Genomic DNA, 54,226 nt, shown 5'->3' on the forward strand with positions numbered 1-54,226 from the left:
GCCGTATCCGAACCGCCGACCCCGGCGGCCAGCACCTCAACCCCGCCGTCCGTCGGGCGCTGCTCGGCCTGCGCCACCTCGGGCGCCCCGGCCGAGCCGTCCCGGTCCGACTCCCCCGGCAGCCGCTCCCCCACCCCGGGCCCCTGCGACGGCCGTGCCACCGGCGCCTCCGCCAGTGGCACCCGTGGCGCAGTGGGCGTCGGTGTGGAGCCGCCCGTGCCCAGGGCGATGACCATCGCGAGGGCCATGCCCGTGACCGTCGCGCCGGCCGCGACCGCGGCGGGCACCTTCGCCCCGCCTGCCCCGCCGCCGGTCACCGCCTGGCGGGCCGCATGGAGCGCGGTGCCGAGCTGGCCGCTCAGGGCGGCGGTGGCACCGGCGGACCCGGCGGCCAGCGGCAGCAGGAACTTGCCCGCGCCGCCGACGGCGAAGACCAGCAAGGCCGGACCGACGAATGCGGGCAGCCGGTCGTTGGCGCGCATGAGTACCGCGAGCCGGCCACGGCAGTCGTCGCAGGCGTCCACGTGGGCGAGCAGGCGTTCCGCCTGACGGGGCGTCGCGTTGCCGCGAACGTACGCCGGCATACGCACCCAGTGGACCTCGCACGCGGGGTCGTCGGGAGCGCCGGTCTGGGAGCGCAGGAATGCCTGACGCATGCCTTCGCGGGCGCGGTGGAGGAGTACGGCCGTCGCGCCCTGCTTGGCGCCGATGCGCTGCCCGACCGCCTCCAGCGGCTGGCCCTCGGCCTCCGCGAGCCACAGGGCCTGCACCCAGCGCTCGGGCAGTTGGCCCAGTACCCGCACCAACAGGTCGACCGAGGAGACCTGTTCGGCCGGGTCCGCCATGCCCTCGGTGCGGGCGGCGATGTCCGCTCGCTCGGCGGCCTGCGGGTCGTGCGGGGTCTCGCGGGTATCGCCTACGGCCGTCGCCGCGAGGTGCCGCACCGTCGTCATCAGATACGCCGGTACGTTCTCGATCTCATGCCCCGCCGACAGCCGGCGCCACACGCGGAAGTGCGCCTCGGCGACCAGGTCCTCGGCAGCCCAGGAGTTGTTGCGGGTGAGCGAACGCGCGAACGCGACCAGGCGCGGCTGCTGTTCCTCGTAGATACGGGCGTACGAGGCGGTGGTGGAAACGGGAGGTGTCGCCTGGGCGGGCACCTTGGCGGAACCGTCGGACATGGCTGGAACGCTCCAGTTGCCTGCTGGGCTGGTGGGCGCGGACGAGTTTGTCAGCGTAGATGACTAAAATCTCAAGTAAATGGTTCGCGTGATTTAGATCACAAGGCCGTGCGGGCGTTACGCGTAATCAACTGGGCTGCCGCTCGGTCGAGAAGGCGCACAGAGTCCGGGAAGTCCGGCAGTAGAAGTCCGGCAGTAGACACCGATCACGGAGAAGACGGAGAAGACCGCCCATGCGCCTCATCCTTGAGCAGCCCGTTCGCGCCCGCCTCGTCACCCCCGGCTCCCCGGAGCTTCCGATACGCCCCACACTGCGCTACCGCGCCGCCGAACCCTTCGCCGTGCACATCGACTTCCCGGCGCATGTCTCGGCCGACGAGGGCGGGGTCACCTGGACGTTCGCCCGCTCGCTGCTGGAGGAGGGGCTCGACGGGGCGGCCGGGATCGGGGACGTACGCATCCGGCGGTACGGCCGGTCCCGCACGGTCGTGGAGTTCCACGCGCCGCACGGCATGGCCGCGATCCGGTTGGGGACGGCTTCTCTTCGGCGGTTTCTCCAGCGGTCGTACGCCGTCGTCGAGCCGGGGAGGGAGGACCTGGGGCCCGAACTCGACAACGTTCTCATGTCCCTTCTCGACGGAGTCTGAGGCTCGTGCGCGCCAGGTGGCGGATCCGCTTGGTGCGGCCCTGGTCGGCGAGGAGGGTGAGGGCGGGGGTCGGCGTGGCGGGGGCTTCGGCGAGCTTGAGCTGGAGCCAGTTGGACGACCGGGTCAGGGCCTCGGGGTCCCACGGGTGGGTCAGGCACACGGCCCTGAAGAGGGTCCACTCACGGAGGCGGTCGGTCAGGAAGCCGTGACCGGCCGTCGCCGCGGTCATGGACTCGGCCCATTCGGTGTAGGCGGAGGTCGCGTGGATCGCGGCGGCCCTGCGGTCCAGGTGACGGGTCACGGCGGACTCGGCCATCGTCCGGTCCGGGTCGGTGAGGACACGGCGGACCAGGACCGGTTCCTCGGCGGGCGCGGAATGCTCCAGCTGGAGGGTGTAGGCGGCGAAGCGGGCGTGCTCGGGGGGTTCGTCGGCACGCTCGGCCACGTACTCCGTCGCAGGCCCGTCGGCGGGGTCGTCGTCGGCTCGCAGGGGGCGCATCCGGCGATCCTGGCCCATCAAAGCCGTACTCGTCAGGGGGTTTTCGCCGCCGCCCCGGTCCGGCGGAAATGGTTTGTCCCGCGAAACCGGCCCGCCCTACAGTGAGTTCACTTCGAAGAGACGTTCCCCCGGAAAGAAGCCGCAGAGCGGGAGCGTCCCACCTCACAGAGGTGCAGGAGGGGCGGCAGTCCTTGTCGACCCCTCATTCGGAGGCCCCTTCATGAACGTCGGTACGAACGTCGGCACGAACGCCGCTGTAACCGCTATGGACGTGGGTATCGGCCTGCCCATCGGCGACCCGGCCGCCCTCCTCACCTGGGCCCGGCGCGCCGACGCCGGGCCCTTCAGCACGCTCGCTCTGCTCGACCGGCTCGTGTACGACAACCCCGAACCGCTGGTCGCCCTGGCCGTCCTGGCCGGCGCCACCTCACGCGTCCGCGTCCAGACCGAGGTGCTGCTCGCCCCGCTGCGGGACACCGCCCTGCTGGCCAAGCAGGCGGCCACCCTGGACCGGATGACCGGGAGCCGTCTCGTCCTCGGCCTGGGCATCGGCGGCCGGGAGGACGACCACCTCGCCACCGGCACCGACCTGCGCACACGGGGCCGGCGCCTGGACGAGCAGATGGCCACGATGTGCCGCCTGTGGCACGGCGAGTCCCTCGCCGAAGGCGTCGGCCCCATCGGCCCGGTGCCCGCCCGCACCGGCGGCCCGCAGATCCTCTTCGGCGGCTTCAAGCCCGTCGCGCTCGAACGCGTCGCACGCTGGGGTCACGGCTTCCTGGCCGCGGCGGCACCCTCCTGGGCGGGCGGCCTGTTCGACACCGTCCGCGGGTTCTGGAAGGAGCACGGCCGCGACGGCGAACCCCGCCTCGTGGCCCAGGTGAACGTCGCGCTCGGCCCACCGGCCGTGCTCGACGACGCCCGCGCCCGCATGCACGCCTACTACGCCTTCACCGGCATGGCCGACCGCATGGTCGCCGGCCTGCTCACCACCCCCGCCGAGATCCGCGCCGCGCTCACCGCCTTCGCCGACCTGGGCGCCGACGAGGTCGTGCTCTACTGCTACGGCCTCGACCCGGACCAGGTGGACCGCTTGGCCGACCTGCTGTGAGGCCGTTCCTGTGAGGCCGCTCCTGTGACGGCCCTGTTGCCGGAACTGTGGGCTCCGCCACAGCCGGGTGCGCCGGGCCCTGTTGGACTCGGCGCACCCGTCGTCGCCCGCCCCTGCCTGGAGGCCGCGTGTTCCTGCTGATCCTGCTGTTCGTCGTGGTCGCGGTGATCGTCGCCGTGGGTCTGTGCGGATACGGCGGCCGCACGCTGGCCGACCACGGTCTGCGGCGCGCGAGCGCTCCCGCCGTACTGCGCGGCCTCGCCGCCCTGGCCGGTGCGGGCGCGTGCGCCCTGTACGCGTGGGGCCTGCTCACCGTATGCGGCGCCGTCATGACGGCGGAGGACGGCGGCACCGACTCGTCACCGCCCCGGTCCTGCCGTACCGCGGGCTGGTCGGAACGGCACCAGCGGGGCATCGAGATCGTCGACTACGAGGTCACGTACCTCCCGCTCGGGTTCGTCTGTGAGACGAGCGACGGCGGGAGTTACGACAACGGTGACGTGCCGGGGTACGTCAACCCGGCCGTCTTCGGGCTCGCCCTCGCCGCAGCCGGGGGCGGGATCGGCTCGGCGTACATGACGGAGTTGCGGGCCCGGGCCGAGTTCCGCAGGCAGCAGGCCGGTTAGCCTCGGTTGTCCAGGCCCGGCTGAGGCGGCCGGCCGCGGTGTTCGGAGGCAGACGATGGCGAAGGTTCCCAGCGCGGTGGTCGCCGCCGGCGGGCTCGTCAGTGGGTACGGCGTGGCCCGCTGGACCAGGAAGCGGCAGCTCGGCGGGGCCGTACTGGCCGTCGCGGGGGCCACGGCCGCCCAGCAGTGGCGGCAGCAGGCGGGTGGAAAGGCCGCGGGGGCGCTGACCGCCGCGTATGTCGCCGCCTTCGCCGGTTCGCATCCGCTGGCCAAGAAGGTAGGCGCCTGGCCCGCCGTGTTCGGGGTGGCGGGGGCGATGGCCCTGGCGTCCTGGGTGGTGGCGGACCGGCGGGGCTGACACTCTCCGCAGATGCCGCAGATGCCACAGGCGCCGTAGCTGACATGAGTGCCGTAGGCACGGGATCGCGCTACGCCCGGTGGCTCAGCACATTCACCACCCGCCCGCCCGGATCCCGGACGAAGAACCGCCGTACGCCCCACTCCTCGTCCCTGATCTCCCGTACGACCTCCGCGCCCGACGCCACCACCTGGGCGTACACGGCGTCGACGTCCTCGACCTCCACGCTGAGGTCGGGGACGACGGGACCGGTGCGTTCCTCGGTGAAGAAGCTGATCTGGGCGGTGGGGTTGGCGGGGGAAGCCATGGTCATCACCCAGCCCCCGGGGGTCTGGGGGTGTCCCCCAGAAAACAGGGTCATCGCCTCCTCGAAGCCGAGCAGGCCGTAGAAGTCCCGGCTCTTCGTCATCGCTTCCTCGGATCCGACGTGGACATTGGGGACGATCCTGCGGATGGTCATCGGTGGTGCTCCCTGATCGGCGGTGCTCCGTGCCGGGTGTCCGGAGTTTTTTGTTATCCCCGCAGTCTGGCTCCGTCTCCTCACCGTCCCCAGCCCCAGGCACGCGAGGAATGAGCCACGTGACACGACAGATCAGCCGCCGGAGCATGCTCAAGGCCACGGGCGCGACCGTCGGAGCCGTCGGAATCGGCGTCGGTACGACCGCTCTCGCGACCCCGGCAGCCGCGGCCGGCGCCTCGTTCGCGCACCCCGGCCTGCTGCACACCCGTGCCGACCTGGACCGCATGGCCGCCAAGGTGAAGGCGGGCGCGGAGCCCTACACGGCCGGGTTCGCCAAGCTCGCCGCCAACCCCCACGCGCAGAGCAGCTGGCGGCCCCGCCCCACCGCCACCGTCTACCGGGGCGGCGGCAGCCCGCAGAACTACGCGGCGCTCTACAAGGACATCCACGCCGCCTACCAGAACGCCCTGCGCTGGCACATCACCGGCGAGAGCGCGCACGCGGACACGGCCGTCGCCATCCTCAACGCCTGGTCGGGGACGCTGACCAGCCTGCAGGGCAGCGCCGACCGGTTCCTGGCGGCCGGGCTGTACGGCTACCAGTTCGCCAACGCTGCCGAACTCGTCCGCGACCGCGCCGACTTCGAGGCGGAGCGGTTCCGGAAGATGCTGCTGGACGTCTTCTGCCCGCTGAGCGAGAGCTTCCTCGCCGACCACAACAACGCGGTCGTCACCAACTACTGGACCAACTGGGACCTCACCGCCATGTGCTGCGTCCTGGCCACCGGCATCCACTGCGACGACCGGTCCAAGGTCGACCGTGCCGTCGAGTACTTCAAGCACGGAGAGGGCCTCGGCTCCATCAGGCACGCCATCCCCGTCGTGCACGACGACGGACTCGCCGAGTGGCTGGAGGCGGGCCGCGACCAGGGGCACGCGCTGCTCGGCGTCGGTCTGATGGGCACCTTCTGCGAGATGGCCTGGAACCAGGGCATCGACCTGTACGGCTACGACGACAACCGCTTCCTCAAGGGCGCCCAGTACGTCGCCAAGTGGGCCCTGGGCGGGGATGTGCCGTTCACCGCGAACACCCGCAAGAAGGGGGCGCTCAACGGCTGGTCGGGGTCGGAGAGCGTCACCGAGGCCGCGCCCGTGAACCCGGGGATGACCCGCCCGATCTGGGCGATGATCGCCAACCACTACACCAAGCGCCGCGGCCTGTCGGCGTCGTACCTCACGCGGGTCGCCGCGAGGTCCGCCCCGGAGGGCGGCGGTGGGAACTACGGCCCCGACAGCGGCGGTTACGACCAACTGGGCTTCGGGACACTGGCGTTCACCCGGGACAAGGCCACCGGGGCGGGGGCGGGCACGGGCGGTTCGCCGAGCCCGGCGGCTTCGGCGTCGGGCTCCGCCGCGGGCACGGCCGGTGCGGGGTCGGAAGCCCGGCCGCAGGGCGGGGCCGCGGCATCACCCTCGGCGTCCGCGTCCGCCGCCGCGAGTGGTGACCTCGCCGCCACCGGCTCGGACGACGTCCTCGGCTGGACCGCCGCCACCGGTGTCACCGCCCTCGCCGGCGGCCTGCTCCTGCTGCGGCGCCGGGGCCGGGTCCAGCGCGAGTCCGCCGAGTAGGGCACGTCACGATCTCCGGTCCCGGCTCCCACCACGAGGGGCGCCGGGGCCGGTCCTTCACCCTCCTGTGGCCCCGGTCGCCCGGGTCGCCCCCGCAGGCCCCGCCGCCCCCGCCGCCCCCACCCGCGACGGCTTCGCCACCGCCGTGAGCGGCCGTGCGATGTCCTCCAGCGACCGGCGTTCCGCGCGCACCGCGAGGAACGCCGCGGCCAGGCCCGCCAGGCACATCGGGGTCGCGCCGATCCGGAAGGCGAGAACCGTGTCGCCGACCTTGCCCGTCTCGGTGAGGTCGGCGAAGAGCAGGAGGCCGCTGATACCGCCGGCCGCGGTGCCGAGGGCGCAGAAGAAGGCGATGGACATCGCGCGGGTCTCCATCGGGTGCCCTGGGGAGGCCGGTTCTACGCCCCCAGCGCCCGCGACACCGTGTAGATCACCAGTCCGGCGAGCGAGCCCACGACCGTGCCGTTGATCCGGATGAACTGCAGGTCGCGTCCGATGTGCGCCTCGATCTTCTTCGTGGTGTGCTCGGCGTCCCAGCCGGCCACGGTGTCCGTGATCAGGGACGTGATCTCCTTGCGGTAGGTGGTGACGACGTACACCGCCGCGCCCTCCACCCAACTGTCGACCTTGGCCTGGAGCCGCGGCTCGACGGCCATCCGCGCACCCAGCGACAGCAGCGAGGCCCGCACGCGCAGGCGCAGTTCGCTGCGCTCGTCCTCGGCCGCCGAGACGATCATCGAGCGTACGGCGGTCCACGCGGACGCGATCAGGTCCTGGACCTCGCCGCGCCCCAGCACCTCGCCCTTGAGCCGCTCGACACGCGCACGGGTGTCCGTGTCGGACTGGAGGTCGGAGGCGAAGTCGGTGAGGAAGCGGTCGAGGGCGCCGCGGGCCGGGTGGGAGGGCATGTCGCGCATCTCGGTGACGAAGCGGAGCAGCTCCTTGTAGACGCGCTCGCCGACCCTCTTGTCGACGAACTTCGGGGTCCAGCCGGGGGCGCCGCCCTGGACCGCGTGCATGATCTCCTCGTCGTGCAGGATCAACCAGTGCTGGGCCCGCGCGACGATCAGGTCGACGGCCCGCTTGTGGCCGCCGTCCGCGACGATCTTCTCCAGCAGCTTCCCTATGCCGGGCGCGATCTCCTGGGCGTCGGCGCGCCGGGTGATCGCCTCTCCCACGACGGCCTGGACGTCCGAGTCGCGCATGACCGTCAGGGCGCCTCGCAGGGCCGCCGACAGCTCGGCCGTCACCCGGTCGGCGTGCTCGGGGTCGGCCAGCCAGGCGCCCAGGCGGCTGCCGATGCCGACAGCGCGCAGGCGTTGCCGTACGACGTCCTCGGAGAGGAAGTTCTCGCCGACGAACTCGCCCAGGGAGACGCCCAGCTGGTCCTTCTTGTTGGGGATGATCGCGGTGTGCGGGATGGGCAGGCCGAGGGGGTGGCGGAACAGGGCCGTGACCGCGAACCAGTCGGCGAGCGCGCCGACCATGCCGGCCTCGGCGGCCGCGGCGACATAGTTCGCCCATGCGCCGGCGCCCTGGTGCGAGGCCACCTTGGCGAGGACGTACACCAGCGCCACGAGGAGCAGCAGGCCGGTCGCGGTGATCTTCATCCGCCGTACGCCGCGCTGCTTCTCCTCGTCGGCGGCGGTGAACGTGCTCATCGCACGTACGGCCGATGCGGGGACGCGCCGGTTATCGGCGGCGTCCGACCGGGCATGCATCTCTACGCCAGCCGTTCCCGTTTCATCCGGATTCGCACGTTCCATTCCACTCCACCCGTCCGTGATCCCCCGCACACATTGTCCCTTCCTGACCGACTCCTGGAACGAATCAAGAGTTCCCGGCGTCTGTTCGGTGGGGGGAGGTCAATGGCGAAGTCCGGATGAACTCCGGCGGCCCAATGGGGGGTCTGTGCAACTCCTCTCTGCCTTATGACGCATCATGAGGTGATCACATCGGAGCCTCGGGCTCCCATCCGCCCGAGGAGACACGCACCGCATGACCAAGCATTACGGTTATGCCCTGCTTTCGGGGGTTATCGCCCTGATCGTGGCGGTTTCGACCGCCATATACGTCGGAGTCGCCTCCGACACCGGCAGTGCCACGGAAAGGAGCGCCCCCGCCAGGGAAGGCGCCCCACGCAACCCCGCCGCGCCCGCCTCCACCGGCATCTGGGTCGGCGCCTGGTCCGCCTCGCCGGTCGGCGCCGAGCCCGGCACCGAGGTCGAGGGCCTGGCGGGCCGTTCGGTGCGCAACGTCGTGCACACGAGCGTCGGCGGCACCAGCGTCCGGATCACGCTGTCCAACCTCTACGGCCAGTCCGCGCTCACCCTCACGCACGCGTCGATCGCCGTCGCCGCCGGCACCGGGACCGCGGCGGCGATCGCGGACACCATGCGGCGGCTGACCTTCGGCGGCAACGCCACGATCGTCATCCCGCCCGGGCAGCAGGTGCTGAGCGACGCCGTGCGCCTCGCGATCCCCGCGGACACCGACATCCTGGTCACCACGTTCTCCCCCACCCCGTCCGGCCCGGTGACCTTCCACCCGCACGCGCGCCAGACCAGCTACGTCGCCGAGGGCGACCTCACCGAGGACGCGACCGGCGTGGCGTACACGGGGAAGGTCGGGTCCTGGCGCTACCTGACCGCGCTGGACGTCCTCAGCAACGAGTCCGACGGTACGGTCGTGGTCTTCGGCGACTCCCTGACCGACGGCATCACGTCCACCGAGAACGCCAACCGCCGCTGGACGGACGTCCTCTCGCGCCGGCTGCGCGCGGCGGTCGCGGCCGGCCAGGACGTGCCGCGCTACAGCGTCGTGAACCAGGGCATCAGCGGCAACCAGATCCTCGCCAGCGGCCGCGGCCGCCCCGCGGACAACCAGGCCGGCGTCGGCCGCTTCCACCGCGACGTCCTCTCCCGTACGAACGTCAAGGTCGTCGTCATCGACCTCGGCGTCAACGACATCCTGCGCAATCCGAAACTCGCCGACCCGGACCGCATCCTCAACGGCCTGCGCGCCCTGGTCCGCCAGGCCCACGCCCGCGGCCTCAAGGTCATCGGCGCGACCCTGATGCCCTTCCAGGGCCACCGCGGCTACACCGACGCCCGCGAGAACGTGCGCCAGCAGATCAACGCCCAGATCCGCGCCGGCAAGGTCTTCGACGCGGTCGTCGACTTCGACGAGGCCCTGCGGGACCCGTACAACCCCCGCAAGTTCCGACCCGACTACGACTCGGGCGACCACCTCCACCCGAGTGACAGGGGCTACGAACGGATGGGCGAAAGCTTCAACCTCCAGGACCTGAAGGGGGCGGCCCCGGCGAAGCTGTAGCTGCAAGGCAAGCCCTCGGCCGGGCGAGCGCAGCGGCGGGCCGGGGGCGGCTCAGTCCTCGTCCCGCTCCCGGGCCGCGCGCCTGCCGTGCGGGTCGTGCGGGTCGTGCGTATGCCGCCACGCGTTCCGATGCTCCTCCAGCATCTCGCGGTGCGTCTCGTACTGCCCGTCCCGGATCGACTCCCGCAGTTCCCGCCGCTGTTCCCGGCGCGCCAGCTTCTCCCGCCGGCGCTCCTCGCGAAGCTCCAGGCGCTGTTCCCGCGTGCGCTTGCGCTCGACGCCGACGCCGCCCCAGAAGGCGAACCCGGTCACGATCACCCGGGGCGCGCCGGGATCCCCCGCGACCCCTTCCTCACGGTGGTCGAAACTGCCCATGATCCCGATCCCGCGCACCACGACCTCGACGCCGGGCGGGACCACGATCTGCACCCCGCCCATGATCGCGACGCAGTTGATCACGATCTCCCGGTCCGCGAAGTCGGCCTCCCGCAGATCGATCGTCCCGCCGCCCCAGAAGGCGACGCAGTCGAACCGCTTCGGCGCCGTCCACCGCCCCTTGCGCTGGAACTCCGACATCACGGCGACGCCCCACGTCGACGATCCCTCGCCGCCGACGATCCGCTCCGCCCAACTCACGTCCGAGCCACCGGACTTCTTGACCATGTCGACCTTCGGGACGGCCACGGCGCCGACGGGAAGGTCACGGGTCAGCGGTGCCAGTTCCCCGTACGTACGAGCCTTGTACGTGGCGTCCAGGCGTTCCTCGAACTCCTCCATGTCGAGACGGCCCTCAGCGAGGGCGTCCTGGAGGACCTCGGCGACTCGTTCACGATCGGCGTCGGAGGCGCGAAGCTCCGGGGCATCGTCGGTCATACACAGCAGCCTACGAGCTACCCCGCCCCGGGGCTACGAGATCGCCTTCCCGGCCTGCTCCGCCCGATCCGCCTTCTCGGCCTGCTCCGCGTACATCTTCGCGATCACGGCCTCGATGTCCGGCTCCCGCACCGACAGGTCCACCAGCGGATACTCCGCCGCGATCCGCGCCACCAGCACCGCGGCCGACTCGGCCGCCGGGAACGCCAGCCACTGCCGCGGCCCCTCCACCCTCACCACGCGCGCGGGCGCCGCCTCGATCGGCGGGAGCTCGCGCTCCAGGTCCACGACCAGGGTGCGCTCGCTCTCCCCCACCTCGTGCAGGCCGGCGAGCGGACCGTCGTACATCAGCCGCCCGTGGTCGATGACCATCACCCGTGAGCACAGCTGCTCGATGTCCTGGAGGTCGTGCGTGGTCAGCAGGACCGTCGTGCCGCGCTCGGTGTTCAACTCCCGCAGGAAGTCCCGGACTTTCGCCTTCGAGATGACGTCGAGCCCGATCGTCGGCTCGTCCAGGTACAGCACCTCGGGGTCGTGCAGCAGCGCCGCCGCGATGTCCCCGCGCATCCGCTGCCCGAGCGAGAGCTGACGCACCGGCACGTCCAACAGGGCGGACAGGTCGAGGAGTTCGACCAGGCGGTCGAGGTTGTGGCGGTACCGGGTGTCCGGGATGCGGTACATGCGGCGCATCAGCTTGTACGAGTCGAGCAGCGGCAGGTCCCACCACAGGGTGGTGCGCTGGCCGAAGACCACCCCGATCCGGTGCGCGAGCCGGGTGCGCTCGCGGGACGGGTCGATGCCGGCGACGCGCAGCCGGCCCCCGCTGGGGGTCAGGATGCCGGTCAGCATCTTGATCGTGGTCGACTTGCCCGCGCCGTTCGGCCCGATGTAGCCCACCATCTCGCCGCGCGCCACGCTGAAGGAGATCGAGTCGACGGCCCGTACCCGCCGTCGCTCCCGCTTCAGGAAACCGGTCTTCTTGCGTACGTCGAAGACCTTCTCCACCCCGTCGAGTTCGATGAACGCTTCCGTGTCCTCCGCGCCCTCCATGGCCTCCATGGCCTCCATGGCCTCCTCGTCCTCCATCGTCTGCCCTAACTTCCCGTACTCCGATACGACCGCAGCCCGGCCCGCCACGCCAGACCGGCCAGCGCGCAGCACGCCACCGCCACCAGCGGCGACGCGAAGGACGTCCACCGGGGCAGGTCGAGGGGATACGGCCGCTCCAGCACATAGGCGGCCGGCACCCAGTTGACGAAGGCGAGCGGCAGCATGAACGTCACCCCGCGCACGAAGTCCTTCCCGAACACGGTCGGCGGGTACTGCAACAGCGTGGTGCCGCCGTACGTGAACGCGTTCTGCACCTCGGCGGCGTCCTGCGCCAGGAACTGGAAGGCCGCGCCGGCCACGAACAGTGCGCAGAAGATCACCCCGCCGCTGACCAGCATCACCGGCAGCAGCAGCACCTTCGCCGTGGTCCAGTCGACGTCGACGGTCAGCAGGCCCCAGCCCAGCACCAGCACACCCTGGGTGATCCGGCCCAGGCGGCGCAGCGCGAAGTGGTCCGCGGCGACCTGGGCGAGCACTGGGGCGGGCCGCACCAGCAGTATGTCGAAGGAGCCGTCGCGCATCCGGCGGCCCAGGACGTCCATCGAGCCGAACGTCAGGTCGGCGAGCCCGAACGCCGTCGCCGACAGCCCGTAAAGGAAGGCGACCTCGGGCAGCGACCAGCCGCCCAGCGAGTCGACCTGCGAGAACATCAGCAGGATCGCCACGAAGTCCAGGCCGGTCACCAGCAGGTTGCCGAAGACCGTGACGACGAAGGAGGCGCGATAGGTCATGGACGAGCGGATCCACATCCCGGCGATCAGCCGGTAGGCCCGCAGCGCCTCACCCGCCCTGGACCCCCCGAAGGGCTCGGCCACCCTGCTCTCGGATGGATCAGCCACCCTGCACCACCACCCGTCGCGTCGCCGCCGACTGCACCAGCCGCCCGGCCGCCAGCAGCACCACCGCCCACGCCGCCTGGAAGGCGTACGCCCGCAGCGGGTCGGTCTCCCCCATCAGCACGTCCGCCGGCATCTGGAGCTGCGCCGCCCACGGCAGCACGCGCACGATCTCGCCGAGGGCCCCCGGGAAGGCGTTCAGGGGCAGCACCATGCCGGAGAAGAAGATCCCCGTGATCATCAGGGCCTGGTTGACGCCCATGGCGTCCATGAGCCAGAACACGCTCAGGGCCGCCAGATAGCGGATCGCGAAGCTGACGACGGTCGCGAGCAGGAGCGTGACCACGAAGGCCGCCCAAGGGGTGACGTCCGTCGGCAGCGCCATCGGGAAGAAGACCGCGCCGAACACGAACGGGATCACGCCCCGGCCCAGCATCTGGAACAGCGCCCGCCCCACGTCGCCCGCCAGCCACCACAGTTGGAGGTCGGCCGGCCGGTACAGGTCGACGGCGATATCACCGGTGCGGATACGCTCCATCAGGTCCTTCTCCGCACCGCCGCCCTGGATGGCCAGCGTCGCGTAGAGGCACTGCCCGAGCCACACATAGGTGACGGCCTGCGCCTGGTCGTAGCCGCCGAGATGCGGCTTCTCGTCCCACAGCGCCAGATACGTGTAGACGAGGATCACGCCGAAGACGGTGTTGGTGAAGATCCCGGCCGCCGTCGCCGCCCGATAGGTCGCGTATCTTCTGAATCCGCCCACCGCGACGGCTAAGTACAACCGCCCCGAGCCCACATCCACAGCCCTCCTCGCCCGCAGCACGACACCGGAGCGCAGGAGCCTAGTGCGCACGAGGCACGGCCTGCCAGCCGGTTTCCAGGACCGAACGGCACGAGAGTCTGCTCACTTTCCGCAGACACGCTCCGGTTTCCGGGAACGGAACGCCCGGTGCGAGAGTCTTCAGCAATGGGGGCGCAGTAGGCGTACGAGGCGTACGGGAACGTACGACGCGAAACAGGAGTCCGTGCACGAGATGAGCGACGAGCCGCAGCCGCAGCCGCAGGCGCAGCAGCCGAACGAGAAGCCCAAGCGGCCGAAGAGGACGGGCTGGCGGCGGATCATCCCGACCTGGCGGATGGTGCTGGGCACCTTCGTCATCGGCGTCCTGCTGCTCGCCGGCCTGTTCTTCCTCGGCTACTCCATGGTCAAGATCCCGCCGGCCAACGCCCTCGCCACCAAGCAGGCCAACGTCTATCTCTACGCGGACGGCTCCGTGATCGCCCGCGACGGCGAGGTCAACCGGGAGAACGTGACCCTCGCGCAGATGTCCAAGGACGCCCAGCACGCGATCCTGGCCGCCGAGGACCGCGACTTCTACACCGAGTCCGCCATCGACCCCAAGGCGATGCTGCGCGCCGGCTGGAACACGGTCACCGGCAAGGGCAAGCAGTCCGGTTCCACGATCACCCAGCAGTACGTGAAGAACTACTACCTGCGTCAGGAGCAGACCGTCACCCGCAAGGTGAAGGAGTTCTTCATCTCGATCAAGCTGGACCGCGAGAAGAGCAAGGACGAGATCCTGGAGGGCTACCTCAACACCAGCTTCTTCGGCCGTAACGCCTACGGCATCCAGGCCGCCGCCCAGGCCTACTACGGCATCGACGCCAAGGACCTCGACCCGGCCCGCGCCGCCTATCTGGCCGCGCTGGTCAACGCGCCCAGCGAGTACGACGTCGTCGCGCACCCGGAGAACAAGGGCGCGGCGGTGGCCCGTTGGAACTACGTGCTGGACGGCATGGTCACCAAGGGCTGGCTCAGCCAGTCCGAGCGGACCGGGCTGAAGTTCCCGATGCCGAAGGAGTCCGCGACGTCCACGGGGCTGTCCGGGCAGCGCGGCTACATCGTCCGGATCGTGCAGGACTACCTCATCCAGAACAAGATCGTCGACAAGGACTCGCTCGCGCTCGGCGGCTACCGCATCACCACGACCCTCCAGAAGGACAAGCAGAACGCCTTCGTCGACGCGGTCAACGACCAGCTGATGTCCAAGCTGGACAAGAAGAACAACAAGGTCGACAACTACGTCCGCGCGGGCGGCGCCTCCGTCGACCCGAAGACCGGCAAGGTCGTCGCGATGTACAACGGCATCGACTACGTGAAGCAGTACACCCCGAACGCCACCCGCCGGGACTTCCAGGTCGGCTCCACCTTCAAGCCGTTCGTGTTCACCTCGGCCGTGGAGAACGGCTCGACCACGCAGGACGGCCGCCAGATCACCCCGAACACGATCTACGACGGCACCAACAAGCGCCCCGTGCAGGGCTGGACCGGGGGGACCTACGACCCCGAGAACGAGGACCAGCACTCCTACGGCGACATCACCGTCCGCTCGGCCACCAACAGCTCCGTCAACGCGGTGTACGCGCAGATGGCCGTCGACGTGGGCCCGGAGAAGGTGAAGGACACCGCGGTCGAGCTGGGCCTGCCCGAAAGCACCCCGGAGCTGTACCCCTCCCCGTCCATCGCGCTGGGCGTGGCCACCGCGAGCGTCCTCGACATGGCGGAGGCGTACGCGACGCTCGCCAATCACGGCAAGCACGGCACGTACACCATGATCGAGAGGGTCACCAAGGACGGCGCCGACGTCATCGAGCTGCCGAAGCGCAAGACCGCCCAGGTCATCGGCCGCGAGGCCGCCGACACCACGACCTCCGTGCTGCAGAGCGTCGTCGACGACGGCACCGCCACCGCGGCGCTGGCCGCCGGCCGCCCGGCGGCGGGCAAGACCGGTACGGCGGAGGAGGACACCGCCGCCTGGTTCGCCGGCTACACGCCCGACCTCGCCACCGTCGTCTCCGTCATGGGGCAGGACCCGGTCACGGCCAAGCACAAGTCGCTGTACGGCGTGATGGGCCTCGACCGCATCAACGGCGGTGGCGCGCCCACCGACATCTGGGCCCAGTACACGAAGACGGCGCTGAAGGGTAAGCCGGTCAGGGACTTCGACCTGGAGCTCCAGGAGGGCGCCGACCAGCCCCAGTACCCGACGACCGACCCGACCCAGGGCGACCCGGGCACCGGCGGCCAGGACAACGGCGGCACGACCGGGGACACGACCACGGGCGGTCAGGACAGCGAGGGCCAGACCGGCGGCGGTGAGACGCCGGGCCAGACGGACGGCGGCACGACGGGCGACACGACCGGCGGCACCGACACCGGAGGCACCACCGACGGCGGCACGACCGGCGACACGACGACCGGCGGCACCGACACCGGAGGCACCACCGACGGCGGCACCACGGGCGACACCTCCACCGGCGGGGCCGACACCGGCGGCAGTACGGGCGGCGACTCCTCCACCGGCGGCACGGACACCGGCGGCGGAGGGACGACGGGAACGTTGGGCGGGCCGACGGGCACGGTCCGCAGACAGTGAGCGCCGGGCGGCCGGCCCGGTTCAGTGCCCGCTGGTCGCCTTCAGCCCCACGACGGCGACCAGCAGCAGACTGACGAAGAAGATCCGCGCGGCGGTGACCGGCTCCCCCAGCACCACCATGCCGACCACCGCCGCACCGGCCGCACCGATGCCCACCCACACGCCGTAGGCGGTGCCGATGGGCAGGGACCTCGCGGCGTACGACAGCAGGAGCATGCTGGCGACGATGCCGGCGCCGGTGAAGAGGCTGGGGACGAGGCGGGTGAAACCGTCGGTGTACTTCATGCCGACCGACCAGCCGACCTCCAGCAGACCGGCGACGACGAGCAGAACCCAGGCCATGACGAGCACCTTTCGCGAAGACGGAAACCTGGCGGTGCGTCGTCTTTGCCTTCACCCGGTACGGCGCGTCTCGTCGGGTCCTTCAAAACTAGCAAACGAAACGCAGAAGGGGCTGGCGACCAGAGTCACCAGCCCCTCCCAACCGTCGATTCCGAGGTAGAGCTCAGAGGTAGAGGCCGGTCGAGTCCTCGGACCCCTCGAACCGGTCCGCGGCCACGGCATGCAGATCGCGCTCACGCATGAGCACATACGCGACCCCGCGCACCTCGACCTCGGCGCGGTCCTCCGGGTCGTACAGGACCCGGTCGCCGGTCTCCACGGTCCGTACGTTCTGCCCCACCGCGACGACCTCGGCCCAGGCCAGCCGACGGCCGACGGCCGCCGTGGCGGGGATCAGGATGCCGCCACCGGAACGCCGCTCACCCTCGCTCGTGTCCTGCCGCACGAGTACACGGTCGTGCAGCATCCGGATGGGCAGCTTGTCGTGCTGGCTGCTGTGCTCGTTTCTGTTGGCGCTCACGCCTTTGAACCTACCTGCCTTTGCCGCCCGTGTACGCCGCCGGGTCCGCCGTCGCTCAGCCCCTGCGGCGCCGGGTGCCGAGGGCCAGCAGGCCCACGAGACCGACGGCGACGAGGGCGACGGGCACGATCCGCTCCAGGCGGGGTGCGCCCTCCTCGTCGGTGAACTTGGCCCGCACATCGCTCACGGCCCGGTTGACCCCGACGTAGGCCCGTCCGAGCGTGTGGTCGATGTTCGAGACGACCTTGGCCTTGGCGTCGCCGACGATCGTCTTCGGGTGCACGCGCACCCCGATCTCGTCGAGAGTCTCGGCCAGCACTGCGCGACGGGCCTTGATGTCCGCCTCGATCTGCGCCGGGGTTCTGGTGTCCGACGTGTCCGCCACGGTTCGGCCTCCGAAGTGAAGCTGATGCTGTTTCCGGACAGTCTGTCAGCTCCACGCCGGACCGCACTGTCAGGCTCCCCGGTTACGCTGGTTCGATGAGCGAGCGACTCCAGCCGGGGGACGTGGCCCCCGCCTTCACCCTGCCCGACGCCGACGGCAACGACGTGTCCCTGTCGGACCACAAGGGCCGCAAGGTCATCGTGTACTTCTACCCGGCGGCCCTGACGCCGGGCTGCACCAAGCAGGCCTGCGACTTCACGGACAACCTGGAGCTGCTGGCCGGCGCCGGCTACGACGTGATCGGCGTCTCCCCCGACAAGCCGGAGAAGCTCGCCAAGTTCCGCGACCAGGAGTCCCTGAAGGTGACCCTGCTCGCCGACCCGGAGAAGTCCGTCACCGAGGCCTACGGCGCCTACGGCGAGAAGAAGAACTACGGCAAGACGTACATGGGCGTCATCCGGTCCACGATCGTCGTGGACGAGGAGGGCAAGGTCGAGCGGGCCCTGTACAACGTGCGGGCGACCGGACACGTGGCGAAGATCATCAAGGATCTGGGCATCTGACCACCCGGCCCGGCCAGTAGCATGGCCGGGCAAGGTCACGCGGCCGTGGTGGAATTGGCAGTCACGCTGGGTTTAGGTCCCAGTGGGGTAACACCCGTGAGGGTTCGAGTCCCTCCGGCCGCACCACTTTCTGCTTACTGTTTACTGCTTTCTGCTTACTGCGCGAGTAGTTCGCGCACCACGGGCACGAGCGCGCGGAACGCCTTGCCCCGGTGACTGATGGCGTTCTTCTCTTCGGAGCTGAGCTCGGCGCAGGTCCGGGTCTCCCCCTCCGGCTGGAGGATCGGGTCGTAACCGAAGCCGTTGGTGCCGACGGGGGTGTGCCGCAGGACGCCCCGCAACTGCCCCTCCACCACCCGCTCGGTCCCGTCCGGCAACGCCAGCGCCGCCGCGCACGCGAAGTGCGCCCCCCGATGCACGTCGTCGATGTCGCCCAGCTGGGCCAGCAGCAGCTCCAGATTGGCCCGGTCGTCACCGTGCCGGCCGGCCCAGCGGGCCGAGAAGATGCCGGGGGCGCCGTTGAGCACGTCGACGCACAGCCCCGAGTCGTCGGCGACGGCGGGCAGTCCCGTCGCCTGGGCCAGGGCGTGCGCCTTCAGCAGCGCGTTCTCGGCGAAGGTGACGCCGGTTTCCTTGACGTCGGGGATCTCCGGGTAGGCGTCCGCGCCGACGAGGTCGTGATCGAGACCTGCGTCGGCGAGGATCGCGCGGAGCTCGGTGATCTTTCCGGCGTTACGGGTGGCGAGGATGAGGCGGGTCATGGGGACCAGTATCCCGGGACCGTCAGACGTGCCCGATGGGGGCGCCGGAGACGCCCCCCGGGGGGCGCGGGGTTGCATCGATATACGGCTCCCCCGCGTGGGCACGGCCGGCGCAGCTACGGGGTGCAGACCTTGGTCAGCTCACCGGCCGCCTTCGTGACCGGGCTGACGTCGGGGGTCTCGTCACCGTTCTTCACCGCGTCACGGACGTTGGTGACGGCCTGCTGGAGGTCGTCCACCGCCTTGTTGACGTCGGCGTTGTCCGTCTTGTCGCCGATCTTGTCGAGGTTCTTGTCGATGGAGGTCAGCGACTCCTCGAGCTGCGTCGGGTCGTTCGCGGCGCCCTCCACGGCCTGCTGGAGTTCCGTGACGCTGTCGGCGATGGCGTCGGCGGTCTGGACGCAGTCCATCGCCTTGCTGACGGCGTCACAGCCGGTGGTCAGCCCGGCCGTCAGCCCTACTGCCGCGATGGCTGCGGCGGCTATGGCGATACGGCTCCGGCGGCGTCGGCTCGTGGCCATGGTTGACGTTCCCTCCCTGCTCCCAGGCCCGCAGGGCCCCCGTTGGTCACTGGCCGGGCGTACAGCGGTGTGCCGTACGCCCGTACCCCTAATGACGCCACGTGAGGCTGCGCGGTTGCCCGGAGCTGCGGCTCTTCTTGGTGCGTCCTTTACTTTTCGAGGACCGTATCAAGTGCCTTGAGCTGGAGTTCCGCCAGCTCCCCGCAGCCCGAAACCGCCAGGTCCAGCAGGGAGTTGAGCTCCTCGCGGGCGAAGGGCTCGGCCTCGGCGGTGCCCTGGACCTCGACGAAGCGGCCGTCGCCGGTGCAGACGACGTTCATGTCGGTGTCGGCCTTCACGTCCTCCTCGTAGCGCAGGTCGAGGAGCGGGACGCCGCCGACGATGCCGACCGACACGGCGCTGACGGTCCCGGTGAGCGGCTTGCGGCCGGCCTTGATCAGCTTCTTGCCCTGGGCCCAGGAGATGGCGTCGGCGAGGGCGACGTAGGCGCCGGTGATGGCCGCGGTACGCGTGCCGCCGTCGGCCTGGAGGACGTCGCAGTCGAGGACGATCGTGTTCTCGCCGAGCGCCTTGTAGTCGATGACCGCGCGCAGGGAACGGCCGATGAGGCGGCTGATCTCGTGCGTACGGCCGCCGATCTTGCCCCGGACCGACTCGCGGTCGCCCCGGGTGTTGGTGGCGCGCGGCAGCATGGCGTACTCCGCGGTGACCCAGCCCTCGCCACTGCCCTTGCGCCAGCGCGGGACGCCTTCGGTGAAGGAGGCGGTGCACAGGACCTTCGTGTCGCCGAAGGAGACGAGGACGGAGCCCTCTGCGTGCTTGCTCCAGGCGCGTTCGATGGTGACCGGGCGGAGCTGTTCGGGGGTGCGGCCGTCGATTCGAGGCATTGAGGACATGGCGTCGAGCCTAGCGGCCCACGGGGAAGGGCCCCTCCGGCGGTGGGGAGGGGCCCTCAGGGGCGAGACCCGGGGCCCCTCGGGGTGCGACCCGGGGGGGGCGTCGGGTGCGCCCCGGGGGGGCTGTCGGGGTTGAGGCCGGGGGCCTCTCAGGGGAGGCCCCGGGGGGCCGTCTGGTCGAGACCGGGGGTCTCTCAGGATGAGACCCGGGAGGGCCGTCCGTCGGATTGAGGCCGGTGGCCCCTCAGGGGGAGGCCCCGGGGGTCCGTCGGATTGAGACCGGGGGTCTCTCAGGATGAGACCCGGGAGGGCCGTCGGATTGAGGCCGGAGGCCCCTCAAGATGAGACCCGGGGGCCACCGGGGTGTGGCCGGAGGCCCCTCAAGATGAGACCCGGGAGGTCCGTCGGCGTGAGGCCGGGGAGCCCTCGGGGTGTTGCCGGGGGTGTCTCAGGGCCGGAAGCCCGGGACGATACCCCGGCTTCACATCATGTCTTCGATCTCCGCCGCGATCGGGTCGGCGTCGGTGCCGATGACGACCTGGATGGCGGTGCCCATCTTCACGACACCGTGGGCGCCGGCGGCCTTCAGCGCGGTCTCGTTGACCAGCGCGGGGTCGCTGACCTCGGTGCGGAGCCGGGTGATGCAGCCCTCGATCTCCTCGATGTTGTCGATGCCGCCGAGCCCGGCGACGATCTTCTCAGCCTTGGTGGCCATTTCGGTCTCCTCACGCACTGTTGGCCCAACTGTACGAGCGGGTGCGTGGTGAGTACCGAAGGATGACGTCACAGCAACCCAATCGTCGGTAACTGGTCTACACCACCTGACAGGCGGTCGCCAACCCATGAGCGCCGAGACCGAGACCTCCCCCGCCCGCCGGCGGTGGCAGGCCACGTTCCAGGGCCTGCAGAAGATGGGACGTAGCCTTCAGCTCCCCATCGCCGTACTGCCGGCCGCGGGCATCCTGAACCGCCTCGGCCAGCCGGACGTGTTCGGGGACGACGGGCTGGGCTGGGACAACGTCTCGAAGGTGATGGACGGCGCGGGCGGCGCACTGCTCGACGGGGCGCTCGGGCTGCCCTTGTTGTTCTGCGTCGGCGTGGCCATCGGCATGGCGAAGAAGGCGGACGGCTCGACGGCGCTGGCGGCGGTGACGGGGTTCCTCGTCTACTACAGCGTGCTGCGCGAGTTCCCGGAGGACTGCCCGGAGGGCTCGACGGCGGTCCCGAACGTCGGCTGCCAGGTGCAGGACGGGGCGGTGACCGTCTTCACGTACCAGAACCCGGGTGTCTTCGGCGGCATCGTCATCGGTCTGCTGGCGGCCTTCTTCTGGCAGCGCTACCACCGGACGAAGCTGGTGGACTGGCTCGGCTTCTTCAACGGACGGCGGCTCGTCCCGATCATCATGGCGTTCGTGGCGATCGTGTTCGCGGTGCTGTGCCTGTGGGTCTGGCCGCCGATCGGTGACGCGCTGGAGAGCTTCAGCGACTGGATGCGAGACCTGGGCGCCTGGGGTGCGGGCGTGTTCGGCATCGCCAACCGGGCGCTGCTGGTCATCGGACTCCACCAGTTCCTGAACGTGCCCATCTGGTTCCAGTTCGGCAGCTACACCAAGCCCGACGGCGAGGTGGTGCACGGCGACATCAACATGTTCCTCGAAGGCGACCCGAACGCCGGTCTGTTCACCTCGGGCTTCTTCCCGATCATGATGTTCGCGCTGCCGGCCGCGGCCCTCGCCATCACGCACTGCGCCAAGCCGCACCGCCGCAAGGAGATCGCCGGCCTGATGACATCGGTGGCGCTGACGTCGTTCGTCACGGGGATCACGGAACCGATCGAGTACTCGTTCCTGTTCATCGCCCCGCTTCTGTACGCGGTGCACGCCGTGCTGACGGGTGTGTCCATGGCGGTGACCTGGGGGCTGGGGGTCCACGACGGGTTCAGCTTCTCGGCCGGACTGATCGACTACATCATCAACTGGCAGCTGGCCACGAGGCCCTGGGCGATCATTCCCATCGGCCTCTGCTTCGCCGTCGTGTACTACGCGATCTTCCGTTTCGCGATCACGAAGTTTGACCTCAAGACCCCGGGTAGGGAGCCGGAGGACGAGGTCGAGGACGTCACGAAGGGCTGAACAGAGGTCCAAGGATCAGGCACTGCGCGTAGCACTCCGGTTGCGGATTTCACGGGTTCCTTATATCGCCCCCACCGTGCTACAACAGGTCTACACCACTCAGTGGTGTAGACCAGACGCCGCCGTCTCCTTCACTGTCCCCGGGCGGCGCCATGCCCTTCCCCAGCCTACGGCCGGGGGGACCACCTGGAGGAACTTGTGACCACGGCCAGCGCCGCTCCCGCGGCCGACAAGAAAAAGGGCGCCGCCGCGATGGCTGTGATGCAGCGCATCGGCCGCAGCCTGATGCTGCCGGTGGCGGTGCTGCCCGCGGCCGCCCTCCTGGTCCGCTTCGGCAACGAGGACATGCTGGGCAACCCGGAGTTCCCCACGTTCCTCACGAAGATCGCCGGCTTCATGGCGGCCGGCGGCAACGCGATCCTCGACAACATGGCGCTGCTGTTCGCCGTCGGCATCGCGATCGGCTTCGCGAAGAAGTCGGACGGCTCGACCGCGCTCGCGGCCGTGGTCGGTTACCTGGTCTTCAAGAACGTGCTCGCCACGTTCACCGACCCGAACCTGCCGCAGGTGGCGAAGGCCGTCGACGGCAAGGTCGTGATGGTCGACGCACCGGTGGACGCCAAGGTCCTCGGCGGTGTGGTGATGGGCATCGTCGTGGCCCTCCTCTACCAGCGCCTGTACCGCACCAAGCTCCCGGACTGGGCGGGCTTCTTCGGCGGCCGCCGGCTGGTCCCGATCGTCTCCGCCTTCGCGGGCCTGGTCATCGGCATCGTCTTCGGCTACATCTGGCCGGTCCTCGGCACGGGCCTGCACAACTTCGGTGAGTGGCTGGTCGGTTCGGGCGCCGTCGGCGCCGGCATATTCGGCGTGGCCAACCGTGCCCTCATCCCGATCGGCATGCACCACCTGCTGAACTCGTTCCCGTGGTTCCAGGCGGGCGAGTACGAGGGCAAGAGCGGCGACATCGCCCGCTTCCTGGCCGGTGACCCGAGCGCCGGCCAGTTCATGACCGGCTTCTTCCCGATCATGATGTTCGCGCTGCCGGCCGCCTGCCTGGCGATCGTCCACTGTGCCCGCCCGGAGCGCCGCAAGGTCGTCGGCGGCATGATGTTCTCCCTCGCGCTGACGTCCTTCGTCACCGGCGTGACCGAGCCCATCGAGTTCACCTTCATGTTCATCGCCCCGGTCCTGTACGCCATCCACGCGGTACTCACCGGTGTCTCGATGGCTCTCACCTGGGCCCTGGGCATGAAGGACGGCTTCGGCTTCTCGGCCGGCGCGGTCGACTTCGGCCTGAACCTGGGCATCGCGACCAACCCGTGGGGCCTGGCCCTGGTGGGCCTGTGCTTCGCCGCGGTCTACTACGTGATCTTCCGGTTCGCGATCACCAGGTTCAACCTGCCGACGCCGGGCCGCGAGTCCGACGAGGAACTCGCCGAACTCCAGAAGGCGGAGGCGAAGTAGGCCGGACGGCCCACACCCGACGACGAAGGCCCCGGAACCGGGAAGGTTCCGGGGCCTTCGCGCACATACGGGCCTGAACCCCGTACGAGCTGTCTCTCGACCGGTCAGATCTCGTACGTCTGCCGCGGCGCCGCCAGTCCCACCGGACCGTCGTAGACCTCGCGCGCGTCGGCAAGGTTGATCTGGGGGTCGGTCCACGGCGGGATGTGGGTGAGGACCAGGCGGCGGGCGCCCGCGCGGGCCGCCGTCTGACCTGCTTCGCGGCCGTTGAGGTGCAGGTCGGGGATGTTCTCCTTGCCGTGCGTGAACGCTGCCTCGCACAGGAACAGGTCGGCGTCGCGGGCGAGTTCGTCCAGGGCGGTGCTGATGCCGGTGTCGCCGGAGTAGGTCAGGATCTTCCCGGCGTGCTCGATCCGGATGCCGTACGCCTCCACCGGGTGGGCCACGCGTTCCGTGTGCACCGTGAACGGGCCGATGTCGAAGGTGGACGGCTTGACCGTGTGGAAGTCGAAGACCTCGCTCATGGACGAGGCAGTGGGGGTGTCGGCGTAGGCCGTGGTCAGGCGCTGTTCCGTGCCCTCGGGTCCGTAGACCGGGATCGGGTCGCAGCGGCCGCCGTCGTGCCGGTAGTAGCGCGCGACGAAATACGCGCACATGTCGATGCAGTGGTCGGCGTGCAGATGGCTGAGGAAGATCGCGTCGAGGTCGTAGAGACCGCAGTGGCGCTGCAGCTCGCCCAGGGCGCCGTTGCCCATGTCGAGAAGCAGCCGGAAGCCGTCGGCCTCGACGAGGTAGCTCGAGCAGGCCGATTCCGCGGACGGGAACGACCCCGAGCAGCCGACGACGGTGAGCTTCATGAAACAGAAACCTCCGCTGGCGGAAATCCAGAAGATCGGGAACAGGGGCGTCGGGGGTCGTGCGGTTTGTCGAGCGTAAGGCGCAAAACCTCCGGTCGCTCCTCCGCCAAGGGCTGTTGTGGGCGAACTCACCTGTGGTGTCACGCGTTCGGCTGGATGCGGGGAGCATGAGGCGGGAGGGAAGGCGCGCGCGGGTAGCTGCGCGCCGGTACCTTCGTGCGTATGGACACGTCATGGTGGCTCGCGCTCGCGGCGGTGGTACTGCTGGCGCTGGTCGCCACGCTCGCCGACGGGTGGGGGCGCGGGCGGCGGCCCGGAGGGCGGCGCACCCGGCCGCCGGGGCGGTCCGAGGGGCGTACGCGGGGACAGGCTCCGACGCGTCCCGCGCCCGCGGAGATCTGGTGGGCGAAGGTGCCCTACGAGGACGGGCCAGAATCAAGAGGAGCCGCGCGTGGCGCGTCAGGTAGGGCGGTGGCGGGTGACGGGCGGGCGAAGGACCGGCCGTGTCTGGTGCTCGCGGTGCGCGGGCAGCGGGTCACCGTCGCCAAGATCACCAGCAAGTACAGGGATGAGCGGTACGGCGTGATCCCGCTGCCGCCGGGCTCCGTCGGCGACGCCCGCGGGCGGGCGAGCTTCCTGGAGACGGGCGAGCTGCGGGACGTACCGGTGTCCGACTTCCGGCGGAGGGTGGGGGTGATGGACCCGGTCGTATGGGACCAGGTCCGTCACCTCGCCTAGGGCGCCGTCACTCGCCCCTCAGGCCCCAGCCGGCCGGCCGGCTCACGCCCAGAGCTGGCCCTGGAGCGTCTCGATGGCCTCTTCGGTCGACGTCGCGGTGTAGACGCCGGTCGAGAGGTACTTCCAGCCGCCGTCGGCGACGACGAACACGATGTCCGCGCTCTCGCCGGCCTTGAGGGCCTTGTTCCCGACACCGATCGCGGCATGCAGCGCGGCGCCGGTGGAGATGCCCGCGAAGATGCCCTCCTGCTGGAGGAGTTCGCGGGTGCGGGTGACCGCGTCGGCCGAGCCGACCGAGAAGCGGGTGGTCAGGACCGAGGCGTCGTACAGCTCGGGTACGAAGCCCTCGTCGAGGTTGCGCAGGCCGTAGACCAGGTCGTCGTAGCGCGGCTCGGCTGCGACGATCCGCACGTCCGGCTTGTGCTCGCGCAGGTAGCGGCCGACGCCCATCAGGGTGCCCGTGGTGCCGAGGCCGGCGACGAAGTGGGTGACCGAGGGGAGGTCGGCGAGGATCTCCGGGCCGGTCGTGGCGTAGTGGGCGCCCGCGTTGTCCGGGTTGCCGTACTGGTAGAGCATCACCCAGTCGGGGTGCTCGGCCGAGAGTTCCTTGGCTACCCGTACGGCGGTGTTGGAGCCGCCCGCGGCCGGGCTGGAGATGATCTCCGCGCCCCACATGGCGAGCAGGTCCCGGCGCTCCTGCGAGGTGTTCTCGGGCATCACGCACACGATGCGGTAGCCCTTGAGCTTCGCCGCCATCGCCAGGGAGATGCCGGTGTTGCCGGAGGTGGGCTCCAGGATGGTGCAGCCGGGCGTCAGACGGCCGTCCTTCTCCGCCTGCTCGATCATGTGCAGGGCGGGGCGGTCCTTGACCGAGCCGGTGGGGTTGCGGTCCTCCAGCTTGGCCCAGATGCGGACGTCCTCGGACGGCGACAACCGCGGCAGGCGCACCAGAGGGGTGTTGCCCACCGCGGCGAGCGGGGAGTCGTAGCGCATAGGGATCAGGCCATGCCGCCGGCCACGGCCGGCAGGATCGTGACGTTGTCGCCGTCGGCGAGCTTGGTGTTGATGCCGTCGAGGAAGCGGACGTCCTCGTCGTTCAGGTAGACGTTGACGAAGCGGCGCAGCTGGTCGCCGTCCACGATGCGGGCCCGGATGCCCGCGTGCCGGGTCTCGAGGTCGGTGAACAGCTCGGCGAGGGTGTCACCACTGCCCTCCACCGCCTTCTGACCGTCGGTGTAGGTGCGGAGGATGGTGGGGATGCGGACCTCGATGGCCATGGCTCAGGGCTCCTGTCGGGAGTAGTCAGTCGGGCGCGCGGCAGCGCAAGTGCAGCAGGGTGGTGCGGGTGTGCGGCGCCGCGGCTCACGGCCGTACGGCGGCAGGGTGTCGCGTCAACAGATGGCGCTGGCGAGCCTGCACAGGTCGACGTGCAGCCGCGCCACGAGCAGCATGCCCGGCGTCTTTTCGCTCACGTCGTGGAAAACCATGGGGTCATCGTATCGATTCCCGGTCCGGCTTTTGGAATGTGATCCCACATCGCGGACAGATTTGGGCCGGGGAATGAGACATGGCAGGTGTACGCGGTGCAATTCTCGCCCCCGCCGCCCCTACCCGTCCCATCCTCTGAAAGGGCTCCGCCCCTTCGACCCCGCCAGAGGGCTGCCGCCCTGCCCCCTCTGGACCCCCCGCTTCGGCCCTGAAGGGCCTCGTCCTCAAACGCCGGACGGGCCGAGATGCCGGGACGGGCGTCGCGGTGAGTGGATCAGTACACCTCCACCACCTTGACCTCCTCCTCCGTCACCTCGCCGTCGACGATCCGGAAGGAGCGGAACTGGAACTCGCCGAGGCCGTCGGTGTCCGCCGTGGAGACGAGGACGTAGTGGGCGCCGGGTTCGTTGGCGTAGGAGATGTCGGTGCGCGAGGGGTATGCCTCGGTGGCCGTGTGGGAGTGGTAGATGACCACCGGTTCCTCGTCGCGGTCGTCCATCTCGCGGTAGAGCTTGAGCAGGTCGCCGGAGTCGAACTCGTAGAACGTGGGCGACATCGCGGCGTTCAGCATCGCGATGAAGCGCTCGGGGCGGTCCGAGCCCGCCGGGCCCGCCACGACGCCGCACGCCTCGTCGGGGTGGTCCTTGCGCGCGTGGGCGACGATCTGGTCGACGAGGGCCTGGGTGATGGTCAGCATGTCGGTCAGGATAAGCAGACGGGCCGCCCCGTACCGAGGGTTGGTACGGGACGGCCCACATGCCGGACGCCCTGAGCGGCAGCCACCGGGAGTACCACGAGCACTCCAGAGGGCGGGGACGTCCTGGGAGGCAGCTCGGCAACGCCCTGAAGGGGCGCGGAGCCGCATCGCCATGCGGCTCCGCCGCGGAGCGCGACCAGCCACAGCAGTGCCGCAGACAACGGACGGCCTTCCGCGGCAATCACCTCACGGGCCCTCTCAGCGGAGCGCCTAGCCGACCTTTTCGAGTTCCGGCTCGTCGCCGCCGCGAGCGGCGATCTGCGGGTTGCGGCTCTTGAGGATCGCCCAGCCGATGCCCAGGGCGACGGCCCAGCCGGCCGCGACATACAGGCAGATCCGCGCGTCCTTGTCGTACGCGATCATGAAGGTCACGCCGACGAGGAAGAGGAGCGCGACCCAGCTGAAGATCGCCCCGCCGGGAGCGGGGAAGGACGAGGCGCGCAGTCGGCCCGCGTCGACCGCGGCGCGGTAGCGGATGTGGCTGACGAGGATCATCATCCAGGTCCAGATGCCGGCCGCGGTGGCGACGGAGGTGACGTACTGGAACGCCTTCTCCGGAACGACGTAGTTCAGGACGACGCCGATGCCCATGAGCGCCACGGAGACCGCGATGCCGACGGCGGGCGTCTTGCGGGCGGTGAGCTTGCCGAAGGCCTGCGGGGCCTCGCTGTTGGAGGCGAGGTCGCGGAGCATCCGGCCGGTCGAGTACATGCCCGAGTTGCAGGACGACAGGGCCGCGGTGAGCACCACGAAGTTGACGATGCCCGCGGCGAGCGGGATGCCGATCTTGCCGAACGCGTGGACGAACGGGCTCTCGCCCGCGGAGAACTCGGTCCACTTGACCACGGAGAGGATCACCAGCAGCGCGCCGACGTAGAAGACGATGATGCGCCAGGGCAGCGTGTTGATGGCCTTGGGCAGGGTCTTCTCGGGGTTCTCGGACTCGCCCGCCGTGACGCCGACGAGCTCGACGGCGAGGTAGGCGAACATGACGCCCTGGAGCGTCATCAGGCTGGAGCCGATGCCGTTCGGGAAGATGCCGCCGTGCGACCAGAGGTTGGAGACGGTGGCGGTGTCACCGGCGTCGGAGAAGCCGAGGGTGAGCACGCCGAGGCCGATGACGATCATGCCGATGATGGCCGTGACCTTGATCATCGAGAACCAGAACTCGACCTCGCCGAAGATCTTGACGGAGATCAGGTTGACGCCGAAGAGCACCACCAGGAACACCAGGGCGCTGACCCATTGCGGGATCTCGGGGAACCAGAAGTGGATGTAGATCGCGGCGGCCGTGAGCTCGGCCATGCCGGTGACCACCCACATCAGCCAGTACGTCCAGCCCGTGACGAATCCGAAGAACGGGCCGAGGAATTCGCGGGCGTACTCGGCGAAGGAGCCGGAGACGGGCCGGTAGAGGAGCAGCTCACCCAGGGCCCGCATGATGAAGAAGATGACGACGCCCGCCAGGGCGTACATGAGGATGATGCTGGGGCCGGCCTTCGCGATGTTCGCTCCGGCACCCATGAAGAGGCCGACGCCGATGGCGCCGCCGATCGCGATCATCTGGACCTGACGGCTGCCGAGACCGCGCTCGTACCCCTCCTCGGGGGCACCCGTGGCCTTCGCGTCAGTGACCTTCGCAGAGGTCATGTGTAGTGCGCCTTTCTCCATGCCGACCCGGGCCCTTCGTCGGCCTCGGATCGGGTCTCGATCCCCCCGGATTGCTGGAGCTGAGCGGGCCCGAGCTGCCCCGGGTTCGCTCGTGCCCGGCCGACGATCCGCCGGCCATGTGGCGCACCCGGCCGAACATTCGGGTGGTGCTCGGCGGGCGTCGTGAAGATTTATCACGGCTGTAACAGTGATCGGCTAGAGGACATGTGGCGCATCACACAGGAAGAACCGGACAAAGGAGACCGCCGCTCCCAGAACGGGTGGCGGCGGTGACGCGATCGTTATCCGGATTTGAGTGTCCTCTGAGCGAACACAGAACGGTCACATATCGCTACAAAAAAGTCGCAAGCCCTCGCCCCTCGGCCACGCCTACGGCATGAGCGTGGCGACCAGCGTCTCCTGGAGCCCGCCCAGCCACAGGTACGCCATCACCATCGGCTTGCGCGGGTCCTCGTCCGGCAGCCGGTAGAGCAGGTCTGTGTCGTCCTCGTCGGTGATCTCCAGCCGGGAGCCGATGGCCAGACGCAGGTCGTTGAGGGTGCCGAGCCACTGCTGGGACTCCTCGGGGGAGAGCTTGAGCACCGCGCCGCCCTCACCGGCGGAGGCGGAGCTGAGCTCGTCCAGGGAGCGGACCACCGCGAGCGCGCTGTCCCGCTTGCCGGCGCGCAGGTCGTTCTCGGTGAAGCGACGGAACTCCGAGGAGTACGCCCGCTGCTCCTCGGCCTCCTTGGGGCCGGGGGTCGCCTCCGGGTCGCTGTAGGCGTCCGGGAAGAGCCGCTTGAGGACCGGGTCGGCGGGCGGTTCGCTCGGGCCCTCGGCGAACAGCTCGGCGAGCGGGTCTTCGGCGGCGTCCGCGGCGGGGCCGGGGCCGATCAGTTCCAGGAGCTGGACGGCCAGCGACCGGATGATGGAGATCTCGACGTCATCGAGGGCGACGGCCGCGCCGCCGCCGGGGAGCGGTTCGAAGGTTCCTGGCATGGAGGCGATTCGCTACTTCCGGTCCTGCGGGCATGGGCGAGCGTTCATTTGCGGTCGTGCTGGAGGGTGGCCCACAGGCCGTAGCCGTGCATGGCCTGCACGTCGCGTTCCATCTCCTCGCGAGTGCCGCTGGAGACGACCGCCCGGCCCTTGTGGTGGACGTCGAGCATGAGTTTGGTGGCCTTGTCCTTGGTGTAGCCGAAGTAGGACTGGAACACGTAGGTCACGTAGCTCATCAGGTTGACCGGGTCGTTGTGGACGATCGTGACCCAGGGGACGTCCGGCTCGGGGACGGCGAAGACCTCCTCCGCCGACTCGGTGTGTTCGATCTCTAGGGGAGCGGGTGACGTCACAGAGCCCATGCTGCCACCCGAGGGGGGCGGTCGCACAAACGGGCTGCACAAACGGGCTGCGCAACCGGGCCGCGCAACCGGGCCTGTTGTGACCTCCACCCCACAAATCGTCAGAGTGACGAAATGGGGGTACCATCTTTCGTCATGCCGCATACACCGGGGGACGACCCCCGGACCCCCGGCCGCCTGGGGGGACCCGGAGAACCATGGCTAGGAGAGCTTTCGTGGATGTAGCGGACCTTGGGCTGCCGGTGGACGTTCCCTCGACGGCGCTCTTCACGGATCAGTACGAGTTCACGATGCTGCAGGCCGCCATGAAGGCAGGCACCGCCGAGCGGCGGAGTGTGTTCGAGGTCTTCACCCGGCGGCTGCCCAACGGGCGGCGCTACGGCGTCGTGGCCGGCACCGGCCGCGTGCTGGACGCCGTCGAGAACTTCCGCTTCGACGCCGACGTGCTCGGCTTCCTGCGGGAGCGGAACATCGTCGACGAGCAGACCCTGGAGTGGCTCGCGGGCTACCGCTTCTCCGGCGACGTCTGGGGCTACCCCGAGGGCGAGGTCTACTTCCCGGGCTCGCCGATCATGCGGGTCGAGGGCACCTTCGCCGAGTGCGTGCTGCTGGAGACGGTGATCCTCTCCATCCTCAACCACGACTCCGCGATCGCCGCGGCCGCCTCACGGATGGCGTCGGCCGCCGGGGAGCGCCCGATCATCGAGATGGGCGCCCGCCGCACCCACGAGCTGGCCGCGGTGGCGGCGTCCAGGGCCGCGTACCTCGGCGGCTTCACCTCCACCTCCGACCTGGCCGCCGGCTTCCGCTACGGCATCCCCACCGTCGGCACCAGCGCCCACGCCTTCACCCTGCTGCACGACCGCGAGCGGGACGCCTTCCAGGCCCAGGTCGACTCCATGGGCCGGGGCACCACGCTGCTCGTGGACACCTACGACGTCGCCGAGGCGGTCCGTACGGCCGTGGAGGTCGCGGGGCCCGAGCTGGGCGCCGTCCGGATCGACTCGGGCGACCTGCTGCTGGTGGCGCACCGGGTCCGGCAGCAGCTGGACGAGCTGGGCGCGACGGACACGAGGATCATCGTGACCTCCGACCTGGACGAGTACGCCATCGCCTCGCTGGCGGCGGCGCCGGTGGACGCGTACGGCGTCGGCACCCAGCTGGTGACCGGGTCCGGGCATCCGACCTGCTCGATGGTCTACAAGCTGGTCGCCCGCGCCGAGTCCGCCGACGTCACGGCGCCGCTGGTGCCGGTGGCGAAGAAGTCCAGTGGCGGCAAGACCTCCATCGGCGGCCGCAAGTGGGCCGCGCGGCGCCTCGACGAGTACGGCGCCGCGGAGGCCGAGGTCGTCGGCACCGGGCCGGTGCCGGACGAGCTCGCCGACCGGCAGCTGCTGGTCGAGCTGATCAAGGGCGGTGACGTGGTGGCCCGTGAGCCGCTGGACGTCGTACGGGACCGGCACGCGGCCGCTCGCGCCGGTCTGCCGCTGTCCGCCACCCAGCTCTCGCGCGGGGAACCTGTCATCCCGACGGAGTATGTCAACGGGCGCTCGGGTAGCCGGACGGGGGCGTGAAGCGAGCGCGCCCGGCGTGCGCACGCAATGCCCCCTCCCGCACGGCACCCGAAGTCTCTAGGCTCGGAAGTTCACGGCCGGGCCAGCAGTCGTTCTCACCGTCCCGACCCCAGCGTCCATAACCGAAGGACACCGACCATGCGCCGCGCCTTGATCGTCGTAGATGTGCAGAACGACTTCTGCGAGGGAGGCAGCCTCGCGGTGGCCGGCGGTGCCGACGTGGCCGCCGCCGTCACCGAGCTGATCGGGCAGGCGGCCGGGTCCGGCTACCAGCATGTCGTCGCCACCCGCGACCACCACATCGCCCCCGGCGGTCACTTCTCCACGAACCCCGACTTCGCCCACTCCTGGCCGGCGCACTGCGTCGCCGGTACGGAGGGCGTCGGCTTCCATCCGAACTTCGCCCCCGCGGTCGCCTCCGGCGCGATCGACGCCGTGTTCGACAAGGGCGCGTACGCGGCGGCGTACAGCGGGTTCGAGGGGGCCGACGAGAACGGCGTGCGGCTGGCCGACTGGCTGCGGGCCCGGGAGGTCACCGAGGTGGACGTGGTGGGCATCGCCACGGACCACTGTGTGCGGGCCACTGCCGTGGATGCCGTACGGGAAGGCTTCCGTACGCAGGTGCTGCTGGATCTGACCGCCGGGGTGGCCGCCGAGACCACGGAGCGGGCCCTGGAGGAGTTGCGTGAGGCGGGCGTGGAGCTGTCGGGGAAGCCGGTGGTCGCGTAGCGCTCCACGGGGTGCCGCGCTTGGCCGTCTGGCGGCTGCGGCGCCGTCGTGGCTGGTCGCGCCCACGCGGCGGAGCCGCGCATCGACACAGCCCCGCGCCCCTTCAGGGCGTTGCGGAGCCGCACATCGACAGCCCCGCGTCCCTTCAGGGCCTTGCGGAGCCGCACCTTTGCACAGCCCCCGCGTCCCTCAGGGCGTGGCAGCCGGGCGCCTCAGCAGCGCTCTGATCGGGTGCCACAGCTCCTGCATCAGCTCCGGTCCCGCCACGACACCGTTGTCAGGTGCCGTTCGCCATATCAGGCCGTCCGGGTGGTGCAGGACCGCCGTGATCTCGTCGGGCGACGGCGGGGCGGCGTTGCCCCGGAGGTAGACGGCGCGCATGCCCAGGTTGCGGAGCCTGGTCAGGGCTCGGGCGCGGTTCTGGGCGTGGACGAGGACACGGACGGAGCCCGTGCCGTCGGCGGTGGGTCTGGGCAGGTTCAGCGCCACCACCACGCTGCCGGTCGGCAGCTTGCAGAAACCTCCTGCGGCCATGCGGTCACACCCCCGTGCGAGTCGGTGTCAGGGTCGGTACCGGTGCCTGTGCCGGCACCGGTGTCAATAACGGAAGCACAGGGTGCACCTAAACACGATCGGCGGCAACCCCGCCAGGGGGTCACCGCCGATAGTGCTCTGACCTGCGAAAACGTGGATTACTTCACTGCAGGCCCAACCTCGACCGTGATCGTCGAGCCGTTCGAGGGCTCCTTGAGGATCTTGATCTTCGTGTTGGTGTCAGTGATCTTGACACCCGCCGTCGGGGTCGCCGCGTCGTAGTACGTGTTGGTGCGGTCGTTGAAGACCGGCACCCCCGCACGCGACGGGATCCTCGTCGCGACGTCCGCGTTGTGCAGCGTCATGCCGTCCGTGCGGAACGTGCTGAACGGCGAGTCGTAGGACTGGATGCGGTTGCGCATCAGCGTGCCGTCGGACCACTTCAGCGGCGTCGGGTGGGAGTCGACCGGGAGGATCAGACCGACACCCTGGTGCTGGCTGGTGTTGTTGTCCGCCTGCGAGGTGTCCCACTTCCAGATCAACAGGCCGTTCTGGTACGCGTAGTGCTCCACCCAGTCCGGACGGGTCGACGAGAAGCCGAAGTTGTACGGGCCCGTCTTCAGCGTCTTGTCGTACGACACGTACTGGCGGTTCTCGGCGAGGTAGTACTGCTCGTAGTCCTTGGTGAAGGAAGCGCCCATCCGCTTGAAGCCGGTCGCCGTCCAGGCGTTGTCCACGCTCTCCACGTCGTCCGAGAAGACCGCGGAGCCGTCGGCGGTGACCGCGATCCGGTCGGCCGTGAAGCCCTTCATCGACAGACCGCCGTCGGTCGCGTAGCGGAAGCGAAGGTCGATCTTCTTGCCGGCGTAGGCGTCGAGCGGATAGACGAGCTTCTGGTACGCGTCGCTCGCGCCGCTGAGCGCCGGCTTGTCGCTGCCGTCACGGCTGATCGCGTTGCCGTTCGCCGTGCCGTCGATCGCCGTCCAGTTGGCGCCGCCGTCGGTCGACACCTCGGTGTAGAGGTAGTCGTACCCCTTCTCGATCTCCCACCACCCGTCGAGGGTCAGGGAGGCGGAGGACTTGCCGGTGAGGTCCACGGAACGGCTGAGCGTGTTCTTCAGGTTGTTGCCGCTGCCGCTCCACCACTGGGTCGCGCCCTGCGCGGGAGTCACGAGCTCGGTGGTGACGGCCTTCTTCGGCAGCTCGACCACAAGGGCCTGCTTGTGCCGGGTGTTGTACTCGGCCAGGCCCAGCTTGTGCTCGGACGTCGTCGCGGCCTTCGCCCGGTCGTAGTTCAGCCAGCCCAGCTGGAGCTTGTCCCAGGCGGTCATGTCGCCGGGCAGGTCACCGATCTCCTTCTTGCCGGTGCCGAGCCAGGAACCGGAGGACATCAGGGTCCAGAAGCCGGTGGAGTTCTCGCCGCCCGCGGTGTCGTAGTGGTCCGGCAGACCGAGGTCGTGGCCGTACTCGTGGGCGAAGACGCCGAGGCCGCCGTTCTCCGGCTGGACGGTGTAGTCGCCGACCCAGATGCCGGTGGAGCCGATCTGGGCGCCGCCCATCCTGTTGTCCGCGGGGCCGGTGGCGCCGGCGTCGGTGCCGAACGCGTACCAGCGGTGGGCCCAGATCGCGTCGGTGCCCTGGGCGCCGCCGCCCGCGGACTCGTCCTCACCGGCGTGCACGACCTGGAAGTGGTCGATGTAGCCGTCGGCCTCGTTGAAGTCGCCGTCACCGTCGAAGTCGTTACGGTCCCACTGGTCGAACTTCGTGACGTCCGCCTTGATCTCCGCGTCGGTCTTCCCAGCTGCCTTCTGCTGGGCGACCCACGCGTTGAGACCGTCGCTGACGACGTTCCAGACGCTGGGGCAGTTGGTCTCGCCGCAGGCGTTGTTGCCGTAGCGGGCCTCGTTGTAGGGGACCTTGACCCAGTCGGTGACCTCGCCGTCGACCGAGTAGCGGCCGGAGGACTGCCTCTCGTAGTACTTCTTCAGCGACTCGGTCTTCTTGCCGGTGCCGAAGTAGAGGTCCTGGTAGTGCTTCTGGTTGTAGTCCGCCTGCCAGGCCGTCGAGTTGTCCTTCTTGCGGTCGGGCTGGGCTATCTGGTTGTGGGCCGGGCCGGGCGTGCCGCCGAACTCGCTGATCTGGTCGCCGAACTCGACCAGGATCGTGAAGATCTTGTCGGTCTTCTCGCGGCCCAGCTCGACGTACTTGCTGTCGCCCTTCTTGCTCTTGAGCTCGACGACCTGCGAGCCGTCGCGCTTCTGCACCTTGGCCCGGCCGGATATGACCTGGTTCAGGGCCTCTTCGCGCTGAGCCTCCCGAGTCTTGGTCATCGGGCCGTCGAGGTCGTGATCGGCGTGGGTGTGCTCCGCCGGGTCGTGCCGCTCCACGGCCGCCGGCGCGCCTTCGTCGGCCTGAGCCACCGCGAAGGTCGAGAACGTCGCCGCTGCCGTCGTGAGCGCGACGGCTGTTGCCGCCGTTCTGAACGTCCAGGGTCTGCTGGTCACTTGCTTCCTCCCCCGCGTCCGGGCACGCGGAAGGGAGGGTCCTGGTCATGGAGGTTCCCGCGAGCGCCTGATCAACGCGTGTAGTCAAGTGACGACATTTGACTAGAGGTTAGTCAGAAAAAACAGACCTTGACTTGAACAGGTCAATTGCACTATGCGAAGTCGATGTTCGTTTAGCGGACAACAACCTTTTCGGTAACGGCGCGTTGCGCTGTCCACTTGCTGGACGAGATGACTCCGTGCGCCCCCCGTGCATCGGCACTGTTGGTTAGGTCACGCTTACGGTTTGTTCCTCTCGGGCATGCACGCGGTTAGAGTCGGATGGCGGAACGCCCGGACATCGGCGGAAAGCCAGGCCGAGACCCCCGTGCACCCCTGATTCCGAGGACACGATGATCATGCCTCGTCCGACTGCCGCACAGCTCGCTTACGGCTCGTGCACCGTGATCTTCTCGACGCTCGCCATGCTGCTGCTGTCACAGACGAGTTCGGGTGCGGGGATCGCGGTCATCGCCGTCGCGGCGCTGCTGCTCGGGCTCCTGGTCGCCATGACGGTGCCCATGCCCAAGAAGCCCCGCGTGGTGGCGGTGCGCAAGCCCGCCCGCGCCCGCGCCGACCGGGAACAGGCGGAGGAACCCGTACTGACCCAGTCCTGACACAGGCTCAGCCGCCGGTGCTGACCACCACCGTCTTCGCCGACTTGTCGTGCAGGCCCTGTTTGTAGGGCTTGTCGAAGAAGCTCCAGCCGCCGGCGATCACGGTCCAGATACAGGCGCAGCAGAACGCGAACGGGATCCACAGCACCGCTGCCCGGATCAGCGACGCCTGCACGGACGGTGTGGCGCCGTTTTCCAGGTTGGCGACCCGCATGTTGAGCAGCTTCTTGCCGAGCGTCTGCCCCGTCCTGGCGGTCATGACGGTGTCGTAGCCGATGAACAGCACGGCGGCGACCAGTGACTGCACGAAGGACTTGCTGTACTCCACCTCGTCGGTGTCCACGTCGTACTCGGTGACGCCGAATCCCCAGGTGAGCAGCCAGACGACGACGCCCACCAGGATCATGTCGATGATGCGGGCCAGCGTGCGCTTGCCGCTGTCGGCGAGCGGCGGCATCCCGGCGAGCGGGTCGGCGGGCTGACCGCCGCCGCCGTACGGGTCACCGCCGTAGGGGCCTCCATACGGGCCGCCGCCGTAGGAGGGCGGGGGTTGGCCGCCGTGCGGTGGCTGGTCACCGTACGGCGAACCCGAGCCCTCGGACGGAGGGGGCTGTTTCCTGAACGGGTCGTCTTCCGGGGGCTGCTGACCGGAGCCGGGAGGCGGTTCGCTGCTCATGGCCCGAGTCGACCGCGAACCGTCCGGCTCCGCATCCGGCACGGGGCCGTCCGGGGGTACGGATTCTTCCGGGCCGTTCGCCGTATGCGGTCAGCCCGCGACGAACGTACGCGCCGCCTTGTCGTGCCAGCACTGGTGCCAGGGCCGGTCGAACACGCACCACAGCACGCCGACGACGCCGACGACGAGCAGGCCGGGGATGCTGTAGACGAGCCAGCGCTTCAGGGCCGTGCCGAACTCCGGGGGCTCGTGCGCCTCGATGTCCCGCACCTCCAGGCCGAGCAGCTTCTTGCCCAGTGTGCGGCCCCACTTGGCGGTGGGCAGCACCTCGTAGGCGACGCCGAACAGGAGCAGGACGGCCAGGATGATGCCGAGATACGCCGAAGTGGTGCCGTCCAGCAGCCAGACGGTGACCGTCTCGCCGGAGAGCTTGGCGGCGTCGATCTTCTCGTTGACGTGGTCGATCGCCTTGGTGCCGAGCGGTACGGCGGCCACCGCGGTGACGGCGCCCAGCACGACGGTGTCCAGCAGCCGCGCGGCCAGCCGCTTGCCGAGGCCGGCGGGACGGGCGGCGGCCTGACGCATGGCGGCCGCCTGGAACGGGTCCATGGTCGGGGGCTTCCACGGGGCGACCGGCTGGTCGTCGTCGGGGCCCGCGAGCCGGTGGACCTGCTGCGCCCAGGAGGACTGGCCGCCGCCGGCGCCCGCCGCCATGGGCGCGCCGGAGCCGGCTGCCGCGGGCTGCGGGCCGCCCGACTGCTGGGGGATGCTCGGGGCGGCCTGCTGGGCCTGCTGCGGGCCGGAGAGGGCCGATGGGGCGGCGCCGGACGCCTGGGCGGCGGCTGCGGCCCCCGCGGCCGTCTGAGCCTGTCCCTGGGCCACGGCGGCCCGTTCGGCGGCGGCCTTCCCGGCGCCGAAGCCGGGGCCCTGCGGGGCGCCGGCCGCCGAGGGGCGGTCGGCGTCCGAACGTGCGGCGCCCGGGCCGGCGGACGCGCCGGTGCTCCCGCCCTGCGCCCCGGCCGCCTGGCCCTGCTGCCCCGTGCGCGGGGACACCGCGCGGATGGCCATGGTGCCGTCGGCGGGGGCGGGGATGCCGGGAGTGGCCTGCCCCGAGGCACCGGAGGACTGCGCTCCCCCGGCTCCGCCCGCCACGGGCCGGCGGATCATGAACGTGTCCCCGGACGCGACGCCCCCGGAGCCGGAGTCCGGCTCGGCGGGCGGAACGTGGGCCGAGCCGTCGGTACGGGCGGCGTGCCCGTCCGGCTGGGCCGCCGCGCGCGGGTCCCTCGGGTCGGGGTCCTGCTGGGCACCCCAGGAGACACGGTGGTCCTGCTCGCCGCCGAAGCCGGCCTGGTGGGCGGGGTCGGCACCCCAGGCGGACGCCGGCTCCGGGCGGCTGCCGTGCTGGGCCTGGCCGGCCGCGGGCTCCTGGGCCGGCTCCTCGTCGAAGAAGTGCGGGCCGGTCTCCTCGACCGAGGCGGCGCCCGGCGGCGGGGCGAGCGGTTCGCCGTCCGTCGGTGCCGGACGGCTGGTGCCCGGCACCCAGGAGGCACCGTTCCAGTACCGGACATATCCAGGAATGGACGGGTCCGGGTAATACCCTTCGCGGGGCCTGTCGTCACCTGGGGCCGGGGTTGGGGCGCTCATGTCCGTCGTCCGGTATCTGCTCGTGGGTCAAATAGGGGCCTCCACATCTATCAGACCGGCGCAACAAGCACCGCCAGTCCCGTAGGACCCACTCCTTTCCGGGCAACCTCGTACACGTACTTCACACGAGCCGAACCTTCCCGGAACCCAGCCACGAGCCACATCAGGACCCGCACGCGGAACCAGCCCGCAACACCGACCCCACGCCACCCATACGGGCACCGGCTACCCGCCCCCCGGCTGGGGGTCCGGGGGTCGGAACCCCCCCCCGGAGCGGCCCGGGAGGCGGTCCCGGAAAAAAGTTCCGTGAACCCGCGTAATGATCCGCGCCCCTGTTCCCTCTCCACTCGTACGGGCCCGCCCACAGGGCCCGCGGGAGCCACGCGAGAGGACACACACGCCATGCATCACACCGTCGTAGAGCGCGAGCTGGAGCTTCGGCTCATCCTGGGGCCCGAGCGGAGCATCCCGGTCGCGGCCCTGCTGAGCTATCACAGCGACGACCCGTACGCCGTGCACATCGCCTTCCACGTCAACTCCGACCACCCGGTGCACTGGACCTTCTCCCGCGATCTGCTCGTCGAGGGGGTGTTCCGGCCGTGCGGGCACGGGGACGTGCGGGTGTGGCCGACGAAGGCCGACGGGCGGAGCCTCGTGCTCATGGGGCTGAGCTCGCCCGACGGGGACGCCCTGCTGGAGGCCCCGGCGGCGCAGGTGTCGGCCTGGCTGGAGCGGACGTTGCGGCTGGTGCCGCCGGGGACGGAGGGCGAGCAGCTGGGGATCGACGACGCGCTTGACCAACTGCTCGCCCAGTGAGCCGTGCCGGTCAGAACAGCTTGCCCGGGTTCAGGAGGCCGAGCGGGTCGAAGACCTGTTTGATCCCGCGCTGCATCTCGACCCCGACCGGGCCGATCTCGCGCGCCAGCCACTCCTTCTTCAGGACGCCCACGCCGTGCTCGCCGGTGATCGTGCCGCCGAGTTCCAGGCCGAGGGCCATGATCTCGTCGAAGGACTCGCGGGCGCGCCGGGACTCGTCCTGGTCGGTCGCGTCGAAGCAGACGGTGGGGTGCGTGTTGCCGTCGCCGGCGTGGGCGACGACGCCGATGGTGAGCTGGTGTTTCTCGGCGATGCGCGCCACGCCCTCGATCAGGTCGGCGAGCCTCGACCGCGGCACGCAGACGTCGTCGATCATCGTCACGCCACGCACCGCTTCGAGCGCGGTGAGGGACAACCGGCGGGCCTGGAGGAGGAGTTCGGACTCGGCCGCGTCGTCCGCCGGAACCACCTGGGTGGCGCCGGCAGCCTCGCACAGCGCGCCGACGGCGGCGAGGTCGGCGGTCGGGTCCGGGGTGTCGAAGGCGGCCAGCAGGAGGGCCTCGGTCGTCTCCGGCAGCCCCATGTTCGCGATGCCGTTGACCGCCTTGACCGTCGTACGGTCCATCAGTTCCAGCAACGACGGGACGTGCCCGCCCTCCATGATCCGGCACACCGCGTCGCACGCGGCGGCCGCGGACGCGAACTCGGCGGCGAGCACCAGCTGCTGCGGCGGCTGCGGCTTCAGCGCCAGGACGGCCCGTACGACGATGCCGAGCGAGCCCTCGGAGCCGACGAAGAGGCGGGTCAGGTCGTATCCCGCGACGCCCTTGGCGGTGCGGCGGCCCGTCGTCATCAGGCGCCCGTCGGCGAGGACGACGTCCAGGCCGAGGACGTACTCCGCCGTCACCCCGTACTTCACGCAGCACAGGCCGCCGGAGGCGGTGCCGATGTTGCCGCCGATCGTGCACATCTCCCAGCTGGAGGGGTCCGGCGGGTAGTACAGGCCGAGTTCGCCCACCGCGCGGGAGAGGGCGGCGTTGATGACGCCGGGCTCGACGACGGCGATGCGGTCGACGGGATTGATCTCCAGGATGCGGTCCATCTTGGTCAGGGACAGCACGATGCAGCCGTCGGAGGCGTTGGCCCCGCCCGACAGGCCCGTGCGGGCGCCCTGCGGGACGACCGGGACGCGCAGCTCGGTGGCGGTGCGCATGACGTGCTGGACCTCTTCGACCGTGCGCGGCAGCACGACCACGGCGGGGGCGCCGGCCGGGCAGAAGCTGGCCATGTCGTTGGCGTAGGACGCCGTGATGTCGGGGTCGGTCAGGACGGCCTCGGCGGGCAGACCCGCGAGCAGCCGCTCGGTGAGGTCACCCCGGGCCTGGGCGGGTGCGGCTTCGATACGGCTCATGATCACAGCGTGACACCCGGGGCCATCGGTGTGAACCCCACGTACGGCAGCCGGGTTCGGGCGGGTGTGGTCGTCGTATTGACGCCACGTTTCACGCACAGTGAGCGCCATGGAGAACAGCGCCATGCGCAACAGCGTCACGGAGAGCAGCGCCGCCGGGAGCAGCGCCGCCGGGAGCACCGCCACGGAGAGCCTTGCCGCCGAGAACACCGCCACGCAGAGCCCTGCCACGGACGGCGGCACCTCGAAGGACGGGCAGGGCACGCCGGAGCGCCCGCGCAACCGGCGGCGGGTGCTGATCGCCTCGGTGGCGGGGTGCGTCGTGCTGGGCGGGGTGCTGACGCTGTTGCCGTGGGGGCCGGGCGGGACGGGTTCCCCGGCGCCGGCACCGGGGGCGCAGGCGCTGGCCGCGGTCACGACCGGGGTGGCGGCGGCGCTGCCCGATCTGGCGGTGCTGATCGACGAGCGCGAGGCTCACCTGCGGACGCATCCCGAGGACGCCCAGTCGTGGGCGGTGCTGGGGGCGGCGTATGTGGAGCAGGGGCGGCGGACCGCCGAGCCGGCGTACTACCCGAAGGCCGAGAAGGCGCTGCGTACGTCGCTGAGGGTGCGGGAGCGGAACGCCGAGGCGCTGGACGGCATGGCGGCGCTGGCGAACGCGCGGCGGGACTTCGGCGCGGCGCGGACGTGGAGCGAGGCGGCGCTGAAGGTGGACCGGAAGCGGTGGACGACGTATCCGCTGCTGATCGACGCGCAGACGGGGATGGGTGACTACAAGGCCGCCAAGCGGACGCTGGACCGGCTGCTGAAGCTGCGCTCGGGGCCGGCCGTACAGGCGCGGGCGGCGGCACTCTACCGGGACCGGGGCTGGCGGGAGGACGCGGCGGCGGCGCTGTCCGACGCGGCGGCGGGCGCCGAGGCCCCGGCCGAGCGGGCGGCGTATCTCGAACGGACCGGGCAACTCGCCTGGGAGCGCGGCGACCTGGAGGTGGCCCTGCGGAACTTCCAGGAGGCCGTGCGCCTCGACCCCGACCAGCGGGCCGCGCTCGCCGGGCAGGGGCGGACGCTGGCGGCGCTGGGCCGCACCACGGAGGCGCTGAACGCCTACCGGGCGGCCCTCGCCAAGCAGCCGCTCCCCGAATACGCGCTGGAACTGGGCGAGTTGTACGAGTCGCTGGGGCTGGGGCAGGCGGCGCGCGTCCAGTACGACCTGCTGCGCGAGCGGGCGGCGCGGGCCGCGGCCGGCGGGGTGGACGAGGAGCTGGTGCTGGGTCTCTTCGAGGCGGACCACGGTGACGCCGAGTTGGCCGTACGGCGGCTCAGGACGGAGTGGCGCCGGCAGCCGTCGATCGCGGTGGCCGACGCGCTGGGGTGGGCGCTGCACCGGGCCGGGGAGGACAAGGAGGCGCTGAAGTTCGCCCGCCGGGCGACCGACAAGCACAAGGGGGGTGGGGTGCGCAGCGCGCTGTACGCCTATCACCGGGGGATGATCGAGCGGGAGCTGGGGATGGCGGGGCCCGCGCGGCGGCACCTGGAGGAGGCGCTGCGGATCAATCCGTACTTCTCGCCGACCAGGGTGCCGCTGGCCGAGGCGGCCCTGGAGGAGCTCGGGGAACCGTCGGTGGAGGACGTACCGGACATGGACGCGAAGCCGCGGCGGAAGTGAGCCCTGCGCCACGGCCCCGAGGGGAGCCCCGCGACTTCGCCCCGGCGGGGCCCTACACCACTGCCGTGCCGATCAGCGCGTTGCGCGTCACCAGCCCGGCCAGCTCCTCCTCGCTCATCCCCGCCGTGCCCTCCGGGCGGCGCGGCAGCACCATGTAGCGGGACTCGGCGCTGGAGTCCCAGACCGTGACCTGGGTGCCGGGCGGCAACTCCACCCCGAACTCGGCGAGGACCGCGCGGGGTTCGCGGACCACGCGGGAGCGGTACGCCTCGGACTTGTACCAGCTGGGCGACGGGCCGAGGAGGCGCAGCGGGTAGCAGGAGCAGAGGGTGCAGACGATGACGTTGTGGGTGGTGGCGGTGTTCTCCACGACCCGCAGGCGCTGGTACGAGCCGTCCATGTAGCCGAGTTCCCGGACGGCCGCCGTTCCGTCCCGCAGCAGACGGGACTTGAACGCCTCGTCGGTCCACGCCCGCGCGACGACGCGCGCCCCGTTCGCGGGCGAGGACTCCGCCAGGAACGCGTCGATCACCTCGTCCACCTTCTCGCCGGTGACCAGGCCCTTCTCCTCCAGCAGGGTCTCCAGCCGCCGTACGCGCCGGGCGATCGTCGCGTCGGTGTGGTCACCGCTCATCGGCCGTCCCTCCCAAGTCGTCTGCCAGGTCGTCTTCCAGGTCTTCTGCCAGGTCGTCTTCCGAATCCTCCGCCAGGTCCTCTTCCAAGTAGCTCTCCCACAGGTCCAGTACGACGTGATGGTCGCCCTCGCCCCACAGGTCCCGCGCCTCGAAGCGGACCGCGTAGATCTGCTCGACGGGCGCGTCGCCGGATCCCCGCGCGCTGATGTCGGGCAGTTCGTCCGGGCCCTCCGGCTCGACGACCACGCCGCGCTTGCCGCGCGCGTACCGCGGCAGGCGGGTGTGGTGCGGCGGGTCGTGGTGGAAGGTGCGGACGCGGGTGCCGGGCGGGAAGCGGTCAGTCATCCAGCTCACCCGGTTCGATCACGCCCTTGCGCTCCAGCAGCACGCGGATCGCGGTGAACCAGCGCTCGTAGTACGACGCCGCCAGGTACTCCGCGGGCGGCATCGACTCGATCGCGTCCCGGAACTCGTTCGTGTTGAAGACGCCTTGCCCGCGCAGCGTGTTGAAGAGGCCGACGACCCGCGCCTCCCAGTCCGCGTGGAACGGCTCGGTGTCGTCGCTCGTGTCGATGGCACCGAACCCCTGCGTACCGCCGACGTCGTTGATCCTGGCCATGGGGTCAGCGTACGGCCGCCTCAGGCCGTCTGCGGCTTGTAGTAGATCGAGAACCTGCGTGCCCCCTCCTGCCCGGACGCGAGCCCCAGACAGAGCCGGGGCTCGGAGCCGTGGCGGACGGCGAGGCCCTCCGGTTCGCGGTGGTCGAGGGAGTGGCCGGCCTCGGTGCGCTGCCGGTCGAGCAGCCGGCCGGTGCGGATGTCGAGGCAGGAGACGTGGACGTTGCCGCGCTTGGCGGGCGGGTTGGTCCTGGCGTCGTAGGCGGTCCCGGCCAGCTGGTAGAGGTGGTCGCCGTGCAGGGCGTACCCCTGGAACGGGACCTTGGGGTCGGGATGGGCGCCGGTCTGCGGGAAGTCGGCGACCGGCTCGGAGTAGTCGCGGGCGACGAACGCGTCGAGGTCCCAGATCCGGTAGCGGGGCTTGTCGTCGACGCGGTGGCGGATGGCGATGCGCCGTGAGACCGGGCAGACGGACGGCTGGTTGTGGGTGGAGCCCGGGATCGGGTGGCGGACCTTGACGTCCTCGCGCGTGCGGACGGCGCCGTCGACGAAGCGGAAGCGGGTGACGCCCCTGCCGTAGCCGCCCTTGGCGTCGGCCTCGGTCCAGATCCACACGGTGCCGTCGGACGTGTGCTGCACGCCCATGCTGACGCCGTGCCCGAAGCCGCGCAGGTACATGTGGCCCAGGCGCTTGCCCCGGAGGTCGAGCCGGTTGAGGCAGAGGTCGCCGGCCGTGGAGCCGCCCCGGGTGAGCTGAAGGACGTAGAGATGCTCGTTCGCCTCGTCGAAGGCGAACGACTGAAGGATCGTCGGATCCTTGAGCGTGTCCTTCTTCCACAGCCAGCGCTCGGCCGGTATGGACAGGTCGAAGGGGTCCGCCACTCTTCTCTCCCCGAGGTCGTGCGGGCGCCCCGTGACGCCCGCACGACTGGAGAGGCCCGAGAGGGCCGTTGTGGTTGCGCTTTCTACGCTGTGCTGTCCAGGACTTCACGCTCTCCGCGAAAGCCTCATAGGTTGCCGCGCTTGGCCTGCTCCCGCTCGATCGCCTCGAACAGGGCCTTGAAGTTGCCCTTGCCGAAGCCCATGGAGCCGTGGCGTTCGATGATCTCGAAGAAGACCGTCGGACGGTCCTGGACCGGCTTGGTGAAGATCTGCAGCAGATAGCCGTCCTCGTCGCGGTCCGCGAGGATCTTCAGCTCGCGCAGGGTCTCGACGGGCACGCGGGTGTCGCCGACCCACTCGCCGAGGGTGTCGTAGTACGAGTCGGGGGTGTCGAGGAACTGGACGCCGGCCGCGCGCATCGTGCGGACCGTCGCCACGATGTCGTTCGTGTTGAGCGCGATGTGCTGGACGCCCGCGCCGCCGTAGAACTCCAGGTACTCGTCGATCTGGGACTTCTTCTTGGCGATGGCGGGCTCGTTGATCGGGAACTTGACCTTGAGCGTGCCGTCGGCCACGACCTTCGACATCAGCGCGCTGTACTCGGTCGCGATGTCGTCGCCCACGAACTCCTTCATGTTCGTGAAGCCCATGACCTTGTTGTAGAAGCCCACCCATTCGTTCATACGGCCGAGCTCGACGTTGCCCACGCAGTGGTCGATGGCCTGGAAGGTGCGCTGGGCGGGCGGTTCGACCATCGGCTTCGCGGTGACGTAGCCGGGCAGGTAGGGGCCGTCGTAGCCGGTGCGCTCGACGAGGGTGTGGCGGGTCTCGCCGTACGTCGCGATGGCGGCCAGGACGACCGTGCCGTGCTCGTCCTTCAGCTCGTACGGCTCGGTGACGGACGTGGCGCCGTGTTCGAGCGCGTACGCGTACGCCCGTCGCGCGTCCGGGACCTCGATCGCGAGGTCGACGACGCCGTCGCCGTGCTCGGCCACGTGCTGGGCGAGGAAGTGGCCCCAGGTGGTCGCGGGCTTGATGACGGAGGTGAGGACGAAACGGGCGGAGCCGTTCTCCAGCACGTAGCTCGCGGTCTCGCGGCTGCCGTTCTCCGGTCCGGAGTAGGCAACGAGGCGCATGCCGAAGGCGGTCGAGTAGTAGTGCGCCGCTTGCTTGGCGTTGCCCACGGCGAAGACGACCGCGTCCATTCCCTTGACCGGGAAGGGGTCGGCCTGCCGGGCGGTGTCGGGAGTGTGGTGTGTGGTCTGCGTCATAGGCGCAGCCTCACTCCGGTGGGGCAAGGTGCGCAATAGTTTGGTTTTTTGCTGGGCAACATGACCAGTTCAGGGACCGTTTCTGCGGGCTTCCTGTACAGGATGACCAACCCACCCGGGAGGCTGCTGTGGCGATCGATCATCTGGACGGGCGGATCATCCTGCTGCTGGCGCGCGAGCCCCGGATCGGGGTGCTGGAGATGTCCCGGCGGCTGGGGGTGGCCCGCGGGACCGTGCAGGCGCGCCTCGACCGGCTTCAGTCGAACGGAGTCATCCGCGGGTTCGGTCCCGAGGTGGATCCGGCGGCGCTCGGGTATCCCGTCACCGCCTTCGCGACGCTACAGATCCGGCAGGGGCAAGGAGCCGACGTACGGGCGCACTTGGCGACCGTGCCGGAGGTGCTGGAGCTGCACACGACCACCGGCACCGGGGACATGCTGTGCCGCCTCGTGGCGCGTTCCAACGCCGATCTCCAGCGTGTGATCGACCGGGTTGTCGGTTTCGATGGGATCGTCCGGGCCTCCACGGCGATCGTGATGGAGAACCCCGTTCCGCTGCGGATCATCCCGTTGGTGGAGCAGGCGGCGGAGGACCGGGCGAACAGCTAGGCCGTGTCCGGCCTAGGCCCTTCGTTCGGAGCCCGCGACCTGGTGGGGTGAGTCCGCGTGAACTTCTGGGAGTACCTGGGCAACCGCCACCAGCAGCTGCTCACCGACGCCCTGCAGCACGCGAGCGCCGTCTTCCAGTGCATGGTCGTGGCGACCCTGCTCGGCGTGCTGATCGGCGTGGCCACGTACCGGAGCGAGTGGGCCGGCAACTTCGCCACGCTCACCACCTCGGGCATTCTGACCATTCCGTCGCTCGCCATGATCGGCCTGCTCATCCCGATCGTGGGGCTGGGCGTACCGCCCACGGTGATCACACTGACGCTGTACGGCCTGCTGCCGATCGTGCGCAACGCGATCGTCGGGCTGCGCGGCGTCGACCCGACCCTGGTGGACGCGGCCCGCGGCATCGGGATGTCCCGTCCCACGCAGCTGCTGAGGGTGGAGCTGCCGCTGGCCTGGCCGCCCATCCTGACCGGGATCCGGGTCTCCACGCAGATGCTGATGGGCATCGCGGCGATCGCGGCGTACGCCTCCGGCCCCGGCCTCGGCAATGTGATCTTCCGCGGGCTCGCCTCCCTGGGCAGCGCGAACGCGCTCAACCAGGTGCTCGCGGGCACGCTCGGGATCATCGTCCTGGCGCTGCTGTTCGACGCCGCGTACGTCCTGATCGGGCGACTGACCATCCCCAGGGGGATCCGTGTCCGATAGCGACAACCACGGCGCCTCCATCGAGCTGGAGAATCTGACCAAGCGCTACCCGGGCAGTCCGCAGCCGGCCGTGGACGACGTGAACATGGAGATCAAGGCGGGCGAGGTGGTCATCTTCGTCGGCCCCTCCGGGTGCGGGAAGTCCACGACGCTCAAGATGATCAACCGGCTGATCGAACCGACCGGTGGCCGTATCCGCATCGGCGGCGAGGACGTCACCGACATCGACCCGGTGAAGCTGCGCCGCAAGGTCGGCTACGCGATCCAGTCCGCCGGGCTCTTCCCGCACATGACGGTCGCGCAGAACATCGCGCTCGTCCCGAAGATGACCGGCTGGTCGAAGACGCGGATCACGTCGCGGGTCGAGGAGCTGCTCGACCTCGTCGGGCTGGACGTCGGGGAGTTCCGCGGCCGGTATCCGCGCCAGCTGTCCGGCGGCCAACAGCAACGTGTGGGCGTGGCACGGGCATTGGCGGCCGATCCGCCGGTCCTGCTGATGGACGAGCCGTTCGGCGCGGTCGATCCGATCACCCGTGATCATCTCCAGGACGAGTTGATCAGGCTGCAGCACGAGCTGCACAAGACGATCGTCTTCGTCACGCACGACTTCGACGAGGCGATCAAACTCGGTGACCGTATCGCCGTTCTGCGCGAACGGTCCCACATCGCTCAGTTCGACACCCCCGAGGCGATCCTCACCAACCCGGCGGACGACTTCGTGTCCGGGTTCGTGGGCGCCGGAGCGGCGCTGAAGAGACTGAACCTGACCCGCGTACGGGATGTGGAGATCACCGACTATCCGACGGTGACCGTCGACGACCCGCTCCAGGACATCTTCAACCGGCTCCGGTCCAGCGGCACCAACGAGATCCTGCTGCTCGACAAGCGCAGACGGCCCTACAAGTGGCTGCGGCGCGGCGACCTGATGCGGGCCCGGGGTTCGCTGGCGCGGGCCGGGACGCTGGTGCACGACACGGTGACCCGGGACGCCACCCTGCGGGACGCCCTGGAAGCGGTCCTCATCGACAACGCGGGGCGGGTCGCGGTGACCGGGCGGCGCGGTGAGTACACGGGCGTCGTCGACATGGAGACGCTGATGAACTCCGTGCACGAGTTGCTGGAGGCGGACCGGCTGGAGGCGCTGGAGGCCCAGCACGACCTGGAGGGGGCACGGGCCGACCGGACGCACGCCGAGCAGGAGGGCGGCGACGGAGGGGAGAAGAAGGCGTGAGCAGCCCCGAGGCCCCCAGGACGAGGCCGGCGGCACCGGAGGAACCCGACGACACGGGTGACATGGGTGACGCGGGCGGTACAGGTGACTTGGGTGACATGGGTGACACGGGTGACACGGCCGAGGGCCCCGCTCCCTCCCCCACCGCCGCGAAGCCCCCGCCCCGGAAGGTGAGCTGGCAGAAACTCACCTTCGTACCCGCGCTGCTGGTGGCGATGCTGCTCGCGACCTGGTTGTGGTTCCAGCAGGCCGACCTGGACGCGGTCTCCGAGAACGCGCTGTCGGGCGGTCAGGTCTCCAAGGCCCTGTGGCAGCACGTCGAACTGACGGTGATCTCCACCTTCTTCGTGCTGGTCATCGCGATCCCGCTGGGGATCCTGCTCACCCGGCGGGCGTTCCGGAAGGCGACCCCGGTGGCCATGGCGTTGGCCAACATGGGCCAGGCGGCCCCCGCGATCGGCCTCCTCGCCCTGCTGGTGATCTGGCTCGGCATCGGCCGGAAGGCCGCCCTGATCGGCATGATCGCGTATGCCGTCCTGCCCGTGCTGTCCAACACGATCGCCGGCCTCAAGGCGAACGACCCGACGCTGCTGGAGGCGGCACGCGGCATCGGCATGTCCCCGATGGGGGTGCTGACGCGGGTGGAACTGCCCCTCGCCGTCCCGCTGATCCTGGCCGGCGTCCGCACGGCTCTGGTCCTGAACGTCGGTACGGCCACCCTGGCGGTCTTCGGCGGGGGCGGCGGCCTGGGCGTGCTGATCACGGCCGGCATCACCAACCAGCGCATGCCGGTCCTGGTGCTGGGCTCGGTCCTCACGGTCGCCCTCGCCCTGCTGGTGGACTGGCTGGCCTCGCTGGCGGAAGTGCTGCTGCGGCCGCGGGGGTTGCAGACATGAGGCGTCGGACGGGCGTGCTCCTGGCGACGGGGCTGGTGGTGGCGGTCACGGCCTCCGGATGCGGCCTGACCAGCGGCTCCCCCATGGCCGACGACGTGCGCCCCGGGACCATCGGCCGGGGCGAGCCGCTCAGGGGCGCCGAGCTGACGGTGACGTCGAAGTCGTTCACCGAGCAGCTCATCCTCGGCGCGATCATGGGCATCGCCTTCGAGGCGGCGGGCGCGGAGGTGCTCGACCGCACCGGCATCCAGGGCTCCATCGGCAGCCGCGAGGCGGTGCGGAAGGGGGAGGCCGACGCCGGGTACGAGTACACGGGCACGGCCTGGATCACGTACCTGGGCCGCAGTGAGCCCATCGCCGACCCGCACGCGCAGTGGGAGGCGGTGCGCGAGGCCGACGCGAAGAACGGGGTGACCTGGCTCGAACCCTCCGCGCTGAACAACACCTACGCCCTGGCGATGAACCAGGCGAACCACAAGAAGTACCGCACGAACACCCTGTCCGAGGTCGCCGCGCTGTCGAAGTCCGACCCGGGCGCGGTGACGCTGTGCGTCGAGGTCGAGTTCGCCAACCGCGCGGACGGACTGCCGGGCATGGAGAAGGCGTACGGCATGGACGTGCCCGCGAAGAACATCACCCAGATGGACACCGGGATCATCTACACCCAGGTCGCGAAGGGCAGTTGCGGCTACGGCGAGGTGTTCACGACGGACGGCCGCATCAAGTCGATGAACCTCGTGGTGATGCGGGACGACAAGAAGTTCTTCCCCAACTACAACGCCGCCCCCATGGTCAACTCCAAGACCTTGAAGGAGTGGCCGGCCATCCCCGAGGTCCTCGACCCGATCAGCAGGAAGCTGAACAACACGGTGGCGCGGAACCTGAACGCGAAGGTGGACGTGGACGGGGAGGATCCGCATCAGGTGGCGTTGGACTGGATGAAGGAGGAGGGGTTCGTGAAGTGAGTGCGGGGGTGGCGCACCGCGCAGCCGCCCTAACAGGCAGGAACCGCGCCCTTCCCCGACTCCAGCGCCTCCAGTGCGCCCACCGCGCCCTTCAGCGTGGTCACCGGAATGAGCCGCAGGCCCTTCGGCAGTTCCGCCTTCGCGTCGGAGCACTCCGCTTTCGGTACCAGGAAGACCGTCGCCCCGTCCCGCTTGGCGGCCTGGGTCTTCAGGGACACGCCCCCGACCGCGCCGACCTTGCCGGCGGCGTCGATCGTGCCCGTGCCGGCGATGGTGCGGCCGCCGGTGAGGTCGCCGCCCACGCCGTCGCCGTTCAGCTTGTCGATGATGCCCAGGGAGAAGAGGAGGCCGGCGCTGGGGCCGCCCACGTCCGCGAGGGTCAGGGTGACCTTGACGTTCTTGTCGTCGAGGTCCAGGTAGTTCAGCGCGGCCTGGGTCGCGGAGTCCTGGGACTCCTTCATCTGCTCGGTGTTGTACCGCTCGATCTCCTGGGTGCTCTGCCCGCTCGGATAGACCGAGTCGCGCGGCATGACCGCCTCGTCCGTGCGGAACCAGGCGTCGAGTACGTCACCGAAGCGCACGTCCGTGTCGGGGGAGGTCGCCTCGATGGTCGTCATGCGCAGCTGGCCGCTCGTGTCCCGGGTCGGCGCACCGGAGATCGTGATCACCGGCTCGCCCTTGTTCTCGCCCAGCACGTCCGCCGTCAGGCCGGGCTGCGTCAGCGAGAACGGCAGGGGCGCGAAGGCCGCCGTGGCGAGCAGGGCCACGACCGGCAGGGCGCAGACGGCGACGGCCCGGGGGCGCGTGAGACGAGAGAACACGGGATCAATCTAACGTGGTGGCGGATTCCGGCCGGGTGCAGGTCGGGAGCTCCCCAGGTTGCCCCACCGAGGTCACGTACAAGATCTCGTCAGGTCACGTACAGGTCTCGTCAGGCGGGATACAGGTCTCGCCGCTCCTTGGTGAAGCGCCGCAGCGCCTCCGGCAGTGGCGCCACCCCGATGCCCGGCGTCCGCGGGACCGGAAGATGGCCGTCCACCAGCACGAACGGCTCCGTGATGTCCTCGGCGAAGTAGCGGCTGGAGGCTGACGTGTCGCCCGGGAGCGTGCAGCCGGGCAGGGCCGCCAGCGCCAGGTTCGGTGCGCGGCCGATCCCCGTCTCCAGCATGCCCCCGCACCACACCGGCACCCCGTGCGCGTACGCCACGTCATGGACCCGCCGCGCCTCCAGGTACCCCCCGACCCGCGCGGGCTTGACGTTCACGACCCGGCACGCGTCCATCGCGATCGCGGACGCGGTGTCGCGGGCGTTGTGCAGGGACTCGTCCAGGCAGACGGGGGTCGCGATGCGCTGCTGGAGACGGGCGTGGGCGTACAGGTTGTTCTCCGCCAGCGGCTCCTCGATCAGCAGCAGCCCGAACGCGTCGAGGCGCCGCAGATGCCCGGCGTCCGCGAGCGTGTACGCCGTGTTGGCGTCCACCTGGAGCGGCAGCTCCGCCCCGAAGCGCTCACGCACGGCCCGTACGGGCTCCAGATCCCAGCCGGGCTCGATCTTCAGCTTGATCCGGACGTATCCGTCGGCGAGATACCCCTCGACGTCGTCCAGCAGCTCGCCGACGGTCTCCCTGATCCCGACCGACACCCCGGCCGGTACCCGCTCCCGCACCGACCCGAGATACGTCGCCAGCGGCATCCCGTACGACCGCAGCTCCGCGTCGAGTACGGCCGTCTCCAGCGCCGCCTTGGCCAGCTCGTGCCCCTTGATCTTCTCCATCGCCGGGGCGAGGTGGGCCGTACCGAGCACGGGCAGCGCGGCGGCGCGCGGCAGCAGGAAGTCGCGCAGCACGAGCTCCGCGCCGGCCACGAACTCCGAGCAGTACAGCGGCTCGGGGTCGGCCGCGAACTCCGACCAGCCCTCGGCCGTGTCCGTGACGACGTGCAGCAGGAAGGTGTCCTTCGTCGTCATCGTGCCGAAGGACGTACGGAAGGGCCTGACCAGGGGGATCGCCACGTGGACGATCTCGACGCGGGCGAGTTTCACGAGGTGGCCTCCTGGCGGGCGAGCGTGTACCAACCGTCCCGGGACATACCCCTCGCGGTGAAGCCGTCGGCGAATGCCTTCGTGAACACCTCGCGCACGGCCCGCCGCCAGTGCAGCGCCAGCTCGGGATCGGCGGCCCGCAGCGCCACGACGTCGTCCGGCACCCGGCACCAGACGTACCGGTCGGCCGGGTCGCGACGGGCGAGGGGTCCGCCGTCGGGGGCCGTGTGGGTGGTGGGCGCGGCCTCGCGGTCACCGGTGCCGCCGGAGTCGTACGGCTGTCCGGGCTCGATCAGGTCCCAGGCCACCGTCAGCCGGTCGGTCTCGTCGCCGTCGTTCACGCCGTCCGCCATGGGGCCGTAGAAGTCGACGAGGTACTCGGTGCCGACAGCGCCCAGCTTGACGAGGTTGAACCGGGCGTTACGGCCGACCAGCGGGTCGAAGGTCCAGCGCATCGTGCGCGCCCCGAGCTCCACCGCCCAGGCCCGCTGCGCCTGCTTGACCCGCACCCCGAGCCCCTGTTCGGCGGCGGCCATCAGGGAGTACGTCTCCCGCAGCGCGGGCGGCCCGAACACGGCGACGCTGGCGCCGGCCAGCCGCTGCCCGTCGTACGCGGCGTGCACCGCCCCGCCCGCGTGGGCGAGGCTGTGCAGCGTCTCGGGCAGTACGGGCGGCGCGCTGCGGGGCGTGTGCCATACGTCGCTGAAGTAGTCGGCGACGGCGGCGAACCCGGCGACGTCGTGGACGGTGCGGACGATGAGTGAGGTCATGCTCCGAGTGTCGAGGTGGTGACGGGCCTTCGCCCAGACCTCGGACGGCGCGTCACCGCAGTGCCTCCGCCACCTCCCGCGCCGCGTCCACGACCCGCGGTCCCACCCGCTCCGGCACCGCGTCGGCCAGCATCACCACGCCCACGCTGCCCTCGACGCCGGTGACGCCGATCAACGGCGCGGCCGCCCCGCTCGCTCCCGCCTCCAACTCCCCGTGGGTCAGGGTGTATCCGGGATCGTCCAGCGGCTGGTGCCGGGCGGAGAGGATCGCCCGGCCCGCGGCCCCGCGGTCCAGGGGATGCCGGAATCCGGCCCGATAGGCCACGTGATAGTCCGTCCAGGTCGGTTCGACCACTGCGACGGCCAGTGCCTCCGTACCGTCCACCAGCGTCAGATGGGCCGTCGCCCCGATGTCCTCGGCGAGCGAGCGCAGCGCGGGCAGCGCGGCCTCCCGTACCAGCGGATGCACCTGTCGGCCCAGTCGCAGCACGCCCAGCCCGACCCGGGCGCGGCCGCCCAGGTCACGGCGTACGAGTGCGTGCTGTTCAAGGGTGGCGAGCAGCCGGTACACAACGGTCCGGTTCACGCCCAGTTTGTTGGAAAGCTCGGTGACGGTCAGCCCGTGGTCCGTGTCGGCCAGCAGCTTGAGGACGCGCAGTCCTCGGTCGAGCGTCTGAGAGGTCTCCGCGGTCACGACGCCCACTCCTTAGTGGTGAGGTCGGCAGCCCCCTCGCGGCGGATGCGTCACCGAGTCCCGTCAGTGACGCGCTTCAGAGGCCGCCGATCGGCCGGCGGCCCGGGCTGTCCCGAACCGCGTCGCTTCACGGCTGCGCTCCGCGGCGGCGCTGCCA

At 70.3% G+C, this 54,226-nt stretch carries 58 protein-coding genes, 1 tRNA gene, 1 pseudogene and 1 riboswitch; of the genes and pseudogenes, 22 read left to right on the forward strand and 38 right to left on the reverse strand.

Annotated elements, in window-relative coordinates:
• On the reverse strand, positions 1-1,181 hold a 1,181-nt coding region (locus ADK36_RS24135; protein WP_159391190.1), incomplete at its 3' end, for a sigma-70 family RNA polymerase sigma factor.
• 233 nt (positions 1,182-1,414) lie between these two features.
• Between ADK36_RS24135 and ADK36_RS24140 the strand changes: the two genes are divergently transcribed.
• Positions 1,415-1,828, forward strand: a complete 414-nt coding sequence (locus ADK36_RS24140; protein WP_048583225.1) for an SsgA family sporulation/cell division regulator — start codon at positions 1,415-1,417, stop codon at positions 1,826-1,828.
• Here the strand turns inward: ADK36_RS24140 and ADK36_RS24145 are convergent.
• Positions 1,803-2,327, reverse strand: coding sequence for a hypothetical protein (locus tag ADK36_RS24145; protein WP_048583226.1), 525 nt, complete (start codon positions 2,325-2,327; stop codon positions 1,803-1,805). The two genes, ADK36_RS24140 and ADK36_RS24145, sit on opposite strands and share 26 nt — an antisense overlap.
• 265 nt (positions 2,328-2,592) lie before the next feature.
• Here ADK36_RS24145 and ADK36_RS24150 point away from each other — a divergent pair, with 265 nt between their 5' ends.
• From ADK36_RS24150 to ADK36_RS24160, 3 genes are all read left to right on the forward strand, one after another.
• Complete coding sequence (locus tag ADK36_RS24150) at positions 2,593-3,438, forward strand: LLM class flavin-dependent oxidoreductase (RefSeq protein WP_048583227.1); 846 nt, start codon at positions 2,593-2,595, stop codon at positions 3,436-3,438.
• A 128-nt stretch (positions 3,439-3,566) separates the two neighbouring features.
• Entirely contained in the window at positions 3,567-4,064 is a 498-nt protein-coding gene (locus ADK36_RS24155) for a hypothetical protein (RefSeq protein ID WP_053199025.1), read from the forward strand.
• Positions 4,065-4,119: 55 nt separating this feature from the next.
• Positions 4,120-4,422, forward strand: coding sequence for a hypothetical protein (locus ADK36_RS24160; RefSeq protein WP_048583229.1), 303 nt, complete (start codon positions 4,120-4,122; stop codon positions 4,420-4,422).
• A gap of 70 nt (positions 4,423-4,492) precedes the next feature.
• Here ADK36_RS24160 and ADK36_RS24165 read toward each other — a convergent pair whose 3' ends face one another.
• Positions 4,493-4,882, reverse strand: coding sequence for a VOC family protein (locus tag ADK36_RS24165; RefSeq protein WP_048583230.1), 390 nt, complete (start codon positions 4,880-4,882; stop codon positions 4,493-4,495).
• A 110-nt stretch (positions 4,883-4,992) separates the two neighbouring features.
• Between ADK36_RS24165 and ADK36_RS24170 the strand changes: the two genes are divergently transcribed.
• On the forward strand, positions 4,993-6,510 hold the full coding sequence (locus tag ADK36_RS24170) for an alginate lyase family protein (protein WP_234329860.1): 1,518 nt from the start codon (positions 4,993-4,995) through the stop codon (positions 6,508-6,510).
• A gap of 57 nt (positions 6,511-6,567) precedes the next feature.
• On the opposite strand, the pseudogene ADK36_RS24175 reads toward ADK36_RS24170, so the two are convergent.
• Together ADK36_RS24175 and ADK36_RS24180 are read right to left on the reverse strand one after the other, a co-directional pair.
• A pseudogene (locus tag ADK36_RS24175) lies at positions 6,568-6,888 on the reverse strand (MFS transporter); the annotation flags it as partial.
• A 20-nt stretch (positions 6,889-6,908) separates the two neighbouring features.
• Complete coding sequence (locus ADK36_RS24180; RefSeq protein ID WP_078916378.1) at positions 6,909-8,231, reverse strand: DUF445 domain-containing protein; 1,323 nt, start codon at positions 8,229-8,231, stop codon at positions 6,909-6,911.
• A gap of 277 nt (positions 8,232-8,508) precedes the next feature.
• Between ADK36_RS24180 and ADK36_RS24185 the strand changes: the two genes are divergently transcribed.
• A complete protein-coding gene (locus ADK36_RS24185) occupies positions 8,509-9,846 on the forward strand; it encodes an SGNH/GDSL hydrolase family protein (protein ID WP_048583233.1) in 1,338 nt (445 codons plus the stop codon).
• A 51-nt stretch (positions 9,847-9,897) separates the two neighbouring features.
• On the opposite strand, the gene ADK36_RS24190 is transcribed toward ADK36_RS24185, so the two are convergent.
• The 4 genes from ADK36_RS24190 to ADK36_RS24205 all read right to left on the reverse strand — a co-directional run bounded on the left by ADK36_RS24190 (position 9,898) and on the right by ADK36_RS24205 (position 13,461).
• On the reverse strand, positions 9,898-10,719 hold the full coding sequence (locus ADK36_RS24190; protein ID WP_048583234.1) for a DUF1707 SHOCT-like domain-containing protein: 822 nt from the start codon (positions 10,717-10,719) through the stop codon (positions 9,898-9,900).
• 33 nt (positions 10,720-10,752) lie between these two features.
• Positions 10,753-11,778 carry an ABC transporter ATP-binding protein gene (locus ADK36_RS24195; protein ID WP_078942600.1) on the reverse strand — a complete coding sequence of 342 codons (1,026 nt, stop codon included), beginning with the start codon at positions 11,776-11,778 and terminating at the stop codon, positions 10,753-10,755.
• A 35-nt stretch (positions 11,779-11,813) separates the two neighbouring features.
• The gene (locus ADK36_RS24200) at positions 11,814-12,578 is read right to left on the reverse strand and encodes an ABC transporter permease (protein WP_107083784.1); all 765 of its coding nucleotides are present in this window, start codon (positions 12,576-12,578) and stop codon (positions 11,814-11,816) included.
• An 82-nt stretch (positions 12,579-12,660) separates the two neighbouring features.
• Complete coding sequence (locus ADK36_RS24205) at positions 12,661-13,461, reverse strand: ABC transporter permease (RefSeq protein WP_048583236.1); 801 nt, start codon at positions 13,459-13,461, stop codon at positions 12,661-12,663.
• Between the two features lie 238 nt (positions 13,462-13,699).
• Between ADK36_RS24205 and ADK36_RS24210 the strand changes: the two genes are divergently transcribed.
• Entirely contained in the window at positions 13,700-16,102 is a 2,403-nt protein-coding gene (locus tag ADK36_RS24210) for a transglycosylase domain-containing protein (RefSeq protein WP_048583237.1), read from the forward strand.
• Between the two features lie 21 nt (positions 16,103-16,123).
• On the opposite strand, the gene ADK36_RS24215 is transcribed toward ADK36_RS24210, so the two are convergent.
• The 3 genes from ADK36_RS24215 to ADK36_RS24225 form a co-directional block, all read right to left on the reverse strand.
• The gene (locus tag ADK36_RS24215) at positions 16,124-16,444 is read right to left on the reverse strand and encodes a DMT family transporter (RefSeq protein WP_048583238.1); all 321 of its coding nucleotides are present in this window, start codon (positions 16,442-16,444) and stop codon (positions 16,124-16,126) included.
• A 33-nt stretch (positions 16,445-16,477) separates the two neighbouring features.
• Positions 16,478-16,537, reverse strand: a riboswitch (guanidine-III (ykkC-III) riboswitch).
• A gap of 70 nt (positions 16,538-16,607) precedes the next feature.
• Positions 16,608-16,964: a GroES family chaperonin gene (locus tag ADK36_RS24220; RefSeq protein ID WP_048583239.1), complete on the reverse strand. Its 357-nt coding sequence runs from the start codon at positions 16,962-16,964 to the stop codon at positions 16,608-16,610.
• 55 nt (positions 16,965-17,019) lie between these two features.
• Positions 17,020-17,349, reverse strand: a complete 330-nt coding sequence (locus ADK36_RS24225) for a DUF3618 domain-containing protein (RefSeq protein ID WP_030051088.1) — start codon at positions 17,347-17,349, stop codon at positions 17,020-17,022.
• A 95-nt stretch (positions 17,350-17,444) separates the two neighbouring features.
• Here ADK36_RS24225 and bcp point away from each other — a divergent pair, with 95 nt between their 5' ends.
• A complete protein-coding gene (bcp, locus tag ADK36_RS24230) occupies positions 17,445-17,912 on the forward strand; it encodes a thioredoxin-dependent thiol peroxidase (RefSeq protein ID WP_048583240.1) in 468 nt (155 codons plus the stop codon).
• Positions 17,913-17,951: 39 nt separating this feature from the next.
• Positions 17,952-18,038, forward strand: a tRNA-Leu gene (locus ADK36_RS24235).
• A 29-nt stretch (positions 18,039-18,067) separates the two neighbouring features.
• Here the strand turns inward: ADK36_RS24235 and rdgB are convergent.
• The 4 genes from rdgB to ADK36_RS24255 form a co-directional block, all read right to left on the reverse strand.
• On the reverse strand, positions 18,068-18,673 hold the full coding sequence (rdgB, locus tag ADK36_RS24240; protein WP_048583241.1) for an RdgB/HAM1 family non-canonical purine NTP pyrophosphatase: 606 nt from the start codon (positions 18,671-18,673) through the stop codon (positions 18,068-18,070).
• Positions 18,674-18,789: 116 nt separating this feature from the next.
• Positions 18,790-19,194 carry a hypothetical protein gene (locus ADK36_RS24245; protein WP_048583242.1) on the reverse strand — a complete coding sequence of 135 codons (405 nt, stop codon included), beginning with the start codon at positions 19,192-19,194 and terminating at the stop codon, positions 18,790-18,792.
• Between the two features lie 149 nt (positions 19,195-19,343).
• On the reverse strand, positions 19,344-20,081 hold the full coding sequence (gene rph / locus ADK36_RS24250) for a ribonuclease PH (RefSeq protein ID WP_048583243.1): 738 nt from the start codon (positions 20,079-20,081) through the stop codon (positions 19,344-19,346).
• Positions 20,082-20,571: 490 nt separating this feature from the next.
• Positions 20,572-20,805 (reverse strand): glucose PTS transporter subunit EIIB, encoded by a 234-nt coding sequence (locus ADK36_RS24255; protein WP_048583244.1) that lies wholly within the window; start codon positions 20,803-20,805, stop codon positions 20,572-20,574.
• Positions 20,806-20,932: 127 nt separating this feature from the next.
• Here ADK36_RS24255 and ADK36_RS24260 point away from each other — a divergent pair, with 127 nt between their 5' ends.
• Together ADK36_RS24260 and ADK36_RS24265 are read left to right on the forward strand one after the other, a co-directional pair.
• Positions 20,933-22,222 (forward strand): PTS transporter subunit EIIC, encoded by a 1,290-nt coding sequence (locus ADK36_RS24260; protein ID WP_048583245.1) that lies wholly within the window; start codon positions 20,933-20,935, stop codon positions 22,220-22,222.
• A 198-nt stretch (positions 22,223-22,420) separates the two neighbouring features.
• On the forward strand, positions 22,421-23,686 hold the full coding sequence (locus ADK36_RS24265) for a PTS transporter subunit EIIC (protein WP_048583246.1): 1,266 nt from the start codon (positions 22,421-22,423) through the stop codon (positions 23,684-23,686).
• A 104-nt stretch (positions 23,687-23,790) separates the two neighbouring features.
• Here the strand turns inward: ADK36_RS24265 and ADK36_RS24270 are convergent, their stop codons facing one another.
• Positions 23,791-24,543, reverse strand: coding sequence for an MBL fold metallo-hydrolase (locus tag ADK36_RS24270; RefSeq protein ID WP_048583247.1), 753 nt, complete (start codon positions 24,541-24,543; stop codon positions 23,791-23,793).
• A 222-nt stretch (positions 24,544-24,765) separates the two neighbouring features.
• On the opposite strand from ADK36_RS24270, the gene ADK36_RS24275 reads away from it, so the two are divergent.
• Positions 24,766-25,281, forward strand: coding sequence for a type II toxin-antitoxin system PemK/MazF family toxin (locus tag ADK36_RS24275; RefSeq protein ID WP_053199026.1), 516 nt, complete (start codon positions 24,766-24,768; stop codon positions 25,279-25,281).
• 42 nt (positions 25,282-25,323) lie between these two features.
• On the opposite strand, the gene ADK36_RS24280 is transcribed toward ADK36_RS24275, so the two are convergent.
• The 7 genes from ADK36_RS24280 to clpS form a co-directional block, all read right to left on the reverse strand.
• Positions 25,324-26,274 carry a PLP-dependent cysteine synthase family protein gene (locus ADK36_RS24280; protein ID WP_030053523.1) on the reverse strand — a complete coding sequence of 317 codons (951 nt, stop codon included), beginning with the start codon at positions 26,272-26,274 and terminating at the stop codon, positions 25,324-25,326.
• 5 nt (positions 26,275-26,279) lie between these two features.
• Positions 26,280-26,558 (reverse strand): MoaD/ThiS family protein, encoded by a 279-nt coding sequence (locus ADK36_RS24285; protein ID WP_048583249.1) that lies wholly within the window; start codon positions 26,556-26,558, stop codon positions 26,280-26,282.
• Between the two features lie 114 nt (positions 26,559-26,672).
• Positions 26,673-26,768, reverse strand: a complete 96-nt coding sequence (locus ADK36_RS51250) for a putative leader peptide (RefSeq protein ID WP_316959376.1) — start codon at positions 26,766-26,768, stop codon at positions 26,673-26,675.
• A gap of 275 nt (positions 26,769-27,043) precedes the next feature.
• Entirely contained in the window at positions 27,044-27,466 is a 423-nt protein-coding gene (locus ADK36_RS24290; RefSeq protein ID WP_048583250.1) for a Mov34/MPN/PAD-1 family protein, read from the reverse strand.
• A gap of 270 nt (positions 27,467-27,736) precedes the next feature.
• Positions 27,737-29,176: an amino acid permease gene (locus tag ADK36_RS24295; RefSeq protein WP_048583251.1), complete on the reverse strand. Its 1,440-nt coding sequence runs from the start codon at positions 29,174-29,176 to the stop codon at positions 27,737-27,739.
• Between the two features lie 390 nt (positions 29,177-29,566).
• Positions 29,567-30,175, reverse strand: coding sequence for a DUF2017 domain-containing protein (locus ADK36_RS24300; protein ID WP_048583252.1), 609 nt, complete (start codon positions 30,173-30,175; stop codon positions 29,567-29,569).
• 44 nt (positions 30,176-30,219) lie between these two features.
• Positions 30,220-30,537: an ATP-dependent Clp protease adapter ClpS gene (clpS, locus tag ADK36_RS24305; protein ID WP_048583253.1), complete on the reverse strand. Its 318-nt coding sequence runs from the start codon at positions 30,535-30,537 to the stop codon at positions 30,220-30,222.
• A gap of 215 nt (positions 30,538-30,752) precedes the next feature.
• Here clpS and ADK36_RS24310 point away from each other — a divergent pair, with 215 nt between their 5' ends.
• Together ADK36_RS24310 and ADK36_RS24315 are read left to right on the forward strand one after the other, a co-directional pair.
• Entirely contained in the window at positions 30,753-32,111 is a 1,359-nt protein-coding gene (locus ADK36_RS24310) for a nicotinate phosphoribosyltransferase (RefSeq protein ID WP_048583254.1), read from the forward strand.
• A gap of 138 nt (positions 32,112-32,249) precedes the next feature.
• The gene (locus tag ADK36_RS24315) at positions 32,250-32,840 is read left to right on the forward strand and encodes an isochorismatase family protein (RefSeq protein ID WP_048583255.1); all 591 of its coding nucleotides are present in this window, start codon (positions 32,250-32,252) and stop codon (positions 32,838-32,840) included.
• A 189-nt stretch (positions 32,841-33,029) separates the two neighbouring features.
• On the opposite strand, the gene ADK36_RS24320 is transcribed toward ADK36_RS24315, so the two are convergent.
• Positions 33,030-33,374 carry a hypothetical protein gene (locus ADK36_RS24320; protein WP_048583256.1) on the reverse strand — a complete coding sequence of 115 codons (345 nt, stop codon included), beginning with the start codon at positions 33,372-33,374 and terminating at the stop codon, positions 33,030-33,032.
• Between the two features lie 158 nt (positions 33,375-33,532).
• Positions 33,533-35,878 (reverse strand): immune inhibitor A domain-containing protein, encoded by a 2,346-nt coding sequence (locus ADK36_RS24325; RefSeq protein WP_048583257.1) that lies wholly within the window; start codon positions 35,876-35,878, stop codon positions 33,533-33,535.
• Positions 35,879-36,270: 392 nt separating this feature from the next.
• On the opposite strand from ADK36_RS24325, the gene ADK36_RS24330 reads away from it, so the two are divergent.
• Entirely contained in the window at positions 36,271-36,534 is a 264-nt protein-coding gene (locus ADK36_RS24330; protein WP_078916379.1) for a hypothetical protein, read from the forward strand.
• 7 nt (positions 36,535-36,541) lie between these two features.
• Here ADK36_RS24330 and ADK36_RS24335 read toward each other — a convergent pair whose 3' ends face one another.
• Positions 36,542-37,210, reverse strand: a complete 669-nt coding sequence (locus ADK36_RS24335) for an RDD family protein (protein ID WP_048583258.1) — start codon at positions 37,208-37,210, stop codon at positions 36,542-36,544.
• A 90-nt stretch (positions 37,211-37,300) separates the two neighbouring features.
• A complete protein-coding gene (locus ADK36_RS24340; protein WP_078942596.1) occupies positions 37,301-38,857 on the reverse strand; it encodes an RDD family protein in 1,557 nt (518 codons plus the stop codon).
• Between the two features lie 402 nt (positions 38,858-39,259).
• Here ADK36_RS24340 and ADK36_RS24345 point away from each other — a divergent pair, with 402 nt between their 5' ends.
• Positions 39,260-39,673: an SsgA family sporulation/cell division regulator gene (locus ADK36_RS24345; RefSeq protein WP_048583260.1), complete on the forward strand. Its 414-nt coding sequence runs from the start codon at positions 39,260-39,262 to the stop codon at positions 39,671-39,673.
• Between the two features lie 10 nt (positions 39,674-39,683).
• Here the strand turns inward: ADK36_RS24345 and ADK36_RS24350 are convergent, their stop codons facing one another.
• Complete coding sequence (locus ADK36_RS24350) at positions 39,684-41,090, reverse strand: FAD-binding oxidoreductase (RefSeq protein ID WP_048583261.1); 1,407 nt, start codon at positions 41,088-41,090, stop codon at positions 39,684-39,686.
• A 103-nt stretch (positions 41,091-41,193) separates the two neighbouring features.
• Here ADK36_RS24350 and ADK36_RS24355 point away from each other — a divergent pair, with 103 nt between their 5' ends.
• A complete protein-coding gene (locus tag ADK36_RS24355; RefSeq protein WP_078942597.1) occupies positions 41,194-42,750 on the forward strand; it encodes a tetratricopeptide repeat protein in 1,557 nt (518 codons plus the stop codon).
• A gap of 52 nt (positions 42,751-42,802) precedes the next feature.
• On the opposite strand, the gene nthA is transcribed toward ADK36_RS24355, so the two are convergent.
• The 5 genes from nthA to hppD form a co-directional block, all read right to left on the reverse strand.
• Positions 42,803-43,384 (reverse strand): nitrile hydratase subunit alpha, encoded by a 582-nt coding sequence (gene nthA / locus ADK36_RS24360; protein ID WP_053199030.1) that lies wholly within the window; start codon positions 43,382-43,384, stop codon positions 42,803-42,805.
• Entirely contained in the window at positions 43,374-43,730 is a 357-nt protein-coding gene (locus ADK36_RS51005) for an SH3-like domain-containing protein (protein ID WP_267887419.1), read from the reverse strand. Before ADK36_RS51005 ends, nthA begins: the two co-directional genes overlap by 11 nt.
• The gene (locus ADK36_RS51010) at positions 43,723-44,004 is read right to left on the reverse strand and encodes an SH3-like domain-containing protein (protein WP_053199032.1); all 282 of its coding nucleotides are present in this window, start codon (positions 44,002-44,004) and stop codon (positions 43,723-43,725) included. The genes ADK36_RS51005 and ADK36_RS51010 overlap by 8 nt, the downstream gene beginning before the upstream one ends.
• A 20-nt stretch (positions 44,005-44,024) precedes the next feature.
• Positions 44,025-44,885, reverse strand: coding sequence for a Teichoic acid biosynthesis protein C (Precursor) (locus ADK36_RS24375; RefSeq protein WP_053199033.1), 861 nt, complete (start codon positions 44,883-44,885; stop codon positions 44,025-44,027).
• 125 nt (positions 44,886-45,010) lie between these two features.
• Positions 45,011-46,156 carry a 4-hydroxyphenylpyruvate dioxygenase gene (gene hppD, locus ADK36_RS24380; protein WP_048583265.1) on the reverse strand — a complete coding sequence of 382 codons (1,146 nt, stop codon included), beginning with the start codon at positions 46,154-46,156 and terminating at the stop codon, positions 45,011-45,013.
• Between the two features lie 128 nt (positions 46,157-46,284).
• Here hppD and ADK36_RS24385 point away from each other — a divergent pair, with 128 nt between their 5' ends.
• The 5 genes from ADK36_RS24385 to ADK36_RS24405 all read left to right on the forward strand — a co-directional run bounded on the left by ADK36_RS24385 (position 46,285) and on the right by ADK36_RS24405 (position 50,564).
• Entirely contained in the window at positions 46,285-46,764 is a 480-nt protein-coding gene (locus ADK36_RS24385; RefSeq protein ID WP_030053507.1) for an Lrp/AsnC family transcriptional regulator, read from the forward strand.
• 57 nt (positions 46,765-46,821) lie between these two features.
• Positions 46,822-47,472: an ABC transporter permease gene (locus ADK36_RS24390; protein ID WP_048583266.1), complete on the forward strand. Its 651-nt coding sequence runs from the start codon at positions 46,822-46,824 to the stop codon at positions 47,470-47,472.
• Complete coding sequence (locus ADK36_RS24395) at positions 47,462-48,703, forward strand: betaine/proline/choline family ABC transporter ATP-binding protein (RefSeq protein WP_048583267.1); 1,242 nt, start codon at positions 47,462-47,464, stop codon at positions 48,701-48,703. The genes ADK36_RS24390 and ADK36_RS24395 overlap by 11 nt, the downstream gene beginning before the upstream one ends.
• Positions 48,704-48,801: 98 nt before the next feature.
• A complete protein-coding gene (locus tag ADK36_RS24400; protein WP_199830235.1) occupies positions 48,802-49,599 on the forward strand; it encodes an ABC transporter permease in 798 nt (265 codons plus the stop codon).
• Entirely contained in the window at positions 49,596-50,564 is a 969-nt protein-coding gene (locus ADK36_RS24405) for a glycine betaine ABC transporter substrate-binding protein (protein ID WP_048583268.1), read from the forward strand. Before ADK36_RS24400 ends, ADK36_RS24405 begins: the two co-directional genes overlap by 4 nt.
• Before the next feature lie 29 nt (positions 50,565-50,593).
• Here ADK36_RS24405 and ADK36_RS24410 read toward each other — a convergent pair whose 3' ends face one another.
• The 4 genes from ADK36_RS24410 to ADK36_RS24425 form a co-directional block, all read right to left on the reverse strand.
• A complete protein-coding gene (locus ADK36_RS24410; protein WP_053199035.1) occupies positions 50,594-51,385 on the reverse strand; it encodes a YlbL family protein in 792 nt (263 codons plus the stop codon).
• 110 nt (positions 51,386-51,495) lie between these two features.
• On the reverse strand, positions 51,496-52,605 hold the full coding sequence (gene menC, locus ADK36_RS24415; RefSeq protein ID WP_048583270.1) for an o-succinylbenzoate synthase: 1,110 nt from the start codon (positions 52,603-52,605) through the stop codon (positions 51,496-51,498).
• Positions 52,602-53,375, reverse strand: a complete 774-nt coding sequence (locus ADK36_RS24420; RefSeq protein WP_048583271.1) for a chorismate synthase — start codon at positions 53,373-53,375, stop codon at positions 52,602-52,604. Before ADK36_RS24420 ends, menC begins: the two co-directional genes overlap by 4 nt.
• A 52-nt stretch (positions 53,376-53,427) precedes the next feature.
• A complete protein-coding gene (locus ADK36_RS24425) occupies positions 53,428-54,069 on the reverse strand; it encodes an IclR family transcriptional regulator (RefSeq protein WP_048583272.1) in 642 nt (213 codons plus the stop codon).
• Positions 54,070-54,226: the final 157 nt, after the last annotated feature.

The organism is Streptomyces viridochromogenes, from assembly GCF_001270495.1.
Lineage (GTDB): Bacteria > Actinomycetota > Actinomycetes > Streptomycetales > Streptomycetaceae > Streptomyces > Streptomyces viridochromogenes_A.

What these genes read in the sequence shown, in the direction of transcription:
- ADK36_RS24140 (WP_048583225.1), top strand. Translation starts at nt 1,415, where the DNA reads ATGCGCCTCATCCTTGAGCAGCCCGTTCGCGCCCGCCTCGTCACCCCC.
- ADK36_RS24145 (WP_048583226.1), bottom strand. Translation starts at nt 2,327, where the DNA reads ATGCGCCCCCTGCGAGCCGACGACGACCCCGCCGACGGGCCTGCGACG.
- ADK36_RS24150 (WP_048583227.1), top strand. Translation starts at nt 2,593, where the DNA reads ATGGACGTGGGTATCGGCCTGCCCATCGGCGACCCGGCCGCCCTCCTC.
- ADK36_RS24160 (WP_048583229.1), top strand. Translation starts at nt 4,120, where the DNA reads ATGGCGAAGGTTCCCAGCGCGGTGGTCGCCGCCGGCGGGCTCGTCAGT.
- ADK36_RS24165 (WP_048583230.1), bottom strand. Translation starts at nt 4,882, where the DNA reads ATGACCATCCGCAGGATCGTCCCCAATGTCCACGTCGGATCCGAGGAA.
- ADK36_RS24170 (WP_234329860.1), top strand. Translation starts at nt 4,993, where the DNA reads ATGAGCCACGTGACACGACAGATCAGCCGCCGGAGCATGCTCAAGGCC.
- ADK36_RS24180 (WP_078916378.1), bottom strand. Translation starts at nt 8,231, where the DNA reads ATGCATGCCCGGTCGGACGCCGCCGATAACCGGCGCGTCCCCGCATCG.
- ADK36_RS24185 (WP_048583233.1), top strand. Translation starts at nt 8,509, where the DNA reads ATGACCAAGCATTACGGTTATGCCCTGCTTTCGGGGGTTATCGCCCTG.
- ADK36_RS24190 (WP_048583234.1), bottom strand. Translation starts at nt 10,719, where the DNA reads ATGACCGACGATGCCCCGGAGCTTCGCGCCTCCGACGCCGATCGTGAA.
- ADK36_RS24195 (WP_078942600.1), bottom strand. Translation starts at nt 11,778, where the DNA reads ATGGAGGCCATGGAGGGCGCGGAGGACACGGAAGCGTTCATCGAACTC.
- ADK36_RS24200 (WP_107083784.1), bottom strand. Translation starts at nt 12,578, where the DNA reads ATGTGGATCCGCTCGTCCATGACCTATCGCGCCTCCTTCGTCGTCACG.
- ADK36_RS24210 (WP_048583237.1), top strand. Translation starts at nt 13,700, where the DNA reads ATGAGCGACGAGCCGCAGCCGCAGCCGCAGGCGCAGCAGCCGAACGAG.
- ADK36_RS24215 (WP_048583238.1), bottom strand. Translation starts at nt 16,444, where the DNA reads ATGGCCTGGGTTCTGCTCGTCGTCGCCGGTCTGCTGGAGGTCGGCTGG.
- bcp (WP_048583240.1), top strand. Translation starts at nt 17,445, where the DNA reads ATGAGCGAGCGACTCCAGCCGGGGGACGTGGCCCCCGCCTTCACCCTG.
- rdgB (WP_048583241.1), bottom strand. Translation starts at nt 18,673, where the DNA reads ATGACCCGCCTCATCCTCGCCACCCGTAACGCCGGAAAGATCACCGAG.
- ADK36_RS24245 (WP_048583242.1), bottom strand. Translation starts at nt 19,194, where the DNA reads ATGGCCACGAGCCGACGCCGCCGGAGCCGTATCGCCATAGCCGCCGCA.
- rph (WP_048583243.1), bottom strand. Translation starts at nt 20,081, where the DNA reads ATGCCTCGAATCGACGGCCGCACCCCCGAACAGCTCCGCCCGGTCACC.
- ADK36_RS24255 (WP_048583244.1), bottom strand. Translation starts at nt 20,805, where the DNA reads ATGGCCACCAAGGCTGAGAAGATCGTCGCCGGGCTCGGCGGCATCGAC.
- ADK36_RS24260 (WP_048583245.1), top strand. Translation starts at nt 20,933, where the DNA reads ATGAGCGCCGAGACCGAGACCTCCCCCGCCCGCCGGCGGTGGCAGGCC.
- ADK36_RS24270 (WP_048583247.1), bottom strand. Translation starts at nt 24,543, where the DNA reads ATGAAGCTCACCGTCGTCGGCTGCTCGGGGTCGTTCCCGTCCGCGGAA.
- ADK36_RS24275 (WP_053199026.1), top strand. Translation starts at nt 24,766, where the DNA reads ATGGACACGTCATGGTGGCTCGCGCTCGCGGCGGTGGTACTGCTGGCG.
- ADK36_RS24280 (WP_030053523.1), bottom strand. Translation starts at nt 26,274, where the DNA reads ATGCGCTACGACTCCCCGCTCGCCGCGGTGGGCAACACCCCTCTGGTG.
- ADK36_RS24285 (WP_048583249.1), bottom strand. Translation starts at nt 26,558, where the DNA reads ATGGCCATCGAGGTCCGCATCCCCACCATCCTCCGCACCTACACCGAC.
- ADK36_RS51250 (WP_316959376.1), bottom strand. Translation starts at nt 26,768, where the DNA reads ATGGTTTTCCACGACGTGAGCGAAAAGACGCCGGGCATGCTGCTCGTG.
- ADK36_RS24290 (WP_048583250.1), bottom strand. Translation starts at nt 27,466, where the DNA reads ATGCTGACCATCACCCAGGCCCTCGTCGACCAGATCGTCGCCCACGCG.
- ADK36_RS24295 (WP_048583251.1), bottom strand. Translation starts at nt 29,176, where the DNA reads ATGACCTCTGCGAAGGTCACTGACGCGAAGGCCACGGGTGCCCCCGAG.
- ADK36_RS24300 (WP_048583252.1), bottom strand. Translation starts at nt 30,175, where the DNA reads ATGCCAGGAACCTTCGAACCGCTCCCCGGCGGCGGCGCGGCCGTCGCC.
- clpS (WP_048583253.1), bottom strand. Translation starts at nt 30,537, where the DNA reads ATGGGCTCTGTGACGTCACCCGCTCCCCTAGAGATCGAACACACCGAG.
- ADK36_RS24315 (WP_048583255.1), top strand. Translation starts at nt 32,250, where the DNA reads ATGCGCCGCGCCTTGATCGTCGTAGATGTGCAGAACGACTTCTGCGAG.
- ADK36_RS24320 (WP_048583256.1), bottom strand. Translation starts at nt 33,374, where the DNA reads ATGGCCGCAGGAGGTTTCTGCAAGCTGCCGACCGGCAGCGTGGTGGTG.
- ADK36_RS24330 (WP_078916379.1), top strand. Translation starts at nt 36,271, where the DNA reads ATGATCATGCCTCGTCCGACTGCCGCACAGCTCGCTTACGGCTCGTGC.
- ADK36_RS24335 (WP_048583258.1), bottom strand. Translation starts at nt 37,210, where the DNA reads ATGAGCAGCGAACCGCCTCCCGGCTCCGGTCAGCAGCCCCCGGAAGAC.
- ADK36_RS24340 (WP_078942596.1), bottom strand. Translation starts at nt 38,857, where the DNA reads ATGAGCGCCCCAACCCCGGCCCCAGGTGACGACAGGCCCCGCGAAGGG.
- ADK36_RS24345 (WP_048583260.1), top strand. Translation starts at nt 39,260, where the DNA reads ATGCATCACACCGTCGTAGAGCGCGAGCTGGAGCTTCGGCTCATCCTG.
- ADK36_RS24355 (WP_078942597.1), top strand. Translation starts at nt 41,194, where the DNA reads ATGGAGAACAGCGCCATGCGCAACAGCGTCACGGAGAGCAGCGCCGCC.
- nthA (WP_053199030.1), bottom strand. Translation starts at nt 43,384, where the DNA reads ATGAGCGGTGACCACACCGACGCGACGATCGCCCGGCGCGTACGGCGG.
- ADK36_RS51005 (WP_267887419.1), bottom strand. Translation starts at nt 43,730, where the DNA reads ATGACTGACCGCTTCCCGCCCGGCACCCGCGTCCGCACCTTCCACCAC.
- ADK36_RS51010 (WP_053199032.1), bottom strand. Translation starts at nt 44,004, where the DNA reads ATGGCCAGGATCAACGACGTCGGCGGTACGCAGGGGTTCGGTGCCATC.
- hppD (WP_048583265.1), bottom strand. Translation starts at nt 46,156, where the DNA reads ATGACGCAGACCACACACCACACTCCCGACACCGCCCGGCAGGCCGAC.
- ADK36_RS24400 (WP_199830235.1), top strand. Translation starts at nt 48,802, where the DNA reads ATGGGTGACACGGGTGACACGGCCGAGGGCCCCGCTCCCTCCCCCACC.
- ADK36_RS24405 (WP_048583268.1), top strand. Translation starts at nt 49,596, where the DNA reads ATGAGGCGTCGGACGGGCGTGCTCCTGGCGACGGGGCTGGTGGTGGCG.
- ADK36_RS24420 (WP_048583271.1), bottom strand. Translation starts at nt 53,375, where the DNA reads ATGACCTCACTCATCGTCCGCACCGTCCACGACGTCGCCGGGTTCGCC.